At 63.2% G+C, this 42,089-nt stretch carries 34 protein-coding genes and 1 pseudogene (1 of these 35 only partly in view); 16 read left to right on the forward strand and 19 right to left on the reverse strand.

Going from position 1 to position 42,089, the window contains the following annotated elements:
* Both JWR51_RS17245 and JWR51_RS17250 read right to left on the reverse strand, forming a co-directional pair.
* Window positions 1-503, reverse strand: partial view of a hypothetical protein gene (locus JWR51_RS17245; RefSeq protein WP_299750260.1) — the beginning only. It extends 955 nt beyond the left edge of the window; only the first 503 of its 1,458 coding nucleotides appear in the window; its start codon is at window positions 501-503; its stop codon lies off the left edge, out of view.
* 101 nt (window positions 504-604) lie between these two features.
* Entirely contained in the window at window positions 605-2,980 is a 2,376-nt protein-coding gene (locus JWR51_RS17250) for a hypothetical protein (RefSeq protein WP_299750262.1), read from the reverse strand.
* Window positions 2,981-3,319: 339 nt separating this feature from the next.
* On the opposite strand from JWR51_RS17250, the gene JWR51_RS17255 reads away from it, so the two are divergent.
* The 3 genes from JWR51_RS17255 (at window position 3,320) to JWR51_RS17265 (ending at window position 5,087) form a co-directional block, all read left to right on the forward strand.
* Window positions 3,320-4,093: a hypothetical protein gene (locus tag JWR51_RS17255; RefSeq protein ID WP_299750265.1), complete on the forward strand. Its 774-nt coding sequence runs from the start codon at window positions 3,320-3,322 to the stop codon at window positions 4,091-4,093.
* 25 nt (window positions 4,094-4,118) lie between these two features.
* Complete coding sequence (locus JWR51_RS17260; protein ID WP_299750268.1) at window positions 4,119-4,418, forward strand: hypothetical protein; 300 nt, start codon at window positions 4,119-4,121, stop codon at window positions 4,416-4,418.
* Between the two features lie 81 nt (window positions 4,419-4,499).
* Window positions 4,500-5,087, forward strand: coding sequence for a hypothetical protein (locus JWR51_RS17265; RefSeq protein WP_299750271.1), 588 nt, complete (start codon window positions 4,500-4,502; stop codon window positions 5,085-5,087).
* A gap of 338 nt (window positions 5,088-5,425) precedes the next feature.
* On the opposite strand, the gene JWR51_RS17270 is transcribed toward JWR51_RS17265, so the two are convergent.
* The 7 genes from JWR51_RS17270 to JWR51_RS17300 all read right to left on the reverse strand — a co-directional run bounded on the left by JWR51_RS17270 (window position 5,426) and on the right by JWR51_RS17300 (window position 17,845).
* Window positions 5,426-5,962, reverse strand: coding sequence for a LytS/YhcK type 5TM receptor domain-containing protein (locus tag JWR51_RS17270; protein ID WP_299750273.1), 537 nt, complete (start codon window positions 5,960-5,962; stop codon window positions 5,426-5,428).
* 389 nt (window positions 5,963-6,351) lie between these two features.
* The gene (locus tag JWR51_RS17275; protein ID WP_299750276.1) at window positions 6,352-7,392 is read right to left on the reverse strand and encodes a trypsin-like peptidase domain-containing protein; all 1,041 of its coding nucleotides are present in this window, start codon (window positions 7,390-7,392) and stop codon (window positions 6,352-6,354) included.
* Between the two features lie 27 nt (window positions 7,393-7,419).
* Window positions 7,420-10,455: a WD40 repeat domain-containing protein gene (locus JWR51_RS17280; protein ID WP_299750279.1), complete on the reverse strand. Its 3,036-nt coding sequence runs from the start codon at window positions 10,453-10,455 to the stop codon at window positions 7,420-7,422.
* The gene (locus JWR51_RS17285) at window positions 10,452-13,157 is read right to left on the reverse strand and encodes a hypothetical protein (protein ID WP_299750282.1); all 2,706 of its coding nucleotides are present in this window, start codon (window positions 13,155-13,157) and stop codon (window positions 10,452-10,454) included. The genes JWR51_RS17280 and JWR51_RS17285 overlap by 4 nt, the downstream gene beginning before the upstream one ends.
* 9 nt (window positions 13,158-13,166) lie before the next feature.
* Window positions 13,167-14,222, reverse strand: coding sequence for a MoxR family ATPase (locus JWR51_RS17290; RefSeq protein WP_299750285.1), 1,056 nt, complete (start codon window positions 14,220-14,222; stop codon window positions 13,167-13,169).
* 15 nt (window positions 14,223-14,237) lie between these two features.
* The gene (locus JWR51_RS17295) at window positions 14,238-15,356 is read right to left on the reverse strand and encodes a hypothetical protein (RefSeq protein ID WP_299750288.1); all 1,119 of its coding nucleotides are present in this window, start codon (window positions 15,354-15,356) and stop codon (window positions 14,238-14,240) included.
* A 212-nt stretch (window positions 15,357-15,568) separates the two neighbouring features.
* Window positions 15,569-17,845 (reverse strand): DNA/RNA non-specific endonuclease, encoded by a 2,277-nt coding sequence (locus JWR51_RS17300; RefSeq protein ID WP_299750291.1) that lies wholly within the window; start codon window positions 17,843-17,845, stop codon window positions 15,569-15,571.
* 389 nt (window positions 17,846-18,234) lie between these two features.
* Between JWR51_RS17300 and JWR51_RS17305 the strand changes: the two genes are divergently transcribed.
* The 5 genes and pseudogenes from JWR51_RS17305 to JWR51_RS24065 form a co-directional block, all read left to right on the forward strand.
* A complete protein-coding gene (locus JWR51_RS17305; protein WP_299750294.1) occupies window positions 18,235-20,220 on the forward strand; it encodes a hypothetical protein in 1,986 nt (661 codons plus the stop codon).
* Between the two features lie 14 nt (window positions 20,221-20,234).
* Window positions 20,235-21,668, forward strand: a complete 1,434-nt coding sequence (locus JWR51_RS17310; RefSeq protein WP_299750297.1) for a GDSL-type esterase/lipase family protein — start codon at window positions 20,235-20,237, stop codon at window positions 21,666-21,668.
* A 195-nt stretch (window positions 21,669-21,863) separates the two neighbouring features.
* Entirely contained in the window at window positions 21,864-22,241 is a 378-nt protein-coding gene (locus JWR51_RS17315) for a hypothetical protein (protein ID WP_299750300.1), read from the forward strand.
* Complete coding sequence (locus JWR51_RS17320) at window positions 22,242-22,430, forward strand: hypothetical protein (RefSeq protein ID WP_299750303.1); 189 nt, start codon at window positions 22,242-22,244, stop codon at window positions 22,428-22,430.
* Window positions 22,431-22,724: 294 nt separating this feature from the next.
* A pseudogene (locus JWR51_RS24065) lies at window positions 22,725-22,901 on the forward strand (hypothetical protein); the annotation flags it as partial.
* Window positions 22,902-23,695: 794 nt separating this feature from the next.
* On the opposite strand, the gene JWR51_RS17325 reads toward JWR51_RS24065, so the two are convergent.
* Together JWR51_RS17325 and JWR51_RS17330 are read right to left on the reverse strand one after the other, a co-directional pair.
* Entirely contained in the window at window positions 23,696-26,692 is a 2,997-nt protein-coding gene (locus tag JWR51_RS17325) for a caspase family protein (protein ID WP_299750306.1), read from the reverse strand.
* Window positions 26,689-27,789 (reverse strand): trypsin-like peptidase domain-containing protein, encoded by a 1,101-nt coding sequence (locus JWR51_RS17330; protein WP_299750309.1) that lies wholly within the window; start codon window positions 27,787-27,789, stop codon window positions 26,689-26,691. Before JWR51_RS17330 ends, JWR51_RS17325 begins: the two co-directional genes overlap by 4 nt.
* Window positions 27,790-28,607: 818 nt before the next feature.
* On the opposite strand from JWR51_RS17330, the gene JWR51_RS17335 reads away from it, so the two are divergent.
* Window positions 28,608-28,868 (forward strand): isocitrate lyase/phosphoenolpyruvate mutase family protein, encoded by a 261-nt coding sequence (locus JWR51_RS17335; protein WP_299750359.1) that lies wholly within the window; start codon window positions 28,608-28,610, stop codon window positions 28,866-28,868.
* A gap of 231 nt (window positions 28,869-29,099) precedes the next feature.
* Entirely contained in the window at window positions 29,100-29,507 is a 408-nt protein-coding gene (locus JWR51_RS17340) for a hypothetical protein (protein WP_299750311.1), read from the forward strand.
* Window positions 29,508-29,511: 4 nt separating this feature from the next.
* Here JWR51_RS17340 and JWR51_RS17345 read toward each other — a convergent pair whose 3' ends face one another.
* Both JWR51_RS17345 and JWR51_RS17350 read right to left on the reverse strand, forming a co-directional pair.
* Window positions 29,512-29,883: a response regulator gene (locus JWR51_RS17345; RefSeq protein ID WP_299750314.1), complete on the reverse strand. Its 372-nt coding sequence runs from the start codon at window positions 29,881-29,883 to the stop codon at window positions 29,512-29,514.
* A 213-nt stretch (window positions 29,884-30,096) separates the two neighbouring features.
* The gene (locus tag JWR51_RS17350) at window positions 30,097-30,489 is read right to left on the reverse strand and encodes a PRC-barrel domain-containing protein (protein WP_299750317.1); all 393 of its coding nucleotides are present in this window, start codon (window positions 30,487-30,489) and stop codon (window positions 30,097-30,099) included.
* Window positions 30,490-30,685: 196 nt separating this feature from the next.
* Between JWR51_RS17350 and JWR51_RS17355 the strand changes: the two genes are divergently transcribed.
* The 3 genes from JWR51_RS17355 to JWR51_RS17365 all read left to right on the forward strand — a co-directional run bounded on the left by JWR51_RS17355 (window position 30,686) and on the right by JWR51_RS17365 (window position 32,083).
* Complete coding sequence (locus JWR51_RS17355) at window positions 30,686-31,360, forward strand: L,D-transpeptidase (protein WP_299750319.1); 675 nt, start codon at window positions 30,686-30,688, stop codon at window positions 31,358-31,360.
* A 160-nt stretch (window positions 31,361-31,520) separates the two neighbouring features.
* Window positions 31,521-31,778, forward strand: a complete 258-nt coding sequence (locus JWR51_RS17360) for a hypothetical protein (protein WP_299750322.1) — start codon at window positions 31,521-31,523, stop codon at window positions 31,776-31,778.
* On the forward strand, window positions 31,778-32,083 hold the full coding sequence (locus tag JWR51_RS17365; protein ID WP_299750324.1) for a hypothetical protein: 306 nt from the start codon (window positions 31,778-31,780) through the stop codon (window positions 32,081-32,083). Before JWR51_RS17360 ends, JWR51_RS17365 begins: the two co-directional genes overlap by 1 nt.
* Before the next feature lie 51 nt (window positions 32,084-32,134).
* Here JWR51_RS17365 and JWR51_RS17370 read toward each other — a convergent pair whose 3' ends face one another.
* Window positions 32,135-32,800: an OmpA family protein gene (locus JWR51_RS17370; RefSeq protein ID WP_299750327.1), complete on the reverse strand. Its 666-nt coding sequence runs from the start codon at window positions 32,798-32,800 to the stop codon at window positions 32,135-32,137.
* A gap of 85 nt (window positions 32,801-32,885) precedes the next feature.
* Window positions 32,886-33,656, reverse strand: a complete 771-nt coding sequence (locus JWR51_RS17375; protein ID WP_299750330.1) for an SDR family oxidoreductase — start codon at window positions 33,654-33,656, stop codon at window positions 32,886-32,888.
* A gap of 125 nt (window positions 33,657-33,781) precedes the next feature.
* Between JWR51_RS17375 and JWR51_RS17380 the strand changes: the two genes are divergently transcribed.
* Entirely contained in the window at window positions 33,782-34,789 is a 1,008-nt protein-coding gene (locus JWR51_RS17380) for an endonuclease/exonuclease/phosphatase family protein (protein ID WP_299750333.1), read from the forward strand.
* A gap of 46 nt (window positions 34,790-34,835) precedes the next feature.
* On the opposite strand, the gene JWR51_RS17385 is transcribed toward JWR51_RS17380, so the two are convergent.
* Entirely contained in the window at window positions 34,836-36,143 is a 1,308-nt protein-coding gene (locus tag JWR51_RS17385; protein ID WP_299750336.1) for a hypothetical protein, read from the reverse strand.
* Between the two features lie 353 nt (window positions 36,144-36,496).
* Between JWR51_RS17385 and hemA the strand changes: the two genes are divergently transcribed.
* Window positions 36,497-37,777, forward strand: a complete 1,281-nt coding sequence (hemA, locus tag JWR51_RS17390; RefSeq protein WP_366525613.1) for a 5-aminolevulinate synthase — start codon at window positions 36,497-36,499, stop codon at window positions 37,775-37,777.
* On the opposite strand, the gene JWR51_RS17395 is transcribed toward hemA, so the two are convergent.
* From JWR51_RS17395 to mscL, 3 genes are all read right to left on the reverse strand, one after another.
* A complete protein-coding gene (locus JWR51_RS17395; RefSeq protein WP_299750338.1) occupies window positions 37,774-38,445 on the reverse strand; it encodes an HAD family hydrolase in 672 nt (223 codons plus the stop codon). The two genes, hemA and JWR51_RS17395, sit on opposite strands and share 4 nt — an antisense overlap.
* 158 nt (window positions 38,446-38,603) lie before the next feature.
* Entirely contained in the window at window positions 38,604-39,239 is a 636-nt protein-coding gene (locus JWR51_RS17400) for a LuxR C-terminal-related transcriptional regulator (RefSeq protein WP_299750341.1), read from the reverse strand.
* A gap of 272 nt (window positions 39,240-39,511) precedes the next feature.
* Window positions 39,512-39,949, reverse strand: a complete 438-nt coding sequence (gene mscL / locus JWR51_RS17405) for a large conductance mechanosensitive channel protein MscL (protein WP_299750344.1) — start codon at window positions 39,947-39,949, stop codon at window positions 39,512-39,514.
* A gap of 144 nt (window positions 39,950-40,093) precedes the next feature.
* Between mscL and JWR51_RS17410 the strand changes: the two genes are divergently transcribed.
* On the forward strand, window positions 40,094-41,722 hold the full coding sequence (locus JWR51_RS17410; protein WP_299750347.1) for a PAS-domain containing protein: 1,629 nt from the start codon (window positions 40,094-40,096) through the stop codon (window positions 41,720-41,722).
* The last annotated feature ends 367 nt before the right edge of the window (window positions 41,723-42,089 follow it).

The raw sequence follows: 42,089 nt of genomic DNA on the forward strand, positions 1-42,089 counted from the left end.
GTTGCGGGTGAGCAGACGTCTCCGGCATCGCACAGCTCCCAGCCGCCGCTGACCAAAGCGTGGGTCTCATCGCCGACCAGGTCGGCTTGCATCAGCACCACCCCGGTCGCCGGTCGCCCGGTGACCGCGATAGCGATGTCGATCGCTCCATCAGTCCCGAGACCTACTTCAGCATGCGGCCCAGTGATGGTCCATGTGAAGGTGCCCGAGGGCGTGTTGGCGAGCTGATAGGGAAAAGTGGCGACGAGGTCACCCAGCCGGATCGCCAGATAGCGCTGCTGGCTGATCTCACCTTCAAGTCCCGAAGCCTCGACCGTCAGTACCCAGCGCCGGCCCCCCTCTTCGCTGGTGATCTCGGTGGGCGTGACGGTGACGGCCGCGGCACCACTCGGGACCCCGAGCTCGCGGATGCCGAGCGTCGCCGCCATCTGCGTCTCCGAGAGATTGTGCCCTTCGAGGATCATCGCGTCGCTGGCGGTTGCTGCGCCGTCTTCCAGCGTCACCACCGCATCCACCAGAGCCAGCTGCTGCGCCTTTAGGCCAGCAGCCGTAGCGAGGAGCAGAAGCGCAACGGCAATAACTATCCTCAGCATGTCTCTCACCCTCAGAACAGTGCCGGACGGTCGGCTGCGAACAGCTCGAAATGCATGAAGTCCTTCGTGCCCCTGGCCGCCCCGAGCCAGCGCAGCCCGCCGCCATCGCTCGCGACCAACGCGGCAATTGCTTCCGGCGCGTGGGTGCAGAAGCCGAATCGCGCCACCGTTGCCGCTTTGCCGTTCGCGGCACTGGGCGCCGTGGTGGTTGCCGCCTTACGGAAAAGCGCTGCCGCCTCGCCTGCCAGCTTTGCCATCGCCCGGGCCTTCACGGGAGTTGCGCCCTTGTCGGTGAACATCACTTCGAGCTGGCTCGTTTTCGGCGGCTGGGCCGTTGCAAAGCCGTGCGCCTTGGTGAGTTCCGTCGCCGTCAGGTTGAGCCCGAGCCGCCGCTTGACCATCGTGGCCGTCGCGGCCTTGAAGCCCGCATCATTCTTGAAGGCGGCCATGAAGTCGGCGTTGGCCTTGCTGATGACCTTTGCTGCCGGCAGCAGCGTGTCATAGGCCGCCGGCGTCCGCAGCAGCTCGCTCTCAGGGCCATAGAGGTCTACACCCGTGATCGCCGCGATCAGGTCGAGCGGCAGGTTCTCCTCCTTGATGTTGGGGTTGGTGTCCCAGTCGATGTCAGCGGCACTGCCGAACGAGTGCATCGAGAGCTGATCCGGCGAATTGACATTGGGCCGGATCACGAAGCCGCCGATCTTCTTCATCGTCGCGATTGCGGCCGACGCATTCTTCGTTGCGGCCAGTGCCGCAGCTTTGGCAAAGCACGCCTTGAGGTTGGGGTGGACCGGCGCGCCGCTATTGGCCTTGGGGAAGCCCGCGGAGACGAGCTGCGTGTAGTAAGCGTTGATGCGGGCGATGGCCTTGTCCGGATCACCCGGGGCGCCGAACTGAGCGAAGAGCTTGCCGCGCATACTCTGGTAGCCGGCAAACTTGCCATCGACGTTGTTCTGGACGAACGGACTGAGCCGGCTCCACTCCGCGTTGAGATCGACAGCGGCCGCAAGCCCGCCCCTGCTTGCAGCCAGCTCCGAGCTGCCAGTGCCGACCAACGCAGTCGCCAGAGCATGGTTGAGCGCCGCTTCGAGCTCAGCCTCATCGAGCGCAGAGACCAGTTCCTCGATGGCAGCGGGATCAAGGCCGGGAAAGATCGGCGTATTCCGATGCGGATCGAACTCGCGGACCTGCCGCTCGAACTGCGGCCACAGCCAGAGCAGCAGGTCGCGGTCCTGAACCCGCGCCAAGGTACTACCGATCGCCGTGATGCCACGCAACGAATGCCGAGCGGCGGCCGCAAAGCTCTCAGTCGACCCCGCCAGCAGCCCGTCCGCGGGCCACGCCGGCCACGTCGGCGCCACCGTCAGCGGGAGTACCTTGGTCAGCGCCGCGACGTTCAGGCCGGCAGGCATCGCCTGCTTGGACACGAGCTTGCCGTCATCCGACTTTGCCCGCTCCGCCGCATAGGCCGGGGCGCCGTTGTAGCGGGTCCATCCCGCGATGGCCCAATCGATCCAGGTGATCCCCGCCTTGTGCGTCTTCCTCAGGGCATCGAGGAAAATGTTGATCCCCGCTCGCATGTTGTCGCGCCAGTCCCAGGCGATAGATGCGGCCAGATCGTTGGGATGGGTGAACTGCGAGAGGCCGATGCCGAAATCGAAGGCCCCCACGGGATAGCGCGTCGGATCGCGCGGCCAGGTGAAGCGAACGCCCTTGTACTTGACGTTGTTCTGGCTGCCGCTCGCGAACTGCTTGAAGCCTGCCTCCCAGGCAAAGATGGCATCCAGCATGGTGTGAAGATTTTGGTCGCGCCCTGGCAATGCCGACCTGATGAAGGCACGCACTGCTTTCTCGTCCGGGTTGGTGCCGACGATCCGCAGGTGGACATAGTCCTGTAGCCAGTTGGCTGCACCCGGCGGTTTGACAGCAACGCTCAGGATCGCATGCGCTCCGCCCACATGCGCTTCCGCGGGAGCGCTCTTGGGGAAGAGCACGAGCGCCGCGGACCCGCTCTCACCGCGCCACTCGTCGCTGAGCGGCGCGACTTTGCTGCGATAGTGCGGCGTCTCGCCGCCGGAGACCTTGCTGAACCGGCCGAGCACGTGCCTGGTCTGCAGCCGCCAGATGACCGGCACCACCTTGGGATCAAAGCCGCTGACCTTGCAACTGAACTTGATCTCGGGCATCCCGCCCGTGACCGGCAATTCGAAAACGTTACCGTTGAACCCATCCGCGCGCGGCACGCCGCCGGCGGAATAGCCAGGTGGATCGGCTCGATCCAATCCCGATATCTCGAGCCCAAACGGCCCCTCGGCGAGTCGCCGGACCGGAAGGCCGAGCCCGTCGCCGCTTCCCTCGAAGACATCATCGTCGATAACTGGCGGCATAGACGCGCGCTCCCCGCTCGCCCCGAAGCTAACTCATCACCGGCTGCGAAAGCAAAAGCAACCGCAGAGGCCAGAAACTTTCTGCAACTTTCTATGTTGTCGTCCATACGCCACTGTAGCTTGGAAGTCGATCTGATATCGGATACGCTCACAACTGTCTTGAGATTTTGTCGTCATAGATTTTCGGCTACACTGCTAGGAAGGTTGCTCTGCGCAGGCCGGCTGGAAAACGTTTATGCGTCGTTACTGAAGTAACGTGAGCCAGTGTTTCGGCAGTCGAGAGGCCGGCCTATGGCCTCCGATATTCGATGCCTGACGCGGTCTACCAGGAGTAAGCGCATGCCATCGATCGAGGAAATACGACAGTACATCGCCGAGCTCGACCTTGCGGAACGACCCGCGCCCGCTGCCGCCGAAGTAACACTGCCCACCCCACCGACTTACAAGCCCGACGTGCCGCAGATCATCACCGTTGGCTCGCAGATCTCCGAATTTGCCAAGGGCGTCCCTGTCGAGCTTCGCTCTACCATCATCAATAGCTTCTTACTCGCACAGCTTGCCGCCGACCGCTGGATCGAGACCCACCCCCACTCGAGCGACGACACCTGGTACCGGTCGTACCTCACGATTCTGAAGAAGTGCGGGTGGCTCGTGGAGCGCGATGAGACCGCGCTCCAGACCGTATCGGGCGATGGCTCCAAGGTCCACCGCGAGATCATCAAGGTCCTCACCCTCGCATTGGGGCCGGTCGTCAGTGCCGCGTCGCTCGTCCTCGGCGTCGTTAACGGCCTGGCTGCCATGGAAGACGGACAGCCCTTCGTCACAATCTTCGATCGCGCCAGCCAGCACGCGGAAGCCCAACTTTTTCAGATCAGCTACGTCGATGTCGGCCCCAACCGCGAACCGCGGATCAACCTCGCAGCCTATCATATTGAGGCGAATGCCTCGGCGACACAGATCCTGTTCTTCAAGTTCGCAGGCAGCAACGCCAAGCTCCGAACCTCGAGTGCCAACCTCGCGATAGATGAGGACGTTCTCGCGGACGTCAGCGACGCCATCGGGGAAAAGGTCAAAGAACACATTGTCGGCAGTGTCGCCGAGATCGAAATTTAGCGCACGAAAGCAAGAGGGGGACAAAATGGCGAAGGCCAAAACGAAATCCACGATCGCCAAGGCGACCAAGACGGGCGCCAAAGCAACGACGGTGAAGAGCGTTGCCGCCGGCAAAGCTCGGCCCGATGCCGATCCGGCCAACCCGGGACGGAACGAAGTCAGCGAAACAGCCGACCTCGCTACCGCTCGCGTCCTTGCCAATATCGGCGCGCCCGGCTGCGGCGTCGAGGAAATGGCCCTCGCCGCCACGACCCCAACCCTCGCGATAGACATTAGCAAGTTGCCGCCTTCCTCACCGCTTGCACCACCTCAAACCCGCGTGTGACCTACGGCCTCGGCGCCAAGGGTGCCATTCTATGGCGCAGTTCCGGGTAAGGCCTTCAAAGAAGTTGATTGCAGCGGCTTCGTGCGCGAAGCGATCCGCCGCGCCACCAATAAGGGACCGTTTCCCGACGGCTCGGTAGTCCAACACGACTGGATCCGTGAGAAAGGCTTCGCCGCCTCGACGATCGCTGACGCCGGCAAGAAGGACGGCATCATCCGCATCGCCTTCCTGCGTCCCCAAGATGCAGCGAGTGGCGTTGGCCACGTGGTTATCGTCCACCAAAGCGTCACCTATGAATCACATGGTGGCACCGGCCCGAATTCGCGCGAATGGACGGGGTCTGGACGGCAGACAAAGGCCAAGGTTTATATACTATCCTCGGCGGTCCGTTTCCGTTGGCAGCATGGACTCCGTCCTGCTCGCGAACGGCGCATCGTTCACGGTCAAGAAAGGTCACCGTTACCGCGCCACCGTCTCCAAGGGCTCGAGCAGTTCGCCGCCAACGATCGCGTCGGCGACGAGCTCAAGCGCTATGGTTTCAAGGATATCCGCGTGACCGGTGGCGGCCGCACCCGGACGGCGGAAGTCACCTGGGACGGTCCCGACACCACCGCCCAGATCGACCCGCACCTCACCAACATCCTCGAGCTTCGGACAGACCCAACGTAAAGCATAGCGAAAACCCGCGTTTTCCGCAGGGTTTGCACCTCTGAATTCTGAGGAGCAATTGTGCGATCGCGGGCTTCCTCAAAAGACCAGAACCGAAAGAACAATTATTTCTCAATTGGCTAAATCAAGATGTGAGCGTAGGAGTGTGGGCGGTATGCGGCCTAACATGCGAGGTATGAGGGGCGCCGCCCCCCCCCCGCGAGGAAAATCCGTGCTGTCGCTTGTTCCCCGGATCCAACCCCAGACTCGCTCTGCCTGCAGGAACACCAAACTAGCCGCGCTTGTTGCGACAATGTTGAGCAAAGCCTGCGGCAGACCGACATTAATCAGCATCGGCATCAAAGTGGGTGGCGCAGCGAGAATAAACCCTGCCAACGGAGCAAGGGCGGCGGCGATCCCCACCGCCACACCGTGCCACGGGTCAGTTGACGACCCCCGAAGGCTTGGCGTGCTCCCAATCCAATGAGCACGACCAAAACGATCAGTATGGCGCCAGCGCATGCGGCAGTGCCGGCGACGGCAATACGCCAGGCAAGCGCCGTACAAGCGGCGATGGCTGCTGCTGGCGGTCCCCCGAAAAACCCAGAAAGAACCAGCAGGGTCGAGCGGAGATCGACATGCATACCGGGCTGGAATTCTACCGACATCACCATGCTGGCCATCGCGCCAAGACCCATGGCTACGCCGAAGATCGAATTACGAACCGTACCACCGAACCTGCTTAGTGAGTGCCGGGCTTGGGCCCACGCGAATACAAACAGTGTTACGACGGAAAGATTGCCGATCAGGTCCTGCCCAGTGGAAATCAAACCACACCTCGCCGCAGCTGGACCGGACTTGCGCCGGAAGGCCCGCAGGACGCGCGGGTCGGCCAAGATGAATACCAGTTAAGTGTTACGATTCCCGCATCCGAATTGACTCATCCGCAGGTTCGCCATGATTCTTGATGTCTAGGATGTTGTGCGGACATTCCTTGTTGATTGGGTGTACGGCCGCAATGCGCCCCATTCTGGCCATTAGAGCGCCAACCTTGAATTCCCGGAAGCGGACTCTGTGAACCGACCCCGCGGGTAGTTCTAATCGGCCGTTGATCACGTTCTATGGAAATGTTCAAATCGCGATCGAGCCTTCTTGCGCGGGGACGCGACGTGCTGGTGAGGGTCGAGCGATCTCGGTCAATCCAGAGGGCCATGTGTCCTGCTGACGCAGTCTGCTGGCGTAGACTGAGGCACTGGGGCGCTCCCGGGTTCCGGCGCCCCCGCGATCATGCGAGACCGTTTGCCTTCAGACGCTCGAGGACGCGGCTGATGCGGATGCCTTCGTTCTTGGAGACCGGGGGCAACCCAGCAACCTCGACTGGTCGGCCTCCGGCGTGGTGGAGGCCGATGAGGCCGCCGTCGGCGTCGAGGACCGGCGACCCCGAGGATCCCGGCTCGGTATCGGTGATGTACTTGACCCGCGCCTCGTCCACATCGCTGATGGTGTTGCGGACGAAGCCAAGGCGCCGCTGCTGACCGGCCGGGTGCTGCAGGATGTAGGCGGCGTCTCCGACTTTGGGCACCGTGGCCGCGCTTAGCGATAGCACGGGCCAATTCTTGTCCATGCCGGGGATCGCGATCACCGCCCAGTCGTCGTCCTCCTCGCCCTTGATGGTGCCGACGTCGCCGTTGATCGAAATCACAGCGAGACTTGCGCCACTGGCGTCGACGTCGAACCCGAAATCGGCATGGACCTCGGCCGCGATCTGCGACTTGGGCCACAGCACATGGTGGTTGGTGAGGACCTTGTCGTCGCCGATCCGGAAGCCCGTACCGAAGAAGCTGCCCGCCAGATTCTTGACGCGCAGCAGACAGATCGCGGGGGCCAGTTCCGACATCCTGGTCAGGGTCGCGATCAGGCCGGGAATCTTGCCCGTGGGCATCGTCAGGTCGTCATGGAACAGCAGCGCTTCGGGTTCGGTGACGCTGTCGTTGAACTTCGGGTTCGACCCTACCGCCGCGTCAACGGGCGCCGGCTCATCGGCGAGCAGCGACTCGAGGAAGCTCGTCTTGGGGTTGTTTGGGAACCGCTCGCGGGTGACCTCGACAGCGTTCCGAACCTGTCCAGCCGCGGCGAGTTTTTCGAGCAGCACGAACCAGAGGTTGAGTGGGCTCTGCCCCGGCTCTATGGCCAAGGGATCCACGTCCAGAGGCGCAACCAGGGCGAGCGCTTCGCGCTCGGTCCGGTAGAGCCCGGCCATGACGCGCGCAAGCTCTTGGGCGGGGAGCTTGCCGATGGGGAATGGGAACTCGTCTACAATGGCCATGCGATCCTCGCTGTGTTTCGATCTCGTTCATTCCGCTGCCGCTGCGGCGACCACGGACGTGTCGTCACTGATCCAGACTTCGATCGTCCCCGGCTTGATGATGGTCGTTTGCACACGGGTGACATTGCGTCCCATCGCCACCAAGTCGTCTGCGAGCGTCCCCGCGGTAATGGCGTCTTCGGGATTGTGGCGCACCTCGTTGACGCCGGCCGCCTCACTCGGGCGTTCTTCCTCGCCCGGGATGGACCAGCCGAGCTTTTGCAGCTCGGCGCTCCAGGCCTGGGCCGTTTCGCGCGACATGCCGGCGAACTGGAAAAACAGCTGGACGCCCGGCCTGGTGCTCGCATCGAGATAGCGGGTCTCGAGCCGGAATGTGCCGGTGGTGGAGGCAAGGTCCGCGAAGGGCAGCCCGGAGATGCCCCGAATGCGGGTGAGGTCGGTGATGCGGAGGCGCCCATCGAGATCGGCCGAGGCGAGAAGCGTGCCGTCGGGGGAGACCGCGAGCTTGTTCACGAGATTGCCGTGGCCGTGGATCTGGGTGAGATCGTCGGTCGCGATGTCGATGAGAGAGATGACGCCGGACGCATCCGCGGCAACCACGGTGTTGCCATCGGGAAAGAGCTCTGCGGCGGTCGCAACGAGACCGGACGCGATAGGGACGAGCGTCACCCGGCCTTCGTTGGGATCGGTGAGATCAGCGACATGAAGTGCGCCGCCTGGTTCGCGCAGCAGAAGCCGCGAGCCATCGGCGGAGATACGAAGGCCGTCCTGGGCAACCGGCGGCGGCGGGACGATGTCGTCGGGGTTGTCCTGCGGGCCCTCGATGAGGAGATCGACGGTTCCGTTGTCCTCAGTAGCAAGGACGGTGCCATGCGCGGAGAGGCGTGCATTGCCGACAAGATCGGCTCTTATCGGGGATTCCCTCAGCGTCTCGACCTCTCCCACGGATAAACCGAAGCCCAGAGAGGCGTATCGCGTGCCGTCACTGCTGAGACCTTGAAGGATCCCCGAGGGATCTTTCTCACTCGATGTCTGCCTGCGGATTGAATAGGTCGTAATGACGCCGTTCATCGCGATCAGGACCGTGCGGCCCGATGGTCCGAAGGCGATGTTGGGTGCGAGTGAATCAATGCTAGAACGGATTGCTGCCGGAACGCTGTATTCGGCGAGCAGGGTGCCGTCTGACGCTTGGAGCAGCAGGAGCCTCCCATCCGTTAGCAGGGCCGAGACCATGCTGCCATCGGGGCTGTAAGCTACCGATACTGGGCTTACTGTGAGCGCGTCTGCGGTGTTGTAGGCCCACAGTGGAACGCCGGACGTGTCGGTCATAAGGATTTCGCTGTCGCTGGTCGCAGTGACGAAACGGCTACCATCCGGGCTGAAGGCGAAGTCGACCGGGTTGCTGACGCTGGCGGCGGGAACCACCGTACTCTCCGCCTTCAGGTTGTAGATTATGATCCCGGCACTGGGGTCGTTGGCGACCAGCAGATCACCGTTGGGCGAGAACGCCATCGGTGGCCTCCAGCCACCGGCGATTGTCACGAGCGGCGTCAGGGTCTGTCCGTCGGCGAAGCTGAAGATAGTATCGTCGGCAACGAAGTAACCTTGGTCGGCGTCGCTGACGGCGCCGAAGTAGTCCTTGACGGAATAGGACGGCCCTCGCTGCCACGTGGTTCCGGGCTCAACCACGTCTGCACCATCGATCAGGGTGACCTTGGAACTGGAGACCCACCAAACCTTTATCGATCCATCCTCGGCGGCCGTTGCGAAGCTCGGATTGTCGGCAGATAGCGCATCGGCCACGGCGATCGCGGTGACGGCCGCCTCGTGGCGACCCAGGTCAGTCGTCAGTGTGAGCGGGTTCACGCCAGAAATCTGCGCGGAGGCTTCAACCAGATAGACGCCTCCGGCGCCATCGCCCACGACGACGAATGGGGAGTCCGGTATGGCGGCGACGACGCGAGCGTCGAAGATGCCGGACAGCTCGCTCACCTCGACCGGCGGTATTTCGGCGAGGCTCCACTGCGACAAGCCATTCCCGGTTGCGGCGTCTTGCGCTGTGGTGGAAGCGCCGGTGGGTTCGCTGCCGGCAAGGACAAAGTTACCCGAGACGGCGAGCATGCCGTGCTCGCCCTCGACGCCCTCGTAGCGGAGGCGGGTGTCACCCTCGCGGGCGGCGAGCGGGAGAACTTTGCGGAACTGGTCCAGACGATTTTCTTCTGCGGTTTCGTCACGGGTCTGAGCGGCCACACAGATCACATCATCAGGAACCGCCAGCCGGGGGACGAGATCACCGAAGCAGCCCTCGATGCCGGCGACATCTGGCGGGATGACAACGGTCCCGTCCGATGACAAACAAACCGTCATTCCCGCATCAGTGGTGCTGATCAAGAATCCAGGCCGGAAGTCGCCCGCGCAGCTCATCGTCTGACCGGCCTGGGCCGCGGCATTGTCGGCGAATGCGCGATCGCGCGATTCCGGGGTGACGCAGATGAGGTCGGACGGAAATGCCGCGCGCCAGACATAGCCACTGACGCAGGTCTCTGGACCCGAGTGGAGCTTGGCTGCGATATCCCCGGTCACGGCGTTGCTGGTTTGGCGCGAGGCCAGCGTGATGGGGTAGATAGAGCTGGGATCGATGGTCGAGGAAAAGCCAACGATGGGTGAGCCGGTCGCGCTTTCTACTGCGATAAGGGTGCCCGCACGGTCGAACACCAACCTGCGCCCTGAGACGGTTCCGACGAAGAGGCGCTCCGAACCTGACGTCCACTTCAGGGCTGTGACAGGATCACTGCTGCCGTCGCCGCTGATCTCCAGCGCGTGAACGCCACCGTGAACGAAGATGTGCGTGAGGTAGCCGAGGATCGGAGGCAGAACGAGCTGGGAGACAATAAACACGGGCACGGCGAGGGCCACCAGCCACGCCACCGCGCGCAACAGCAGCGAGCGCCGTTCAGGCACACGATCGCGCGCGGGTGGGGGCTCGATGTGGGCGTTTTTCTCTTCGGAGCGACGATCGTGCTCCTCTGACATCCCTTCGAGCTGGGGACGGGCATCAGTCATGCCAGGGCCTCCAGCCGGTCGTCGCGGACACGCAGGATGAAGCGGACGAACCAGACGGCGCCCGCGATTGCCGTGATGGCCATGCTGGTGATGAAAAACGCACCGATGGGCAGCCAGATTCCGGCGGGCTGGGGCGGAATCGTCGAGGCTGGCCATAGCAGATAGGCTGCAAGACACCAGAGCGCGACGGCGCCGACCACGATGGAATGTGTCCACCAAACGCGCAGCGCCGCGCCCCGGAAGAGGGCGGAGAAGGCGCCGCCCTGTAACACCGGCGCGATGTCGCTGGTTTCCCGGAACAAGAGATCGGCCATTACAGCGTCGATCGGCGCCTGCAATCCACGATTGTCAGGTGTCCAGATGTTGAGCGTCGTTTCTGCCGACCCACTGGCCGTTTCGGGTGCGACCCCAGCGTTGAGCATGGCGTCGACAACGGTTCGGATACGGGCGCGCTCGGCAGCGGAAAGCCTGGAAAAGAGCGCCCGACGGAGCCAGGGCGGCATGCGGCCGACACGGAACCAGGGGAGCAGCGACAGCTGAGCGAGCATCCTCTCGCTGTAGAGGGGGCGTTCGGAGGCGTCCGGGTACGGGCGCGTTTTGATGTTCAGGCCCAGATAGAGCGTGATCGCGAACCGCAGCTCCGGATACGCTGCGCAGGCGGCCAGCCAGAGGAAGCCAACCGAACCGAGCCATGCCTGGATTTCGTTTACCAAGGCCTGCTGCTCCAGTTGCGTCGGCGCTGCGTCCGAGCGGATAGCGGGATCGTCGAGACGGATTCGGCGGGGGCGCCGCGCGGCCCGGTGACGGATGTCGAGCAGCCGCTCGGCATCGTCTAGCCAACCGGCCAGCCGCTGGAATGTCCCCGCGTTCGCCGCCCCTTCGCCGCTGCTTTCTCTTCTATCGTCGTCTCCCCGGCGGTCCGGCTTTGGCGGGAGGTGCGGCCGTTCGCCGAATGCAACGGCGAGATCGGTAAAGGCCTCGGCGGTGGCGCGCCCCACGACTGCGCCGAGCGCGTCGGCCAGGTTCATCTCCCGCTCGCCCCATTCGCCCACAGGGGTGGGGGTGAGCAGCATGCAGGCCGGCCAGGCGGCAAGTTCGGCGACGAAGGGCAGGGGACGTTGCGAGAAGTAATCGACAAGTTCGGCGCCTCCGGTGATGAGGACGAGCCGCGCCTCGGGTTGCGCCTCACGCAGGGCGCGAAGGTCGAGCACCTGGGTCTCACCCGATGTACCGCCCGGACCGGTGGCGCGGGGCCGCAGGGTTCGCGGGTCCGGGTCGTAGTCGTAGACCGAGAGGCTGAGTCCACCGCGCTCAAGCGCGTCGATGAAGCGACTGACGCGGTCGCGTTCATGATCGTTCACGCGCAGGCGCGGCACCAGGAACACAAACTCCGAGGTGCGCGGCTTGCGGCGCATCACGATGGAGAGGAATCCTCCCCGGGCGATGGTTCTGCGGACACTCCTTTCAGCATCGATGCGCCGGGCGATACCTGGCTCGCGCCACGCGATCTTGCGGACCAGCTTTCGCGCCGGAGGCGGCGCGGTAACAGCAAGATCCGCGGCAGCGAGTTGCCGACGCGAACCGCGCGCACCAAAAGCCGTATTGGTCAGTTGCGCCTTGAACGCGGGAAGAGCGGTGAGCCACGCCCAGATCAGCGCCGGCAGGACCGGGAGGAAGGTGATCCAGCGCAACCAGTCATCGAGGATGAATGAAGCGGTGCTACCCTCTACCACGTTAGGCCCATCAATGCCGCTGGCGGCGTAGTGAGCCAGCCGGGTTCGGCGGACAGTATCGGACCCGGTGTCGCGATTAAGGGCAGGGCGCCGGGTTTCGGTCGGCGTTCCATGATCGAGCGCGGCAAAGGCCGCGGCGTAGCGCGACAGGATGTAGGCACCGTCGGTGGTATCCGGGATGATCTCATCGATCCTCTGCGGCCACGCCGCCATCATGACGGTGAGGAAGATGGCGGGATCGGTGTAGCGATCGGACTCCCCAGCCATGTACTCCGCGAGGCGGTGCGGCGTGATCGCGCCCCCGTCTTGCTGAACCGCGCGCAGGACGATGTCGAGGGCGATCCGATAGTTGTCGCCGAATGGATCGGCGATGAGGGGGACTTGTTCGATGACGTCGGGAACAGCCACCACGCGTGATGCGACGATGCATGGAGGTGCAACGCAACGGTCGGTGTCGACGACCTTCGGGCCAAACACGATCGCCGCCACGCCGACGGCGATCATCGCTGCGCCGACGGCGAGAACCCGTAGGTCGGTCAGCAGTTTCTGGCCAGTCTCCACAAGGAGATGAAGGAGTAACCTCCACAGTGGCATTGTAGGTATTTTCGGGGGGGGGTCTTCTTCCAGCTCCGGCCGTTCTTTGCCGGCGACGGCCGGGTCGAAGACGCCGGGCAGGCCGGATCGGTCCACCGCGGCCTCCAGCGCCAGTGCGGACTCGCCGGTTTCGGCAAGCACCGGCCTTAGAAATCGCAGCCACAGATCCTCGGCCTTCTCATCCGGCAGGCGACGCCAGCCGGACGCATTAAGGCCGAGTATGGTAACGACCGCGTCGATGCGCTGCTGCGGCGAGATCCGCACGAGCGCCGTGCCGATCCCCGCACGGCGCCGTTCGTCCTCATAACGATCGAAGAAACCGGTAAGCCGGTCGACGTCGGGAACGAACCGATGGAGCGGGCCGATATCCGACACCGGATCCTCCTACGTCACCGTCGGAGGCGCGAGGCCGTCGATAAGCGTCTTGAGCTGGTCGCGGTCGGAGCGCAGCTTCGCCAGCGCCGGCATCGCCGCGCGGACGCGGTCCCAGACCCCCGGCGGTTCTGGCGAGTCGGGATAGGCGAGCAGCGCCGCAGCGTCGATAGCCTCCGAAATGCCCGGGCGCTTGTCGAGGCGCATATCGCGGTATTTCTTCAGAAGATCGGTCAGGAGGTCGCGGTCGGCAACGGGCAGAGCGAAGCCAGCACCGCGGTCGGGCAATCGCTTGTCGATGCCGCCGGCGATGATCCGCGCCAGGAGATCCGGCGAGGGGAAGCCGATCTGGTGGAACACACAGCGTCTCAGAAAAGCGTCAGGCAGCTGACGCTCCTCGTTCGAGGTGACAATGATGATGGGCCGGACGGCCGGGTCGATGGCGCCCGGCGTCACGGGCTCCGCCTCGCTCTCATTAGCGGCGCCGTGGCGGCCCAGTTCCGGCACCCGGAACGCCAGGTCCTCGATCTCGCGCAGGAGATCGTTGGGGAAATCGCGCGATGCCTTGTCGACCTCATCGATGATGACCACCGAGCGTTCGGGCTCGCCGGGGTGCTGGTAGGCGCGGCGGCCGCGCAGGAGATGGGCGACCGCGTCGCGTGGATGGGAGTCGAGGATGGCGCGGCCGAGCGCCCGGAACTCGATGTAGTCGGCGACGTCGTATCCTGTGTCTGGTCCATCCCCAGAGCTGTTGGCGTCGCGGAAGCGGCTCAACGCATCGTAGTTGTAGAAGAGGTCCCGCGCTTCCGAGTTGGATTTGGTGGAGAACGAATGCACACGTCGAATACGCATGTGGCGAGCGACAGCGTAGCCCAGCTCGGTCTTGCCGCAGCCGGGCTCACCCGAAACGAGGAGAGGGCGCCCCAGACCGATCGCGACGTCGATCGCCGCAACCAACTCGGGAGTGAAGACGTAGCCGCGTCCCTTGTCGGCGACCTCGCGGCCGTCTTCCTCGATCGTCCCCGGATTATCTTCGCCAAGCGCCTGCGAGAAGTTGTTAAACCACATGGAACCCCCCAATCGTCAAAGCTGGCCCGAGATAGCCCGGTTCAGCAACGGCTCAACACAATCCTCTGCACTGCGCATTGGCATCTGATTTTTTTTGAAAGCAACCGCGACCCCGCGGGTGAGTTTGCCCGCGCCCACCTGCCAGGCCTTTTCAAGGGCAACGCTCCAGTCGTTGAGCTCGCCGCGCCTGAGGTCGTCGAGGTTGAGGCAGGCGCCACCGCCGGGCGGCCTTTTCTCGGACGACCAGGGCCCCGACAGTTTTTTGCGCAGCGGTTTGCTCCGGTCGGCGCCGTCGCGGCTGTCATGGTAGATGACGAAGATCTGGAGGCGATCGGGAGCGATCGCTTTGGTGGCGCAGAACTGCGCGAGCGCGGTCACCATCCTGCGCTCACGAATTTCGGAGACACCAGGGACGTCGATCGTTGCCTCGAGGAGAACTGGCGACTTCTCGTCCAAATACTCCTCCACCTGTTTGGAGATCAACCACAGCGCTTCACGTTCGGGCGAACCGAGGTCCCAGGTCAACGAGCCGCGCTTCCAGCTGTCGATGTCGCGGGGGACTTCGCCAAGAAAGGCGGCCAGAAGTTCGTCCTCCCTTGCGACGCCACTTCGGCGCGGCACCGAGAGCACTGCGATCCGCTCGAGGAAATTGGGGTGGTTGTCACGGTGGTGTGCGGCGAGGACATGGACAATGCCGGGGTTGGTGGCGTCGTGGCGAACGAGATGCACTTTCAACTCGGGTACGTCCCGGTCCATCAGGATTTTCGCATTTTGCACGCGCCGGGCGATGGCATCTTCGATCTGGCCATCTCGTACCTTTTGCCCGGGGTTGCTGACGACTTGCTGGCCTGCGAGCAGCTCCTCAAGGAAGGGTCGCTCAGGATTGTTGGAATGCTGACGAATGCACTCCTCAACGGCGCGGCGAACGCTTCCCGCCGCCGCCAACTTGTCCATGAGCTCGTACCACAGTCCTAGCGGGTTGGCATTGGGCGTGATGGAAAAGCGGTCGACCCCGAGGGGAGCCACCAGGAAAACTGCTGCGCTCTCGGACCTGTACAGTGCCGCCATCACCCGCACGAGCTTCTGAGCGGGCTCCTTGTCGATGGGAAAAGGGAATTCGTCTAAAATTGACATAGTCAGAACAGCCCCGCCGTTAGACAATCGTGGCATAAGGAAGGCGCCATCGCAAGTTGGCAAGTAATGAGCGAATTAGTCGTCTGTTCCTCAGGCGGTTCGCCAAGAAAAGGATGATGGAAGGGGCGCCTCACCTTCACATCATTTGCTCAGGCCGGCGTTCCTCTCGCCAGGTCAGATCATCCCATCTATGTGGCGTTCCCGGATGTCGTTCACAATCCCCGCTGGTTGGTGGGTAAACCATCTGCTGCGGACCGCACCCCGGCGCGGCGAGCCACCTCAAGTCCCCGTACCGTGTCATGCTGATCGGCCTCGTGTAGGCTCGCGTCGAAGACAATGCCGGCCATGTTCTCAATCAGTCTGAGCGGCTTGAGGCTCTTGACGAACTCTTCAGCAACCGCGAATTCGAGCGACACGTCGGCAAGGTTCTGCTCGAGGACGAATCCGAACGCGGCGATTCCATCGGCTGTCCGCGCCACAACCACTTTCCAGAAGCTGCACGGGATGCGGGCACGAAGCACGGTGCCATCCGCCCCGTGGCCGACGAAAACGCGGTCGTCCTCGTTGAGAACCGGCCCGGCGAACACGCAGAGCCGCTCACTGGCGGCCTCCGAAAGCACGTGGTTCTCAAGGTCGCCCCAATTATCTGTGCCGCTGTCGGAGCGGTTATACCCTGCCACTTGGGGTGAGCAGTTGGTGACATGAAACGAATCGACATTGCCCTTGAGCAACGTGTCGAAATGCTCTCCCCAGGCAACGTCGTCGCGCCTGACGATATGCCCCTTGTCGAACGCCCCGCCATCCTTGCTGTAGAAGCGGTCGGGCAGTTGGTACTGCGCATCGAGCCGATGGTCCGCGAACCAGCGTTCACTGAACAGTCCCTTGCGCGAGTAATCGCGACCCGGCTCTGGCTCGCGCAACGCCAACTCCTCGGTGACGTTCGATGCCGTCACCAGAGCCAGCCGACGTCTGGCATGCATGATGAGCGAGAAGTTCTGGTAGTCGAGGCGCACGCCACCGCCCTTGAGTGGCGCCAGTACCGCAGGGTCAGCAGCTTCCGGCATCGGTACGCGCACCGTCCCGGCGAGGAAGGTCTCGTCGTATCCCTTGCGGTCCGCATAGTCCGCCACCGATCTCGGCACGAACTTGCCTCCCGGGGGAGTCGGCTTCCTGGCTGCCACCGCTTCGGTTGCGAGGGAGACCTGCTGGCCGGCCGCCGCTCCCAGCGATACCGTTATGCGCAGGGGCACCTCGAAGGTTACCGAGCCGCCGCCGCCCGGCCCGGCCGCATGCAGGTCGATGTCGGGCGGGTCGCCGCCATCCCCCCCGTTGCCGCTGTCACCCTGGTCACCGTTTTCGAGGGCGGAGCGTGGCCGAACCGCAGTGTTCGCGCGCCGCCACCAATCGCCCCAATCGTTCGGGCCGCCGGGGGCGCTGCCGGCAAAGTTGGCGCCGGCATCGACCACCCTGGCGTCGAGTGCCAGCGCGCTGGAAGGCACCGCGTAGTTGCGCTCGAGATACCGGCCGGCAAAATGCAGCCCTACCACCTCACCCGTCGTGAGACTGACCAGCGCCGACCCCGAATTGCCACCCAGAGTCGAGCAGTCATGGGTTGCCGCCGGCACGATCTTGCCGAAGCTTTCGGCGCCGAAGCCACCCTGTAGCAGCCCGGGCTGCATACGCTTTATGCCGTACCGGCCATTGAAGAGATCGTCCTGAACATCGGCCGGATTGCGCGAATCGAAGGCAGGATAGCCAACCACGACCACCTCGCTGCCCACTAGCTCGCGGGCATCCGACAGCGACAATGCGAGCGGCCGGATGCTGCCAGACAGCCCATCGGTCTCGAGGATGGCCATGTCCCAATAGGGGTGGATCATGCGGACGGCGCGGATCGCCAACACAATGCCGGCCCGATCGTCACGCTTGAAATCGACGCCGGCCCGCCGGCCCGGCAGGAAATGCACGTTGCTGCCGAGGCCACGTGCGAAGATGGCGGCCACATGACGGTTGGTCATGAGCAGGTTCGGACCGACCACAAAGCCTGTACCACCGTAGGGGATGTCGCTACGTCCGGGCAGCTCGATCCGGCCGATCGCCGGCAGTGCGGCCTCGATGCGCCGTTTCAGCGTCAGGTCGTCCGAAAGCTTGGTCCACAGCGCGTTGCCGGGCGTCACCAATGAACCGCTGGGCGTCGAGCCGAACGAGTTATCGGTCACATCATAGACCGGGCGCAACGTCGGGATAATGATCGCCTCGATGGTGGCCAACTGGTCGATCGACACGTCCCGCCCAAGCGCCAGCTGTTCCATTCCGACGCGCGCGTCGTTGACCTTGTCGGCCCCAACTGTCTGCGTCGTGGCCGCCATGCTCTCGAGGCTGCCGTCCCCGGCAGCGGCATCAACCTCGGCGAGTACCGACTCGACTCCACCCTGCCCGGCGATCAGCTCGAAGTACTTGCGGATGCGGTCTTCCCTTTGCGTCGACATGCGTCCTCCAATGGGAACGGCGGTGGAGCAGTTCCTCGCGAAATCCGTACCAACCGGTGGGTCTCACCGCCGGCCGCAGTCGCTCCGATTTCCAGGCCTCAGTCACAACCGCAGCCAACGCGCCGGCTCTGTCCAAAGTATCAATTGCCAGCGAAACCCCGCGTGACAAGCAACAACCCGCCTCACGGGGGTGAGATATCGGGGCACAAGGGAAAATAGTATGTATTCTACGCTATAGACAGAGGATTATTTATTGGAATTGAGGATTGAGACGGATTGACGGTTGTTCTGGGCCCGGTCAGTATCGCCGAGAGGCTTATTGTTTGTCATAAATATTCAATACTGAACTCTGGGCGACTGTCTGCCTCCCCGAGTGAGAGAGGTTGGCCATGACTTCGTCCCTTGAAAATCAAGGCTTTTCGGATGTTGAGGAGGCGGCGCTCGTCGAGATGCGCGGGTATCGGGAAGCCTCCGAGGAAGGCGGCGGCGACACGCTGGAGTCCACCCCCCTCGATCGTCCCTGGTCCGAGGTAATTTCGCGCAGGGCGTATGATTTCGTCGTCCGCTGGGAGACGGGCGGTCGCCCATACTATGAACAGGCGATAAAGGGCCGGCCGGTCTGGCCTGAATACGCTTCCGGCATCACCATCGGTTGTGGCTACGACCTAGGATATCACACTTTGGCACAGTTCCAGCGCGACTGGGGCGGCCGGCTTCCGGCTGCCGAGTTCGAACGCCTTGTGCCGGCCATAGGCTTCAAGACGGCCGAACCCAATCGGGCCGCCAAGGTCGTGAAGGCCAAGGCGTTCGTGGTTGCACTCAAGGACATCGTGGTCGGTTGGGACCTGGCCATGGCCCAGTTCGATGAGTCAAAGATGCCCAAGCTCGTCGGCGATCTCTACGGCGCGCTCGACAATCTTGATCGGCTTCACCCTCATAGCCGCGGCGCCGTGTTGAGCCTGGTGTTCAACCGCGGCCATGGCGGCTTCACGGCGGATGGGGCTCGCTATCGCGAACTGCGCGAAATCCGGCGCCTGATGCTTTCGGGCACCCGCGCGGACTTTGAGAAGATCCCGGAGCAGCTGCTGTCGATGCGGCGCATCTGGGGGCCCAATTCGAGCCTCTCCACCCGACGCAAGGAGGAGGCAGACCTGTTCGAACTCGGACTCGCTGAAGCCAGCCTTACCGAAAGCATTTTTGTGCTTGGCGAGGCGCCCGTCGCGCTCGAGAGCCCCGGCGGACAGGTGGCCGAGGACCATTTGGACGTGGCCGTGCAGAGCGATGAGGTCGGCGACGAAACGGAGGCGCCCGAGGAAGTATTCATCGAGGCGCCAGGATTCACCGTCGATGACGTCAAGTGGAACCCCAGTGACGACGATCAGCCGGACTACCGCCACCTGCCTAAGCCTGGCGCTGGGACCGAGTTCGAGCTGACCGCCGAGGACATCGAGTTGCTGGTGCGTTCCAACGCTTTCCAAGTGAAGCCGGGGCTATTGGTGTTTGCGCTTCGCGGAGCCCGCATCGTCGGCGCCGACAAGCGCGAAAATGTCACCTCGGTGACGCTGGTCGACCAGCGTCCAGACCACCGCGACTACCGCTGCGTCATCGGCGTCCTCGATGGGACAAGCAAGCGGATCTGGGCCTTCAAGGCCTCCACCGTGCCCAACGCCAATGCGCTTGTTACCGGTTATCGTAAGGCCCAACAGGGCATATACGAGGGCAATATGCTACCGACTGGCTGCTACACCTACACCGTCGGTATCCATCGCGCCGGCACCTCGGGCGAGATACGCGGGGTGCTGCGGCTATCGCAGGACTCCACCGGCGCCTCGGTCGTCATTGCCCTGCGTAGCACCAACGACGTCGTCTACGACCGCCGGGACTTCTGGCATAAATGCGCCCCGGCCGACAATATCCACCCCGGCCGCCGGCAGAATGGCTTTTCCTCGCTCGGTTGCCTGACATTACCGGGCGACTATGTGATGGCGTCGCGGAAACATACGGGTCTGTGGGCCGATTTCCGGGTTGCGCTCGGCATGGGCCAGACCTTTGAGAACTTCGACAACGGCAAGCAGTTCAGCGTCATGGTGCTGACCGGGCTGGACGCCGCCCTGGCATCGTCGCTACGCAGCGCGGGTGAAACCGATGACCGGGAGAAGGTGCTGGAGGCCCTGGTCCGGCTGCGCTTCGGCTCGCAGGGCGACGCCGTTGCCAAGCTCCAGCAGAAGCTCGGGCTGGCGCCCGACAACAGCAAGCTGATTGGGCCGGTGACCCGGCTGGCCCTGATCATCAGGCAGCAGGAAGTCCTGGGCTGGGCCGACGGCATCCTGTCGCCGGAAATCGATGCGACACTGGGCCTGGGTGTCCTGAGCTGATTTGGGAGGGACTGATGAACAAGATCGACCACCAGACGCTGCTGGCGATGCTGAGCGATCCGGACATTCCGGAATGCGAAATCCGCCCATATCTCAAGCTGGACCGGAGCGACAGCCGATCCTTCGACCCGCGCATCGTGCCCAACCCCGCCCGGGTCACTTACGCCGATACCGAATCCGCTGCGGCGCTGGCCTCGCTCAACGCCGTCTCGCGATGGCGTCGGCAGACCCGCTACCGTCGCAAGATCGAGAATTGGAATGGCCTGCGCGTCGTCGCCGAGGGCGATTCCTGGTTCCAGTTCCCCTTCCTGATCGAGGATGTCGTCGATCAGCTCTTCGAGCCATGGGCCATCTACTGCGTCAGCGGCGCCGGCGATCTGCTGCGGGACATGGCCAAGCAGGACGAGGTCACCGCAGCTGTCATTGCCGAAAGCCCCGATGTGCTGATCCTCAGCGGTGGCGGCAATGACCTGCTGGGCGACGGCCGGCTGGCCGAGTTTCTCAAGCCCCATGCGGCGGGCATGCAGCCGGCCGACTATATCGGCGCGAATTTTGACGACCTGCTCCGCACCAATGTGTCCATCTATGGCGAGCTCATTGCCAAGGCATTGCAGGCCGGCGCGAAGCGGGTCGTCTGCCACAGCTACGACTATGCCATTCCCAATGGCGGCGGCTGGCTGGGCCGGCCGATGCTCAAGCTCGGCATCAGCGATCGTCCGACGCAGCGCGCCATTATCCGCATATTGATCGACCGCTTCCATGCCGCACTCAGCAACATGGCCGCCGGCTTCGGTGAAAAGGTCAGCATTGCCGATTGCCGCGGCACGGTGGCCGACAGCGAGTGGTACGACGAGTTGCATCCGACCAATGCGGGCTTTGCCAAGGTGGCCCGCATCATCCGTGCCGCGGCAGAGGGCACCGCGCAGGAGGAGGTGCCCTTCGGCGCCCTGGAGACAGTCGAAGTTTCCCGCCCTCTGCCGGTCGCCGACGCCGAGACAGTGGACGCGCTACTCGACGAAAGCACGGAGGCTCTGCTCAACGAGATCGGCCGCCGCTCGTCCATACTGGAGTTGTCGCCCGACGCGGCCGGTGGCTATGCTCTTGAAATGGCGTCCGGTGATACCGAATCGGTGTGGTCCAACTTCACCGAGTTGGGCTCGCAGATTTTCGATCGGCTGCACCGCGAACTCTACAAGCTGCTGTGCGACGACGGCGGAAAAGCCGGCGCCGAGCGCGACGAGCTTCGGCGGGTGCTCAGGCTGGAGCAGGCGGCCGTCATTGGCGGTATCACCACTGCGCTTATCGCCTTGTCCGTCTCCCCGCTGATCGCACCGCTGGTCGCAGCGCTGATCGTCAAGAGCGGTATCGACCCGGCATGGGAAGAGACCTGCAAGTTCTGGGGCCGAGAACTCGGCGTGTCGCCGGAGAACGAGGCCGAGCCGCACTAGTGCCCACTGGCAGGGGCAGACCCGTGATTGAGCATGGCAAAGCCGAAATCGACGCGCTGGCGAGCAAGTTCACCGGCCGGATGCACCAGCCGTCCGCGTCGCTTGAATCTGCCCCGCCAGGTCTATAGACCGACCTTTGACAGATGTTCTCCGCCAGGAGGTCATCGAGGGTATTCGAGGCAGCGTTGGGGCGGATTGACATCAGCGATTTCCCCGGCGCCATTTGCCGGTGCCGGCTGGCTGATCGGTGAGGACCTGATTGTCACCAACCGGCATGTGGCGCAGCTGTTTGTCGACTTCCTTGCTGCCGGCGGCCCACAGATCCGACCCGAGCGCGACCCACATATCGACTTCGGGCACGAGTATCGTGGACGTGAATCAGTCGGCCGTCGGCCGGTCATCGATCTGGTCTTTTCCGGCGCGATGCCCATTCCAACCGAGGGCATCAACCATTCGCTGCTCGACATGGCGGTGTCGCCTGGGCGCGCCGGCAGTGCCGGGGCCAGCCCTGGCGGTGTTGCCCGTTGGCCTCGGCGAACAACGTGGCGCTGGTCACGCCAAGCCCCTGAATAGGTGGCGTTCGCCCCAGACCTCATCGAGCCGCTCGGGATCGTTGTCGGCATGGCCTTCAGTCCGCGCGACCTCGATATGGTGATGCTGAAAACGACGGGCGATGGCCTCAACCAATGGGTTGGCCGCGACCTCTGCGACCGCGTAACCGCCATCGCGTTGCTGAAACAGGTCAGCAGGCGCAGAAGCTGATGGACGCCTGCGCGACGGCGACCTGTCGCAGAATGTTTGGGCGCAGCTTGCCTATATCCGGGACAACATCAAAACAGCCGTTTTCATCGAGCCTGCCAATACCGATAACAGGATTTCCGATGACGTTACCGCGGCCGAGAAGCAGGCTTGGCGAATGCGGCTCCCACCGCACGGCATGCCACCAACTGGAACGAGATCGTTGTATGGGCTGGTCCCTGCCGATCCTCCTCGACGGGCTAAACATGTCAGTGGCTTCCGACCTGCAGCGCGCGCGGAAAACCCCTTGGGCATCCAACCGATCTCGGACACGCGGCCGAGGAAATCTGGATCGAGCTCTTCAACAAGTATCTTCCGCGACGTTATCACGCCATCAAGGCGACCGTCGTCGACAGCAGATCGAGTTGCCCGCTGAAAACGTTGCGACATGAAACAGTGCTATGCATGAAGCCGACCGACTTGCGAAGGAGTTAGCCGTCGCGACTTCTAGAGTCGCGACGGCTAGAGTGGCGGAGCTAATCGGCCTTTTTGTGCCTGAGATCGTGGATGGCCCGGACGGGATGCACATCATCCCGACCTGTGATCTGGGAGAGCAATCATGCCGACACCTAGCTGCAGGCCAGGACCATGTTGCTGCGGGCCGTATCGCATCGCAGATCGAAACCTGACACCGGGTTTGATGTTCAAATAGCTTCGCTAGACGACCTGCTGGCGGCGCTCCGAAGCCTCCTCAGCGGCGACAACTGACATAATTAGGGGCCAGAAGGGCCGCAGGTACAGGCTGGTGAAATCAGAGTGGACCTGAACCTCACAATTCGCCCCCATTTGTCATTCGGACAGTCGAAGCCTTCTGCCGAAAACGGACATGCTCGCCGTCTCCGCACCGATCGAGTTGAACAGAATTTCTAGCCGTTATCGGTGAAGAAATCGGAATTTGCGAGGTGCTTGACTGCGCTATGTCGATACGAGGGAACCCGCCGATGGACAGCGCTTAGCTGAGCGCGTAGGCCGTCATCTTCCGAGAGCGCCTTTCCCAGAAGCCCCTTCCGAGCCGAGCAGATCGCGCTTCATGTCGACGGTCTCGTCTGGCGGCGAACGGAGCAGATCCCGTTCTCCCGCCTCGCACCGCTTCCTTAGCTTCCAACTGAGCCACGGGCGAGCAATGGGCTGACAAGCAGCAGCATCGGCCGGAGCCCGGCCAAAGTGTGACGTGCTACCTGACGATTGAGATCGCGCAAAGCGAGTCGCACAAGGAAAGGGGGGCCGAATCAGATCGGCGTCTTCAGCAGCGCCTCGATCGCTGCCAGCGGCACTCCGAAGCCGAGCTTCATCGCTCCGCCCCCGTATTTGCCGCTGTGGTGAATGCCAATCACCTCGCCAGTTGCGAGATCGATGATCGGGCCACCCCCGGTACCGGCCATCGTCCAGCACTCGTAGGTTAGCTTCGTTTCCTCGACCGCAACGATCACGCCTGGCATGATCATCTTCTCGCCCCTGGGAGGCGTTGTGAACGCCGCCATCGTCGCGACGGTCGGGGTGAAGGTGAGCATCGGATGTCCGATAACTGCGATCCGGGTGCCGACTGCAGGTAGCGACCACTTTATCTTCATCGGCGCCCGAGCCACAGGCGCGATCCGCGCCAAGGCAGCGTGGCGGTCGTCATTGGTCGTTCCGAGGATCGCCTCGATGCCGGCGCGCTCGTCGCCGAAGACGGCAACCTTCGGCTTCAGCTCCCAGATGACGTCCATCAGCGCCAACTTACGGGGTCCTATCAAGAAGCCCGTTCCAATGAGTTGGTGCGCCCCGTCCGGCCCCCCCTCGATCCTTGCCGTGGCGTCCGCAGCGGCGAGCAGCGGCTTCGCCCAGGCCGGTGCGTTGCGCACGGTAAATGCCTTAGAGATCACGGCTTGACCCCGCAGGTCGAACGCCGTCCACAGTCCCCCTGTGAACGGCTCCGGTGCGATCGGCGGCGGCAGGTTCTCCTTAGCGAAGTGATCAGTAAGCCAAGCCTCCATCAGGCGATATCCTTCGCCAACGACGGGCACCGAAGAGCTCCGCAAGGCACGCGCCATGCGCTTGTCGCGCTCTCCGAGCAGCGCTGCGAGCACATGCGTGTCGGCGAGCGGCGCGTTCCCGAGCCGCTCGACCACCTTGGCCAGGTCCTCCTGTCGACTTTCTAGTGCCAACCGGTAACCGAGCACGGCAAGACTGAGGGGGTCGAGCTGACGCTCGAGCAGCCGCTCCGCCTCATCGTCATGCAGTGGTGCGCGAGCCTCGAGAGCACGCCAGTTCTGCTCAATGAGGCGGATGGTGTCATCGAACGGTTGCTCCGGTTCCAGCGGGTGGAGGTAGCGGTGGATCTCGGTGCCTTGGGTCGTTTCGCGCACAATCACGATCGTCCAGACGTGACCCGCGATGAACGGCAGCGGCATGCGCTTCAGGTTGAGCTCGGCGGTGCCGATGGTGAGGCTCGTGTCAAACGCGATCTCGGCGTGCCATTGCTTCGCGAATCCAGCGAGCGCGGGTAGCGGCTGCTTCAGCACTGCTGCCTGCTGCCCCAGTTCGATGTGCAGCGTCTCCATCGGGCCTTTCACCGGAGGCGCCATCGCATCGCCAACTAGGAGCCGGACGAAGCACTTTTCTTTGGTCGTGGGCAAGCGCTCGACCCCAAGCTTACGCAGCTTCTGGCCATGCCCGTCAGGGTCGAACTGGGCGGCAGCGGCGGCCCACGCCAGCAGGGAGCCGAGGTGCGTCGTTGTCGCGGTCCCGAAAGCCTCCGAGGGATCGGTCACCCCGTCATGCGGCCAGATCATACCAGCACTTGCGGGCAGGCGCTGCGTCAGCTGCGGGTCGGGATGGACCTCGACTGCCTCAGGTTCGGTGGCCGTGACGAGCACTCGCCGAACCGTTGGACGCTCCGTCGGAAGTGCGATCTCTAACCGGTATGAGCCGACCGGCAGCATTTCCTGAAGCCCGCCCCACGCTGCCTTGACGCGCTTCCCACGGAGATTGAAGACCTCAATGCGCGTATATCTGTCCGGCGTCTGTACCACGAGGCTGCCACGGGCACCGGCAGCGAGCTCTGCGCCGTCGGGTCGCTCCGGCAACTCGTGGCCGCCTCGGGGCTGATCACGTGTCTCTTTCGTGCTCTCGAATGCAACGACCAGGTTCGGTTCGAGCGCTGCGGACAGCTCCATCGGGCCTATGACGTCGACCTTGTGCGTCCAATTTTTGTAGCCGGGTGCTTCGATCTCAATCAGGTAGTTGCTCGATGACAGCTTCCATTCGACGGGCACGGCAAGCGGCGACGACTTTTCCCCTTGGCGCTCAAACACTCTCTTCCACTCATTGTAGCCACGGATGCCCGCGGTAGCTTCCGCCGCGGCGCCCTCGGGCACGACGAACACCTTGACGGAGGACCGCGGCTTTTCCTTGAACCGTGCTATCTCGAGTGAACCCTGAACCCCGAACAGACTCCCTGCAGGTTCCTGGGTCGGAAGAATACTGTTGCCGCGGCGCGCCTTGTCCGACGCCAGCTGGATCCGGCGCTTCGCGTACGAGGTTAGCCCGTCGAACGTCAGCACGAATTCCTGCGTGGCGGCGTCTGGCTCCAGCGTCGGCCCCTGGCCTTGCAGCCCATTGATCAGCGCGCCACCAAACAAGCCGTGCAAGCCCTGCTCGTTCGCCAGCTGGCCCGCGGTTGTCGCGAACAGGACGGCCTGCCGCGCCGGGCCGCCGGACGCCATCTTCGACAGGTCGAAGAAGAGCGTCCTTGTCGCCGTGACGGTATCCTCGCTGACGACGATGCCGCGACACGCGTCGACGAAAAATACCTGATGCTGAGGAGAGCAGACCTGCATCTGCCGGATCCAGGAGCCCAGGTCGATCGGCTGCCAGCGATAGTAGTCCAGATCCTCAACGTCCGCCGGCACGACCACCGGCGCCTCGTCCGGTCCGCCGCCGGCCGGTGCAAGGCCATGCCCGGCATAGAAGAACCACAATCGCTGTGCGCCAACCCCGTTCTTCGTGTGAGTGTAAAGCGCCTGCTGGATCGCGTCCCTGGTTGCCGGCTGGAAGTTTACACCCTTGACCGGGCGATCGGGGTGAGGCGAGAGCAACAGCGTCAACGTAGCTGCGGTTGCCCGCCCCGCGCCGGGCTCCGTCACCCACGCTGCGAAGGCGAGGGCGTCCCGCACCGCGGCCTTCAACTCCCATGCCTCGTTCTCATAGTGGTCGAGCCCGATGACCAGCGCGCGATCGGTCATGTGGCGAACACCACGTCATTGCTCGTAAAGAACGGGTCGTCCTTCACAAGCCAGAGCGGTACGGCGAAGTTCGCCGCTCCGTACTTACCCTGGTAGTGGAGCGCCATCACGCGGTGGTTGTCGAAGTTGATGACCGGCGAACCCGAGCTGCCGCCAAGCGTCGAAGCGTCATGGCTGGCACGAGGTTTGTTCGCCGCGATCGGCAGATCCTCGACCAGCGCGACAAGCTGCCCGGGCGACACCCGCTTGAGCCCGCTCGCCGTCGCGCCGGGAAAGAGCAACTTCGCGACCTGCTCGGACACCGAATACGGAGGAGACACGCCGGGATAGCCCGCAAGGTAGACGTCGTGCCGCGCGAGCGACGCGGGTGGCGAAGCCTGCATACGCAGTACCAGGCTCTTGCTGTTCTCGACCCCCGTGACGTCAAGCAGCGCCATGTCGAGGAGCGCGTGGCAGGCGCGGATTCTCGTGATCGCCCCAACCGCAGTGCTTGCGGCACTGGGTGCCTCTGCCGGATCCCACACCGCGCGCCGCGAGTAGTCATCGTCCCAGACTGCGTTCGTCGCGACCACTGCCGCCGGCAGCTTGTCTAGCCACGCAAGGTCGCGATGCACGTCGAGGCCGCACAGTCCGCCCGCGACGTGCCGGTTGGTCAGCAGCAGGTTCTCGGCAACGAACCACCCGGTGCCCACATGCGTGCGCGTGCTGGTATCGATGCGGCCCACGCCACGGGTCCTGCTGACCACCGAGTCGTGCGCCGTGTCGAGCTGTTCCCACGATTGCGGAATTGCTGGTACCGCGCCGCCGACGACGCGCAGCGCCGGCCGTGCGAGAAGGTGCACGAACGCGTGAAGCGCCTGAGTTTGCTTGGGCGAGAGCTGTGCGTCCTTGTTCTCCTTGAGAGCTGCCGCTGCCGCCTGGGCCAGCGCGAACTCCTTCTTGAGGGCGGGATCGTCGCCAGGGTCGCCGACAGGACCGAACTCTATCGGTGCGCGGCTCCGCGCAAGACCGAGCAATGCTGTAACCGGATCGTCGCCCAGAAACTGGCCGAGCTTCTGCTGCGATGGCAACACCGAGGCAAGCCACTGCTGGTCCAAGTTGTCCCCCTCGTCCGAAACTATGATGATCCGCCATCATTTCCTCGCACTTTATTGTACTCACACAGCCCCTCGCAAGTGAATTGACAGGAGGAGGGGTCTAGAGATGAGCTGCCGCAAATACTTCAACTGACGGCCTCGCCGGAAATCGGCGTGGTGCTTCCTGTGCCATTTCGCGAGAGGGCCATGTCGTGAGCGAGTTCGGTACAACATTCTCACCAGACCTGTTACGCGCAGTGGCGAGCTTGGCAACCGGGAGGACCCGGTCGAGTCGTCTGCAGCGATGGAGGCAAACCCCGAACTGCTCTCCCCTAGTGCTGCCTCGCTGTTCGCTCACTTGCTGTCGAACGCCCCCCAGATTGCCCGCCACCTAGGTGGGATTGCAAGCTTCGTGAGCCGCAGCAGGACGATCGGCGCCACCGAGACCGCGGCAGAATACGATGACCCTGGCTTTACGGTAAATACTTGTTGGCCATTGAGGCTGCTCGTTCCGGCGCTCCGTGGGGCGGAGCGGCGCTCGGGAAAGACTGCGTACTCGACGGCACCTTCACGGCGGCCCCACCACGATTTCAAGCAGGCCTTCTGCTCAACGCGGCGACCGCGATCTTGACGGAAGCAGGTGAGACTGGCGCCGCCGGACTGGATGAAGCCGAAGGGTTCCTGAGACAGGGGCTGTCAACCGTCGGTCAGGCGGCGCCGGTCATCTGAACGACAAGAGACTCGTGCCGACCCATGAGATGGCCGCGAAGCTGCGGCGGTGCGCGCCCGACGCCATTTATGTGTCGTCGCCCGAACGGACGCCTTCGCCAGTGAAGTTAATGGTAGGCGCGTTAGCGCGCGCTATCAGGTACCTGGACGCGGGTGCGGACGCCATATTTCCTGAAGCTTTGCCGGATAGAAAGAACTTCATCGAATTCGCCAGGAAGCTGCCAGGTGCGCCTCTCCTGGCCAATATGACAGAGTTCGGACGTTCGCCGGCCCTTTCGGCAGATGAGCTTCAGTCGCTTGGATACCGAATGGTCATCTGGCCAGTGGCCGCGTTGCGAACAAGGCGCAGGAAAAGGTCTATGCAAGTATGAGCAGCACCGGGTCCACGATATCGAGTCTCGACAAGATGCAGACCCGTTCAGAACTGTACGAACGTTTGAGCCTGGCTGAGTTCGAGAAGCTCGATGCCTCGATTGTAGCTAGCAGCATACGGCGTCGGATATCGACGTGGATGCTTCGGGAAATTCCTTTCGGCGGCTGCCGACCCCACTCAGCTTGAGTTCAGCTACGGGGGCGTAGGGAGGGGCAAAGTGGAGGTGGCGATGCGTGCGGTAATTTTTGGTCTGGCGGCGATTTTGGCGGTGACGGGGGGAGCAGCGGCCCGAGATTGCAGCGGACAGGGCTCGGCGCGGTATTTGAGCGTGGTAGACTGGGGCTTTTCGAGCGGCGGCAAATCGCAGGTGGATTTGAGCTACCGGCTTGACGACGAGAAGATTGCGACGCAGCTGCAAGGCCACGTGTATTTCCAGATCGCGCCCGACGAGGTGCTGGCTGATGCGGCGATTGATCTGGCGAACGTGGCTGGGGTTCCCAATAACGGCGTCGAACCCGTCGCGCTGTCCAAGGATGCAGTGCGCCGACTGGCCAGGGCAGATCATGACGCTGTGAGCGTGTTCGTTTGCACCAATTATCTTGAGTATCTCGATGGCAGCGGCTTGATCATCGACTGAGGCTTCAGGCGAGCATTTCCTGCATGGCGGACGCGATTTTGTTGGTGTTGTAGGGCTTGGGAAAAAAGCGGCCGCCGGTTGGAAGTTCGGTGCCACCGACCGGGGTCTTGCCGGAGGTGACGATGATCAGGATTGGTGGCCAGCGGTCCCGCACCGCGGCGGACAGCTTGAGGCCGTTCATCGAGCCGGGCATATCCACATCGGTAAACAGGATGCGGATTTCGGCATGGGTTTCGAGCAGGGCGATGGCGTCGTCGGCATTGCTGGCTTCGAAAACGGTGAAGCCAGCGTCACGCAGGTCGTTGGCCGTGGACGACAGGATCAGGAACTCATCCTCGACTACGAGGATAGCCGGTAAAGGTCCGTTGGAAGGCAAATCACCACCTAAACTGACTCACTGACCCCCAAGGTCGCGTCCGGCGGGCGCGCAGCCAGGATATGCTCAAGCCCGTGGGAGCGTATTCGATCCGTTTGTTCGGTAAAAATCGTACACCACAGGCAAAACGCCGTGTCAGCAACGCCGAGAAGGCCCGCCCTATCCGGATGGATAGAACGGGCCAAAGCGATCAGCTCATCGCGCCTGCGATAGCTAGATCCAATAGGGCGCAACGCCATAATAATCGTAGACGCGACGACCGTTTTCCTCGGTCCAGTAGTCGTCGTTTTCGCGCTCGTATTTGGGGGCGCCTTCAAGCTGCTGCTTGGAGACATCGACGCGATAGCCGCCGAGGTCCTGATCATAGTTGAGCTTGGACCAGGGCAGCGGATAATGGTCGTGGCCCATGCCGAGGAAGCCGCCGAAGCTCAGCACGGCGTAGGATACCTTGCCGCTGCGCTTTTCGACCAGGATACGTTCGATCGAGCCGATATGCTCGCCATTGGGATCATAGACCTTGGTGCCTTCGACCTTGTCGGAGGCGATCAGGTCATGGGTTTCCTTGATATTGGCGCTCGCGGCAGTGCGGTTGTCATCGTAAGCCATGGAAAAGCTCCTCTGGTTGGTGTGACAGGACAACGCGACGGCTGGGAATCGAGTTCCGGAAAAGTGGATGAACCGAATGTGATCAACCCATTGGCGTCAGGTTAACGGCGGCTGCGTTATGACAGCACATCGCTCGGGTGGGCTCTGCGGTCCCCTGGGAGCCCCTTCCTCGTCGATCCTTCAGTCAGTGCCCTTCATGACAACTTCCGCCCTACCCTTCCCCAACCTTTCCCGTCGCGGTTTCCTGGCTGGCAGCGCTGCCCTCAGCGCCCTCGCCTTGGCCGGCTGCGCCTCCACCACTGAGCGCCTGCCGCCGGAGCCGACCTTCGATCCGGCTTATCTGCAGATGTATGCGGCACTGCCGAACGAGAAATTCCCCGTTCCGGCGGTCGACCTGCGCTATCTCAAGCCAACCCATTTCCGGCAGTATGTGCCAGACCCCACCGGCGAGCGTCCGGGGACCATCGTGGTCAATACCGGGGAACGCTACCTCTATCTGGTGCAGGAAGGCGGCCAGGCGCTGCGCTACGGCGTCGGTATCGGCCGCGAGGGCTTCGCGTGGTCCGGCAGGGCCGAGATCGCGCGCAAGGCGATGTGGCCGACCTGGACGCCACCGCACGAAATGGTGCTGCGTGATCCTAATGCGGCGCCGTGGGCCAATGGCATGCCGGGCGGACTCGGCAATCCGCTGGGTGCGCGGGCCATGTATATCTATCAGGATGGCCGCGACACCATCTACCGCCTGCACGGAACTTCGGACCCCGCCACCATCGGCGAAGCCGTATCCAGCGGCTGCGTGCGGTTGATCAACCAGGACGTCATCGATCTCTACCAGCGCGTGCCGGTGGGGACGCCGATCCTGGTGGTCTAGAGTTTGATGATCATCAAACTCTAGTTTTCTGCTGGAGCATGATCTTTTCGGAAAACCGACCCACTTTTCCGGATCATCCTCTAAGGAACCCAAGGCCTCAACCTCGCATTGACAGAGTAACGGGGAGCGGTCCGCTCCCCAATCTGTCAAGGAGGCGGAAATGGCATTCGACAGTCTCAGGGAGCGCATGGGAGGCGACGACAATGTCACTCCCATGGAAATCGCGCACCACACCCTGTTTACGGCCAAGGAAAAGATCGAGCTGCTGAACCAGCTCAAGGCGGATGTGACCGGCGCCCATCATGAAGGCAAGTCGATGGCAGTCGACGCCGACGAGATCGACGCGGCCATCGCCGAAGTGCGCCAGGGCGTGCAGGACGGCATCGGCGCCGACACAGTTGTACGGGGAGATTTCTGATGGCCACGGTCTCGAAATTTCCGCGCCAACCCACCGTCGCCAATGTCGACGTGCTGGTGGATGAAAACGGCAGCACGGTTGATGTGCCCGATGGCTCCGAGCTGAAAGTCGCCGGCGAGCATGATGACGTCGTCGCCGCGACCAGCCCAACCAATTGGTGGCTTTATGGCCTCGTGGCGCTGGCTATCGTCATCGCTATCGTGCTGGCGCTGCAGGTGTTCAACGGGGCGCCGGGCAGCGAAGTGCAGCCGGGCACGCCGACTTCGGCGCCGGTGGTGGAACCCGTCGTGCCAGTGGCGCCATAAACAAAAAGCGCGGCTCGATGGCCGCGCTTTTCGCATTTGGTGATGGCTCGATCAGCCCTGGATTGGGGAGAGCTGGATTTCGACGCGGCGGTTCTGGGCGCGACCGGATTCGGTGCTGTTGGAGGCGATCGGGTTCTGCTCGCCACGGCCGGTAATCGAGAAGCGCTGCTGCACGATGCCCTGATTGGCAAGGATGGTGGCAACAGAAATGGCGCGCTTGTAAGACAACTGCTGGTTATAAGCGTCGTCACCCTGCGAGTCGGTGTGGCCGGACACGTCCACCAGCGTCTTGTCGAACTTCTTGAGCACCAGAGCGACCGAGACCAGCGTCTGGTTGAACTGCGGCTGCACGCTCGACTGGTCGGTGGCGAAGGTGATGTTGGACGGCATGTTGAGGATGATCTGCTGGCCGACGCGGGTCACTGAAACGCCGGTGCCCTGCAACTGGGCGCGCAGCTCGGCTTCCTGCTGATCCATGTAGCTGCCGATGGCCACGCCGGTCAGGCCGCCGACGCCGGCGCCGATCAGTGCGCCGACGCGCACATCACCACCCACCGCCGCGCCGATCAGCGCGCCAGCGACGGCGCCGCCGCCGGTGCCGATCAATGCGCCGCCTGCGGTATTGGAGAGCTGCGACTGCCCGGTATAGGGATTGGTGGTGCTGCAGGCGCTGAGCGCCAGCGCGGCAAGGGCCGCAACGATGATATTGGTCTTCATGACAATGTCCCCTGGCAAGTGAATGGTCTCGTGCTTGGTCAATACGGCAGCATGATGATCAGGGAAAGCCCCGGTCGCGCCGAAATCAGGGATTGGCCCAGCCGCCGTCGACGACGAACTGCTGCGCTGAAATCATGGCGCTATCCTGCGAGCCCAGGAACAGGGCCATGCGCGCGATATCGTCGGGATAGACGCGGCCAGCCAGCGCCTGGTCGCGGTCGAGCGCGGCTTCGCCCTCGGCATCGAGCCAATGGGTCAATTGCCGTTCGGTCATCACCCAGCCGGGCACCAGCGTATTGACGCGAATGCCGGACTTGCCGAGGGCCCGCGCCATTGAGCGGGTGAGACCGTGCGTGGCCGCCTTGGCGGTTTCATAGATTGGAATGCGCGGCGTCATCACCATCCAGCTGATCGAGCCGGTATTGATGATCGAGCCGCGCCCGGCCTTGATCATGGCAGGAGCCACGGCCTGGATGGCGAAGAAATGATGCTTGAGATTGACCGCCATGCGGTCGTCCCAATAGTCCGGCGTGACCTCGCTCCATTCGTGGCGCTGGTCGTGGGCGGCATTGTTGACCAGCACAAGGGCATCGCCATGAGCGGTGGCGAAGCCGGCGATGGCGGACTGGTAGGCGGGCAGGTCGGTGACGTCGCATTGGGTGAATTTGGCGATTTGGCCCGCCGCCGTCAGCTCGTCCGCGAGCTTGTTGCCGGCCTCGGCAGCGATGTCGACAAAGCCGACCTTGGCGCCCTGCGCGGCGAAGTTGCGCACGAGGCTTTCGCCGATCCCCGACGCACCGCCGGAGATGACAACGGGAGTATCCTTGAGGCTTGGATAGGCTGCATAGTCGGACATGATGTTCTCGCCGGTGGACTGAAGCGGACTTAGCTTGAGGGCGAGATGGCGGCAAGAGTGCTTTGTCACCAGAGCGACATGCAGCCCAGTTAATGGCGGACCAAACCTCGTCCGGAGCCGATTCAATGTCCCTCGATCTCGTCAAACCCGCCCAACTCGCGCCAGTCGCTGGCCCGTCCCCCGCGGCCCTGGCCCAGGTCATGACGCTGGAGCGGACCGAGGCCAACCATGCCGCAGCGCTGGCGAGCCTTGCCTGCCTGCAGCGCGTCGAGGCGCCGGCCGGACCGGCGCGGGAAGCGTTGGCTTTCCCGCTGACCATTGCGGCCTGGAACCTGGAACGCTGCTATGCGGTGGAGGCTTCGGCCGAAATGCTGCGACGCGAGGGCGCCGATATCGCCCTGTTGTCGGAGGTCGACAACGGCATGGCTCGGACCGGGCAGCGCCACACCAGCCGGGACGTGGCCGATGCGCTCGACATGAGCCATGCCTTTGGGGTTGAATTCCTGGAGCTGGAACTCGGCGGGGCGACGGAGCTGGAATTCTGCGTCGATGACTTCAATCGGCTTGGCTTTCACGGCAATGCGCTGCTGGCACGCGCCGCCTTGCAGGCACCGGTGATGATCCGGCTGGAAGCGCACGGCCATTGGTTTCGGCCGGAAAGCCCGGCGCACCGAATCGGCACGCGTTGCGCCATTGCGGGAGCGGCGATGACCGCACAGGGGCCGCTTTATGCGGTTTCGGTGCATCTGGAGAATGCAGCTGACGCGGCCTATCGCGAGCAGCAGGTGCGCGGGCTGATCGACGCCATCGACCAGTTGGCCGGCGACATGCCGGTGATCATTGGCGGCGATCTCAATACCGGGCTGGCCGATGGCGGGGACTTCGAAAAGGAGACGCTGTTCGCCCATGCGGCGTCGCGTGGCTTCGAGCGTCACGGTGGGCCGCTGGACCAGATGACCACACGAGCAAGCCGGGTCAGCCGCAATCCTAAGGGCGCCTACAAGCTGGATTGGTTCCTGACACGTGGGCTGATGGTCGCCAATAGCCGGATCGTGCCATCAGTTGCGCCGGACGGCGAAGTGCTGTCCGACCACGACATGGTGGTGGCGACGATTGCGGGCTTCACGCGCTAGGCAAATCCCGATGCTGCGCCGGTGGCACGTAGCCACCGGCGCAGCATCAGAGTTGGTTTTGGGCGCTCGCGCCTTTGGCGGGCCGCGCGATGTCCAGCTTCTCGGTCGTTTCCAGCAGGGTCATGATGTCATCGACGCGATTGAGATAACGCGTCTCCATGGCGAAGTTGAAGGTCACGTATTTCCGGCCCGGCACGAAGGTGCACAAGTTGGCGCTGGGGTGGAAGGAGCCGACATAGACCGGCTCCACCAGATTGCGCGTCATGTTCCCATACATGCGGTGCGGCGGCACCAGCGTGAGCACCACGTCCATGGTGCCGTTGTAGTGGAAGAACTTGTCACCGTAGAGGAAGGGCAGAACCTTGGAAATCTTGCGGTGCAGGGCAAACATGCCCATCAGGATGAACTGGAAAGTGGTGGTGTCCTTCTGCTCGATCTCGGTCAGCGTCTGGTCGATTGAGCGGACGTAGTCGAGGAAATTGGGCTGCACCTTGAACTTGGCGTCCAGCGCCCGGACGCGGAACATGTCGTCGTCGGCCTCGGTGCGGGTCGAGTGATCCAGCATCGTATAGGCCGCGGTGATGACGGCGGCTTCAGGACCCTTCTCGGCCACGTTGAGCGCCTGGGTGATGAGCCCGAACATCAGCGAGCGCTGCCGCACGCCGATGCGGTTAGCCAGATCGCGCAGGCGGCTGCGTTCGATCGCCAGTGACCTGAAGCCCAGCTCCTTGGGCGTCAGCGGCTTGGAATTGGACAGATAGAGCTGGACCAGCGCGCCAATGACCGAGCCGATGGCAAGGCCGAAGCGGCGCTTGAACGGCAGCTTGGCCTTGGGCGCCGGCGGCGTGATGCCGCGGGCAATCGACTGCGACCGGCTGAGCAGGGACGAGTCATTGCCTTCGAGCAGCGCATGGCTCGAGCGCACCAGCACCATCGAGGCATGGCCATGTTCATCGGGACCACCGCGGCGGGTGATGGCATAGACCCGGAACAGCGGTAGATCGTTGTGCTCGAAGATATCGAGCCCTTTGCTGAGCCATTTGTCGGGATAACCCTCGAAATCGTCGACCTCGGTCACCGTGGTGATGGCGTCGAGCATGTGCTGAGGAAAGGGCTGGCCCGGCAGCGCACCGACAAAGCCATGGGTGAGTTGGGGCGCCAGCGAAACCATTTCGGCGACGAAATTCAGCAGGATTTCTTTGTCGATCGCGGTCTTGGAAAAGGCGGTGAAATAGACTGTGTTCTTGGAGTTGACGAGAAACCATTGGAAATTGGTGAACAGCGCCTGCGGGTTCTTTCGCACCGCCCTTGCGGCCCGTATCAGCGCCTCGTCTTGCTCAATCGCGGTATTCATCCCCCCTAGACGCTCCAATTGCTTTCCCCCGTTAGCCTTGTTGCTGTTTAACTATACCGATTCTCGATGAGTAGCGGCAATCGCTCACGCGTTGCGCAGTTAATTCGCGCTCTAACTGTGTCTGGTTAAACGCAGTCTGAATGGCCCATTCATCATTTATCCGCGTGCGGAGGTCCGCCAGTTCTTGGCAGCATGCGTGCAGCACTTTATAACGTCTCCAAACTGCGGCGTATGCGACGCGCGGCGAATTGACCTATGTCAATGCCGGGCCGAGAAAATTAGGCTCCCCCACGTTGCAAGACCCAGGCCGTTTTATCCGGCCGGGCCGCAGCCGAGTGTTGAGGACTAAGCTGATGGATTATCGCGGCATTTTCGAAGATGCAGTGGACACGCTGCGGCAGGAAAAGCGCTATCGCGTATTTGCCGACCTGGAGCGCATCGCCGGGCGCTTCCCCCGGGCCGTCTATCGCGACGAGGCGGATAATGCGCGTGAAATCACCATCTGGTGCTCCAACGACTATCTGGGCATGGGCCAGCACGAAAAGGTGATCGCCGCCATGCAGGAGACCGCGGGCCGGCTCGGCGTCGGCTCCGGCGGCACGCGCAATATCTCAGGCACCAACCGTCCGCTGGTCGAGCTGGAGCGTTCGCTCGCCGATCTGCACCGCAAGGAAGGCGCGCTGGTGTTCACCTCCGGCTTCGTCTCCAACGAAGCGGCAATTGCCACCATCGCGCGGCTCTTGCCCGATTGCATCATCTTCTCAGACCAGCTCAACCACGCCTCGATGATCCAGGGCGTGCGCCAGTCAGGCATGACCAAGACCATTTTCCGCCACAACGACGTGGCGCATCTGCGCGAGCTGCTGGCCGCAACCGATCGCAAGCGGCCTAAGCTGATCTGCTTTGAATCGGTCTATTCGATGGATGGCGATATCGCCCCGATCAAGGAAATCTGCGACCTGGCCGAGGAATTCGGCGCGCTGACCTATATCGACGAAGTCCATGCCGTGGGCCTCTACGGGCGGCGCGGTGGCGGCATTGCGGAGCGCGACGGGCTGATGGACCGCATCGACGTCATCGAGGGCACACTGGCCAAGGGCTTTGGCGCCATGGGCGGCTATATCGCCGCCAACAAGGCGATCATCGATGCGGTGCGCTCCTATGCGCCCGAATTCATCTTCACCACGTCCCTGCCCCCGGCCATCTGCGCTGCAGCTCGCGCCTCGATCGAACATTTGAAGAGCTCAGACGTCGAGCGGGCCACACACCAGCGTCAGGCGCGGCTGACCAAGGCGATCCTGGCCGATGCCGGCCTGCCGGTGATGCAGACCGAGACCCACATCGTGCCGCTGATCGTGGGCGATGCGCGCCAGTGCAAGGCGGCCAGCGACATGCTGCTGGACAAGCACAACATCTACATCCAGCCGATCAACTACCCCACCGTGCCCAAGGGCACCGAGCGCCTGCGCATCACGCCGACGCCGCTGCACACCGACGAGATGGTGTTCGAACTGCGCCACGCGCTGGTGAGCGTCTGGGCCAGCCTCGAATTGCCACGCGAACAGGCGGACGCGGCGCTGACCGCGAGCAAGCTGACATCGGGCGATCTGACGCTGCCGACGACGGGCGGCTAGTCCGCCTCGTCACAGAAAGTGATGACCTCGGACAATGCGGTGATCGCATAGCCCGGCGGGGCCAGGCCATCGGGCCAGTCGGTGGTGCTGTGATACCAGACGGCGAGCAGTCCGGCGGTGCGGGCGCCATCGACGTCGACCACTGGATTGTCGCCGACGAAGATGGCTTCGTCCGCAGCCACGTTCAGCCGCTGCAGCGCAAGCTCGAAGATGCGGCGATCCGGTTTGCGCAAGCCTTCTGCCTCCGACACCAGAACGATATCGAGCAGAGGGCGCAGGCCGGTGGTGTCGATCTTGCCGTTCTGGACCACGGCGCTGCCGTTGGTCACGATGCCGGTTTTGAGGCCTTTCGCTCGTAACGCAACGAGTGTTTCCGCTGTGCCGGGGCTGAGTACCGCGTAGCTCGGATAGAGCGCCTGGTAATCGGCCAGGAGATCGGCGGCGATGGACGAGGCGATGCCCAGTTCAGCTGCCAGCGCTGGATAGACCGTAGTCTTGGGTGTTCGGCCTTCATCCTCAAGCGCGAGAAAGCGCGTCGTGAACAGGTCCCGGCCGATGCCCGGCAGTACCGCAGCGTGGCGGGCATATTGATCACCAATGAACGCCCTGATGGCCGCATGACGGACCAGCAGGGTTTCATCCAGATCAAACAAGACTGCTTTAATCACCGCTCACCTATCCAATGCCAATGGCGGCACTGGAGCATGCGTCGGGAGTGACGACAAGCAGGCGGCCGACGGTCGTCCCAGCGAACCATTCAGGCCGCCACTCGATCAAGGTCTCGGGACTTCTTCGCCAAAATCGCTCCACCGGGCGATTTCTCGCGCTACGACGTCAGCACGATCCGCATCAGGTCGGCGGTGTTCCTCGCACCCAGTTTTTCCATGACGCGCGCACGATGCACCTCGATGGTACGGGGGGAAATGCCCAGTTCGCGGCCGGCTTCCTTGTTGGATTGGCCATTGGTGATCAGTTGCAGCACTTCGCGCTCGCGCGGCGTGAGCTGGGAGAAGCCTCGCACCTCGATGGCGCGGCCGCCGCCATGCATGGCCCCCAGATGCACATCGCGCCGCAGCGCATCGCGGACCACGGTGAGCAAGTGCTCGGTATCGATGGGCTTGGTGATGACATCGGCGGCGCCGAGCTTCATCGCCGTCACCGCCGCGTCGATCTGGGGCGCCTCGGACAGCATGAAAACGGGCGTGCCGGTGCGCATCGATTTGACCCGGCGCAGCAGCGCCAGCCCGCTATCCTCGCCCAATTGCAGATTGACCACGACGACGTCGGGCCGGCGCCGGGACAGGCTGGCGATGAAATGGCCGGCCTCGACCGAAAATATTGTTTGAAAACCTTCGAGCCTGAATAAAACGCTCAGCGCTTCGCAGGTGGCGGGGTCGGTATCGACAATATGGATCAAACGATCGCGGTTTAAGAATGAATGATAGAAAATCTCGTCGCTCATGCTGTCCTCTGCCCAGTGACATGCTTCGCTTGCGCGACCCATCTCCGTCCCAGCACTGGGCAAAGCTTTCGATAAACTACGACAGCGCTTCTGTCGCAATGAACAGTTCAGCTCCGGTGAATCGCCAAGGTAGTTTGCATTAAGTGTTCGTGCCGTCCGAGACGGACATTGCGTAGGAGCAACTACCTATATCTGTGGGTTTATATGCCCACAGATAGCAAGTCAACGGATTTTATTCCTATTTCGATTGCGGACCGTTAAGCTCGGCGAACTCAGACGGCCGGGCGTCCACGCAAGGCATCGCGAATTTCGGTCAGCAGGACTTCTTCGCGACTCGGCGCCGGCGATGCCGCGGTGGGCTCTTCGGCGGCTTGGCGCTTGAGCGAATTGATGGCCTTGACCACCACGAACAGCACGAAGGCGATGATGGTAAACTTGACGACCGCGTTGAGGAACAGGCCGACATTGAGCGTGGCGACGCCGGCGGCCTTGGCGGCAGCGAGCGAGACGATCGGCACGTTGTCCGGATTTTTCAGGACTACGAACAGGTTCGAGAAATCGATACCACCCAGGATCAACCCGATCAGCGGCATGAACAGATCATCGACAATGGAGGACACGATGGCGCCAAAGGCCGCACCGATGATCACGCCGATGGCGAGATCGATCATGTTGCCCTTGATAGCGAAGTCTCTGAATTCCTTGAACATAGCTATCCCTCACGCTAATTGGCCCATCCTTGCGGGCAACAGCACCAGACTTTCGTAGAATGCGGCCGATTGCAATGGGCGCCGGCCTTGCGGCGGGCGGGGCGTGGGCAGATAATCAGCGCAAACACGAAAAGCTCACAACCCATGGCCATGCCGCCTTCCAGCACCGACGCCGAGCCAAGCCTGCGGCAGGCGATGGACCATATTCCTCAGGGCATCGCCATATTCGATGCAGCCTTGAGGCTGGTCACGTCCAACACGCGCTACCGTGGCCTGCTGACGCTGCCCGAGGGGCTGGTGCAGGTGGGAACGCCGCTGTTCGATATCGCGCTGTTCCTCGGCACACGGGGCGACCTGGGCTCGGGTGACCCGGTGCGCCTGGCGATCGAACGGGTCAATGTGCTGACGGCGGTGGCGGCGACAGTGACGCAGCGTATGGGCGCGGGCGGGCAAATGCTGGAGTTTCATTCCAGCCGACTGCCCAATGGGGGCCTGGTGATCAGCTTTGCCGACGTGACCGATCGGGTCCGGGCCGAGCGGGAACTGGAACGGATGAACCTGTCGCTGGAAGGGCGAGTAGAGGAGCGCACGGCGGCGTTGACGCGGGTCAATTCGGAACTGGAGGTTGCCCGCGCCAAGGCCGACGCGGCCAATCACGACAAGACGCGCTTTCTCGCCGCCGCCAGCCATGACCTGCTGCAGCCGCTCAATGCGGCGCGGCTCTATACCTCGACGCTGATCGAGCGGGCCAAATCGACGAGCCTGGCCGAACTGGCCAATTCCATCGAGGCCTCGCTGACGGCGGTTGAGGATATCATGGGCGCCCTGCTGGATATTTCGCGCATCGATAGCGGCGCGCTCAAGCCGGTACCGGGGCCGGTTAATGCGCAGGACCTGCTGCGCAAAATCGAGGTGGAGTTCGGGCCGATGGCACGCGAGCGCTCGATCGCCCTCAAGATCGTGGCCTCGGACGCCACGGTGCTGGTGGATCGCACGCTGATCGGCCGTATCGTGCAGAACCTGGTATCCAACGCCATCAAGTACACCGCGCCCGGCGGCAAGGTGCTGGTGGGGCTGCGGCGGCGCGGCAATCGCATGCGGCTCGACGTGATCGATACCGGCATCGGCTTCAACCGCGACCAGCACAAACTGCTGTTCGCCGAATTCTCCCGGCTGGAGCGCGGAGCGCGCATGGCGCAGGGACTGGGGCTGGGGCTGTCGATCGTACAGCGGCTGGTGACGGCGCTGGGGCTGACGCTGGAACTGGACAGCGCCGAGGGCATCGGCTCGCGGTTCTCGCTGTTCCTGCCGGTGACGCGGGCTCTGCGGCCGGCACTGGACGTGGGGCCGGTGGCCAGCGAGAGCAGTTTCGGCACGCTCAATCTCAAAATCCTGTGCGTCGACAATGAGCGAGCGATCCTCGAGGCGATGCAGGGCTTGCTGACCCATTGGGGTTGCGACGTGCGCACGGCCCTGTCGCTCAAGCAGATCGATCGCGAGCGGCTGCTGGAGGGCTGGTATCCCGATCTGGTGCTGATGGATTACCACCTCGACCAGACCTCGGGGCTCGATGCCATCGAATGGCTCCGCCACAATGTGGGCGGGCATTTGCCGGCGGCGCTGGTGACTGCGGACCGCAGCGCGGCGGTACGGGCCCTCGCCGAGGATCGAGGCGTCGCGGTGGTCACCAAACCGGTCAAGCCGGCGGCGCTGCGGGCGGCGATCAGCGGGTTGGCGGGGCAGCGCGTGCCGGTGGGGAAGAAGCTGGCGTAGAGACGATCGCCAGGCTTTGGACACTCGATATGGGTGGGTTTGGATAGGCTGTCTGGTTGCACGCCACGGGCCTTTCTCTTCAAGCCCTGTGATTTTGGGCCCAGCATTCGGCCATGCCGTCACGATGAGCATCGCCGACAGTCGCGCCAAGACGCCGCGCGGCTTGCACCGGGCGGTTTGGAAAGACTGCGGCATGCGGCGAGACGTGCCTCATGGTAATTTTTAGTAAGCGAGACACGCCTCGCCGCATGCGATGGGGTTTCTGGCCGCTCGAACGTGGCCTCCATTGTTTCAGGAGACGAACGTCGCGCTGGCCCAGGGATCGCGCGACCGCATTCCCCTCCCACCAAACTCCCCACGGCCGTTC

This window comes from Devosia sp. (assembly GCF_028290625.1).
Classification (GTDB): Bacteria; Pseudomonadota; Alphaproteobacteria; order Rhizobiales; family Devosiaceae; genus Devosia.

Bases quoted from the DNA above. Each gene is read 5' to 3' on its own strand.
- JWR51_RS17290 (WP_299750285.1), bottom strand. From the start codon at position 14,222: ATGTGGTTTAACAACTTCTCGCAGGCGCTTGGCGAAGATAATCCGGGG.
- JWR51_RS17260 (WP_299750268.1), top strand. From the start codon at position 4,119: ATGGCGAAGGCCAAAACGAAATCCACGATCGCCAAGGCGACCAAGACG.
- JWR51_RS17280 (WP_299750279.1), bottom strand. From the start codon at position 10,455: ATGACTGATGCCCGTCCCCAGCTCGAAGGGATGTCAGAGGAGCACGAT.
- JWR51_RS17300 (WP_299750291.1), bottom strand. From the start codon at position 17,845: ATGTCGACGCAAAGGGAAGACCGCATCCGCAAGTACTTCGAGCTGATC.
- JWR51_RS17250 (WP_299750262.1), bottom strand. From the start codon at position 2,980: ATGCCGCCAGTTATCGACGATGATGTCTTCGAGGGAAGCGGCGACGGG.
- JWR51_RS17350 (WP_299750317.1), bottom strand. From the start codon at position 30,489: ATGGCTTACGATGACAACCGCACTGCCGCGAGCGCCAATATCAAGGAA.
- JWR51_RS17335 (WP_299750359.1), top strand. From the start codon at position 28,608: ATGGTAGGCGCGTTAGCGCGCGCTATCAGGTACCTGGACGCGGGTGCG.
- JWR51_RS17360 (WP_299750322.1), top strand. From the start codon at position 31,521: ATGGCATTCGACAGTCTCAGGGAGCGCATGGGAGGCGACGACAATGTC.
- JWR51_RS17380 (WP_299750333.1), top strand. From the start codon at position 33,782: ATGTCCCTCGATCTCGTCAAACCCGCCCAACTCGCGCCAGTCGCTGGC.
- JWR51_RS17340 (WP_299750311.1), top strand. From the start codon at position 29,100: ATGCGTGCGGTAATTTTTGGTCTGGCGGCGATTTTGGCGGTGACGGGG.
- hemA (WP_366525613.1), top strand. From the start codon at position 36,497: ATGGATTATCGCGGCATTTTCGAAGATGCAGTGGACACGCTGCGGCAG.
- mscL (WP_299750344.1), bottom strand. From the start codon at position 39,949: ATGTTCAAGGAATTCAGAGACTTCGCTATCAAGGGCAACATGATCGAT.
- JWR51_RS17355 (WP_299750319.1), top strand. From the start codon at position 30,686: ATGACAACTTCCGCCCTACCCTTCCCCAACCTTTCCCGTCGCGGTTTC.
- JWR51_RS17385 (WP_299750336.1), bottom strand. From the start codon at position 36,143: ATGAATACCGCGATTGAGCAAGACGAGGCGCTGATACGGGCCGCAAGG.
- JWR51_RS17295 (WP_299750288.1), bottom strand. From the start codon at position 15,356: ATGTCAATTTTAGACGAATTCCCTTTTCCCATCGACAAGGAGCCCGCT.
- JWR51_RS17275 (WP_299750276.1), bottom strand. From the start codon at position 7,392: ATGGCCATTGTAGACGAGTTCCCATTCCCCATCGGCAAGCTCCCCGCC.
- JWR51_RS17310 (WP_299750297.1), top strand. From the start codon at position 20,235: ATGAACAAGATCGACCACCAGACGCTGCTGGCGATGCTGAGCGATCCG.
- JWR51_RS17365 (WP_299750324.1), top strand. From the start codon at position 31,778: ATGGCCACGGTCTCGAAATTTCCGCGCCAACCCACCGTCGCCAATGTC.
- JWR51_RS17410 (WP_299750347.1), top strand. From the start codon at position 40,094: ATGGCCATGCCGCCTTCCAGCACCGACGCCGAGCCAAGCCTGCGGCAG.
- JWR51_RS17255 (WP_299750265.1), top strand. From the start codon at position 3,320: ATGCCATCGATCGAGGAAATACGACAGTACATCGCCGAGCTCGACCTT.
- JWR51_RS17305 (WP_299750294.1), top strand. From the start codon at position 18,235: ATGACTTCGTCCCTTGAAAATCAAGGCTTTTCGGATGTTGAGGAGGCG.
- JWR51_RS17400 (WP_299750341.1), bottom strand. From the start codon at position 39,239: ATGAGCGACGAGATTTTCTATCATTCATTCTTAAACCGCGATCGTTTG.
- JWR51_RS17375 (WP_299750330.1), bottom strand. From the start codon at position 33,656: ATGTCCGACTATGCAGCCTATCCAAGCCTCAAGGATACTCCCGTTGTC.
- JWR51_RS17370 (WP_299750327.1), bottom strand. From the start codon at position 32,800: ATGAAGACCAATATCATCGTTGCGGCCCTTGCCGCGCTGGCGCTCAGC.
- JWR51_RS17325 (WP_299750306.1), bottom strand. From the start codon at position 26,692: ATGACCGATCGCGCGCTGGTCATCGGGCTCGACCACTATGAGAACGAG.